This is a genomic window from Micromonospora sp. NPDC050397 (assembly GCF_044901685.1).
Lineage (GTDB): Bacteria > Actinomycetota > Actinomycetes > Mycobacteriales > Micromonosporaceae > Micromonospora_G.
This window is the reverse complement of record NZ_JBJDPS010000004.1, coordinates 394246-451570: the sequence shown is the minus strand read 5'-3', so window position 1 is coordinate 451570 and position 57325 is coordinate 394246. Positions and strand designations below refer to the sequence as shown.

49 protein-coding genes and 1 pseudogene (2 of these 50 running past the window's edge) are annotated in these 57325 nt (G+C 71.9%); 22 read left to right on the top strand and 28 right to left on the bottom strand.

Going from position 1 to position 57325, the window contains the following annotated elements; genetic code table 11:
* From ACI2K4_RS17735 to ACI2K4_RS17710, 6 genes are all read left to right on the top strand, one after another.
* On the top strand, positions 1–595 hold the end of the coding sequence (locus tag ACI2K4_RS17735; protein WP_404512978.1) for an ROK family protein. The gene continues 629 nt to the left of window position 1, outside the view; only the last 595 of its 1224 coding nucleotides appear in the window; its start codon lies off the left edge, out of view; the stop codon is at positions 593–595.
* Between the two features lie 363 nt (positions 596–958).
* Entirely contained in the window at positions 959–4252 is a 3294-nt protein-coding gene (locus ACI2K4_RS17730) for a glycoside hydrolase family 3 C-terminal domain-containing protein (protein ID WP_404512570.1), read from the top strand.
* Between the two features lie 116 nt (positions 4253–4368).
* A complete protein-coding gene (locus ACI2K4_RS17725) occupies positions 4369–5391 on the top strand; it encodes a LacI family DNA-binding transcriptional regulator (RefSeq protein WP_404512977.1) in 1023 nt (340 codons plus the stop codon).
* A gap of 43 nt (positions 5392–5434) precedes the next feature.
* The gene (locus ACI2K4_RS17720) at positions 5435–7039 is read left to right on the top strand and encodes a pyridoxal-dependent decarboxylase (protein ID WP_404512568.1); all 1605 of its coding nucleotides are present in this window, start codon (positions 5435–5437) and stop codon (positions 7037–7039) included.
* 23 nt (positions 7040–7062) lie between these two features.
* Positions 7063–7410 carry a hypothetical protein gene (locus tag ACI2K4_RS17715; protein WP_404512566.1) on the top strand — a complete coding sequence of 116 codons (348 nt, stop codon included), beginning with the start codon at positions 7063–7065 and terminating at the stop codon, positions 7408–7410.
* Between the two features lie 42 nt (positions 7411–7452).
* Positions 7453–8139, top strand: a complete 687-nt coding sequence (locus ACI2K4_RS17710) for a sulfotransferase family protein (protein ID WP_404512564.1) — start codon at positions 7453–7455, stop codon at positions 8137–8139.
* A gap of 479 nt (positions 8140–8618) precedes the next feature.
* Here ACI2K4_RS17710 and ACI2K4_RS17705 read toward each other — a convergent pair whose 3' ends face one another.
* From ACI2K4_RS17705 to pyk, 4 genes are all read right to left on the bottom strand, one after another.
* Positions 8619–8792 carry a hypothetical protein gene (locus tag ACI2K4_RS17705; RefSeq protein WP_404512562.1) on the bottom strand — a complete coding sequence of 58 codons (174 nt, stop codon included), beginning with the start codon at positions 8790–8792 and terminating at the stop codon, positions 8619–8621.
* A 16-nt stretch (positions 8793–8808) separates the two neighbouring features.
* Positions 8809–9297: an RrF2 family transcriptional regulator gene (locus tag ACI2K4_RS17700; RefSeq protein WP_404512560.1), complete on the bottom strand. Its 489-nt coding sequence runs from the start codon at positions 9295–9297 to the stop codon at positions 8809–8811.
* A 101-nt stretch (positions 9298–9398) separates the two neighbouring features.
* Complete coding sequence (locus ACI2K4_RS17695) at positions 9399–10283, bottom strand: acyl-CoA thioesterase (protein ID WP_404512558.1); 885 nt, start codon at positions 10281–10283, stop codon at positions 9399–9401.
* On the bottom strand, positions 10280–11731 hold the full coding sequence (gene pyk, locus ACI2K4_RS17690) for a pyruvate kinase (protein ID WP_404512556.1): 1452 nt from the start codon (positions 11729–11731) through the stop codon (positions 10280–10282). The genes ACI2K4_RS17695 and pyk overlap by 4 nt, the downstream gene beginning before the upstream one ends.
* A 607-nt stretch (positions 11732–12338) precedes the next feature.
* Here pyk and ACI2K4_RS17685 point away from each other — a divergent pair.
* On the top strand, positions 12339–14597 hold the full coding sequence (locus tag ACI2K4_RS17685) for a discoidin domain-containing protein (protein ID WP_404512554.1): 2259 nt from the start codon (positions 12339–12341) through the stop codon (positions 14595–14597).
* Positions 14598–14747: 150 nt separating this feature from the next.
* On the opposite strand, the gene ACI2K4_RS17680 is transcribed toward ACI2K4_RS17685, so the two are convergent.
* Entirely contained in the window at positions 14748–15869 is a 1122-nt protein-coding gene (locus tag ACI2K4_RS17680) for a lytic polysaccharide monooxygenase (protein WP_404512552.1), read from the bottom strand.
* A gap of 186 nt (positions 15870–16055) precedes the next feature.
* Here ACI2K4_RS17680 and ACI2K4_RS17675 point away from each other — a divergent pair, with 186 nt between their 5' ends.
* Entirely contained in the window at positions 16056–16565 is a 510-nt protein-coding gene (locus tag ACI2K4_RS17675; RefSeq protein ID WP_404512550.1) for a low temperature requirement protein A, read from the top strand.
* On the opposite strand, the gene ACI2K4_RS17670 is transcribed toward ACI2K4_RS17675, so the two are convergent.
* Complete coding sequence (locus tag ACI2K4_RS17670) at positions 16513–17643, bottom strand: sensor histidine kinase (RefSeq protein ID WP_404512548.1); 1131 nt, start codon at positions 17641–17643, stop codon at positions 16513–16515. The genes ACI2K4_RS17675 and ACI2K4_RS17670 overlap by 53 nt on opposite strands.
* A gap of 2 nt (positions 17644–17645) precedes the next feature.
* Positions 17646–18299, bottom strand: coding sequence for a response regulator transcription factor (locus tag ACI2K4_RS17665; RefSeq protein WP_404512546.1), 654 nt, complete (start codon positions 18297–18299; stop codon positions 17646–17648).
* 134 nt (positions 18300–18433) lie between these two features.
* On the opposite strand from ACI2K4_RS17665, the gene ACI2K4_RS17660 reads away from it, so the two are divergent.
* Positions 18434–19276, top strand: a complete 843-nt coding sequence (locus ACI2K4_RS17660) for an ABC transporter ATP-binding protein (RefSeq protein WP_404512544.1) — start codon at positions 18434–18436, stop codon at positions 19274–19276.
* Positions 19273–20271 carry a transmembrane transport protein gene (locus ACI2K4_RS17655; protein WP_404512542.1) on the top strand — a complete coding sequence of 333 codons (999 nt, stop codon included), beginning with the start codon at positions 19273–19275 and terminating at the stop codon, positions 20269–20271. The genes ACI2K4_RS17660 and ACI2K4_RS17655 overlap by 4 nt, the downstream gene beginning before the upstream one ends.
* 65 nt (positions 20272–20336) lie before the next feature.
* Here ACI2K4_RS17655 and ACI2K4_RS17650 read toward each other — a convergent pair whose 3' ends face one another.
* Positions 20337–20843 (bottom strand): O-acetyl-ADP-ribose deacetylase, encoded by a 507-nt coding sequence (locus tag ACI2K4_RS17650; RefSeq protein ID WP_404512540.1) that lies wholly within the window; start codon positions 20841–20843, stop codon positions 20337–20339.
* A gap of 39 nt (positions 20844–20882) precedes the next feature.
* On the opposite strand from ACI2K4_RS17650, the gene ACI2K4_RS17645 reads away from it, so the two are divergent.
* The gene (locus tag ACI2K4_RS17645) at positions 20883–21278 is read left to right on the top strand and encodes a RidA family protein (protein WP_404512538.1); all 396 of its coding nucleotides are present in this window, start codon (positions 20883–20885) and stop codon (positions 21276–21278) included.
* Between the two features lie 93 nt (positions 21279–21371).
* On the opposite strand, the gene ACI2K4_RS17640 is transcribed toward ACI2K4_RS17645, so the two are convergent.
* Positions 21372–22343, bottom strand: a complete 972-nt coding sequence (locus tag ACI2K4_RS17640; RefSeq protein WP_404512536.1) for an ArsR/SmtB family transcription factor — start codon at positions 22341–22343, stop codon at positions 21372–21374.
* 384 nt (positions 22344–22727) lie between these two features.
* On the bottom strand, positions 22728–23186 hold the full coding sequence (locus ACI2K4_RS17635; protein ID WP_404512534.1) for a hypothetical protein: 459 nt from the start codon (positions 23184–23186) through the stop codon (positions 22728–22730).
* 288 nt (positions 23187–23474) lie between these two features.
* Between ACI2K4_RS17635 and ACI2K4_RS17630 the strand changes: the two genes are divergently transcribed.
* The 3 genes from ACI2K4_RS17630 (at position 23475) to ACI2K4_RS17620 (ending at position 25077) form a co-directional block, all read left to right on the top strand.
* On the top strand, positions 23475–23735 hold the full coding sequence (locus ACI2K4_RS17630) for a hypothetical protein (protein ID WP_404512532.1): 261 nt from the start codon (positions 23475–23477) through the stop codon (positions 23733–23735).
* A 15-nt stretch (positions 23736–23750) separates the two neighbouring features.
* Positions 23751–24401, top strand: coding sequence for a hypothetical protein (locus tag ACI2K4_RS17625; RefSeq protein WP_404512530.1), 651 nt, complete (start codon positions 23751–23753; stop codon positions 24399–24401).
* A 148-nt stretch (positions 24402–24549) separates the two neighbouring features.
* On the top strand, positions 24550–25077 hold the full coding sequence (locus ACI2K4_RS17620) for a hypothetical protein (RefSeq protein ID WP_404512528.1): 528 nt from the start codon (positions 24550–24552) through the stop codon (positions 25075–25077).
* Between the two features lie 56 nt (positions 25078–25133).
* Here the strand turns inward: ACI2K4_RS17620 and ACI2K4_RS17615 are convergent, their stop codons facing one another.
* From ACI2K4_RS17615 to ACI2K4_RS17605, 3 genes and pseudogenes are all read right to left on the bottom strand, one after another.
* Positions 25134–25352: a winged helix-turn-helix domain-containing protein gene (locus ACI2K4_RS17615; RefSeq protein WP_404512526.1), complete on the bottom strand. Its 219-nt coding sequence runs from the start codon at positions 25350–25352 to the stop codon at positions 25134–25136.
* Positions 25353–25668: 316 nt separating this feature from the next.
* A pseudogene (locus ACI2K4_RS17610) lies at positions 25669–25913 on the bottom strand (winged helix-turn-helix domain-containing protein).
* 328 nt (positions 25914–26241) lie between these two features.
* Positions 26242–26460, bottom strand: a complete 219-nt coding sequence (locus ACI2K4_RS17605; protein WP_404512524.1) for a winged helix-turn-helix domain-containing protein — start codon at positions 26458–26460, stop codon at positions 26242–26244.
* Between the two features lie 223 nt (positions 26461–26683).
* Here ACI2K4_RS17605 and ACI2K4_RS17600 point away from each other — a divergent pair, with 223 nt between their 5' ends.
* Both ACI2K4_RS17600 and ACI2K4_RS17595 read left to right on the top strand, forming a co-directional pair.
* Entirely contained in the window at positions 26684–26893 is a 210-nt protein-coding gene (locus ACI2K4_RS17600; RefSeq protein WP_404512522.1) for a hypothetical protein, read from the top strand.
* On the top strand, positions 26890–27891 hold the full coding sequence (locus ACI2K4_RS17595) for a hypothetical protein (protein WP_404512520.1): 1002 nt from the start codon (positions 26890–26892) through the stop codon (positions 27889–27891). The genes ACI2K4_RS17600 and ACI2K4_RS17595 overlap by 4 nt, the downstream gene beginning before the upstream one ends.
* Positions 27892–28292: 401 nt before the next feature.
* Here ACI2K4_RS17595 and ACI2K4_RS17590 read toward each other — a convergent pair whose 3' ends face one another.
* The 5 genes from ACI2K4_RS17590 to gltB all read right to left on the bottom strand — a co-directional run bounded on the left by ACI2K4_RS17590 (position 28293) and on the right by gltB (position 38863).
* Entirely contained in the window at positions 28293–29150 is an 858-nt protein-coding gene (locus tag ACI2K4_RS17590; RefSeq protein ID WP_404512518.1) for a hypothetical protein, read from the bottom strand.
* A 2-nt stretch (positions 29151–29152) separates the two neighbouring features.
* Positions 29153–31693 (bottom strand): FtsK/SpoIIIE domain-containing protein, encoded by a 2541-nt coding sequence (locus tag ACI2K4_RS17585; RefSeq protein ID WP_404512516.1) that lies wholly within the window; start codon positions 31691–31693, stop codon positions 29153–29155.
* 113 nt (positions 31694–31806) lie between these two features.
* Positions 31807–32526, bottom strand: coding sequence for a hypothetical protein (locus ACI2K4_RS17580; protein ID WP_404512514.1), 720 nt, complete (start codon positions 32524–32526; stop codon positions 31807–31809).
* Positions 32527–32751: 225 nt separating this feature from the next.
* Complete coding sequence (locus tag ACI2K4_RS17575) at positions 32752–34233, bottom strand: glutamate synthase subunit beta (protein WP_404512512.1); 1482 nt, start codon at positions 34231–34233, stop codon at positions 32752–32754.
* On the bottom strand, positions 34226–38863 hold the full coding sequence (gene gltB, locus ACI2K4_RS17570) for a glutamate synthase large subunit (protein WP_404512510.1): 4638 nt from the start codon (positions 38861–38863) through the stop codon (positions 34226–34228). Before gltB ends, ACI2K4_RS17575 begins: the two co-directional genes overlap by 8 nt.
* Positions 38864–39114: 251 nt before the next feature.
* Between gltB and ACI2K4_RS17565 the strand changes: the two genes are divergently transcribed.
* Positions 39115–39960 (top strand): GNAT family N-acetyltransferase, encoded by an 846-nt coding sequence (locus ACI2K4_RS17565; protein WP_404512508.1) that lies wholly within the window; start codon positions 39115–39117, stop codon positions 39958–39960.
* A 369-nt stretch (positions 39961–40329) separates the two neighbouring features.
* Here ACI2K4_RS17565 and ACI2K4_RS17560 read toward each other — a convergent pair whose 3' ends face one another.
* The 4 genes from ACI2K4_RS17560 to trpC all read right to left on the bottom strand — a co-directional run bounded on the left by ACI2K4_RS17560 (position 40330) and on the right by trpC (position 47720).
* Positions 40330–43686, bottom strand: coding sequence for an AfsR/SARP family transcriptional regulator (locus ACI2K4_RS17560; protein ID WP_404512506.1), 3357 nt, complete (start codon positions 43684–43686; stop codon positions 40330–40332).
* A 266-nt stretch (positions 43687–43952) separates the two neighbouring features.
* A complete protein-coding gene (locus ACI2K4_RS17555) occupies positions 43953–45152 on the bottom strand; it encodes an FAD-dependent oxidoreductase (RefSeq protein ID WP_404512504.1) in 1200 nt (399 codons plus the stop codon).
* Between the two features lie 17 nt (positions 45153–45169).
* Positions 45170–46429, bottom strand: a complete 1260-nt coding sequence (gene lgt / locus ACI2K4_RS17550) for a prolipoprotein diacylglyceryl transferase (RefSeq protein WP_404512502.1) — start codon at positions 46427–46429, stop codon at positions 45170–45172.
* Between the two features lie 487 nt (positions 46430–46916).
* Positions 46917–47720, bottom strand: a complete 804-nt coding sequence (gene trpC, locus ACI2K4_RS17545) for an indole-3-glycerol phosphate synthase TrpC (RefSeq protein WP_404512976.1) — start codon at positions 47718–47720, stop codon at positions 46917–46919.
* 410 nt (positions 47721–48130) lie between these two features.
* On the opposite strand from trpC, the gene ACI2K4_RS17540 reads away from it, so the two are divergent.
* Positions 48131–48427, top strand: coding sequence for a hypothetical protein (locus tag ACI2K4_RS17540; RefSeq protein ID WP_404512500.1), 297 nt, complete (start codon positions 48131–48133; stop codon positions 48425–48427).
* Positions 48428–48589: 162 nt separating this feature from the next.
* On the opposite strand, the gene ACI2K4_RS17535 is transcribed toward ACI2K4_RS17540, so the two are convergent.
* Genes ACI2K4_RS17535 through ACI2K4_RS17520 form a run of 4 tightly spaced genes read right to left on the bottom strand, consistent with a single transcriptional unit; the run spans position 48590 to position 51801 of the window.
* Positions 48590–49195, bottom strand: a complete 606-nt coding sequence (locus ACI2K4_RS17535) for a Trp biosynthesis-associated membrane protein (protein WP_404512975.1) — start codon at positions 49193–49195, stop codon at positions 48590–48592.
* A gap of 26 nt (positions 49196–49221) precedes the next feature.
* Positions 49222–50784 (bottom strand): anthranilate synthase component I, encoded by a 1563-nt coding sequence (locus ACI2K4_RS17530; RefSeq protein ID WP_404512498.1) that lies wholly within the window; start codon positions 50782–50784, stop codon positions 49222–49224.
* The gene (hisI, locus tag ACI2K4_RS17525; protein ID WP_404512496.1) at positions 50781–51272 is read right to left on the bottom strand and encodes a phosphoribosyl-AMP cyclohydrolase; all 492 of its coding nucleotides are present in this window, start codon (positions 51270–51272) and stop codon (positions 50781–50783) included. The genes ACI2K4_RS17530 and hisI overlap by 4 nt, the downstream gene beginning before the upstream one ends.
* Before the next feature lie 58 nt (positions 51273–51330).
* Complete coding sequence (locus tag ACI2K4_RS17520; RefSeq protein ID WP_404512494.1) at positions 51331–51801, bottom strand: MerR family transcriptional regulator; 471 nt, start codon at positions 51799–51801, stop codon at positions 51331–51333.
* A 183-nt stretch (positions 51802–51984) separates the two neighbouring features.
* On the opposite strand from ACI2K4_RS17520, the gene ACI2K4_RS17515 reads away from it, so the two are divergent.
* The 3 genes from ACI2K4_RS17515 to ACI2K4_RS17505 all read left to right on the top strand — a co-directional run bounded on the left by ACI2K4_RS17515 (position 51985) and on the right by ACI2K4_RS17505 (position 54238).
* A complete protein-coding gene (locus ACI2K4_RS17515) occupies positions 51985–52746 on the top strand; it encodes an ABC transporter ATP-binding protein (protein WP_404512492.1) in 762 nt (253 codons plus the stop codon).
* Positions 52743–53498 (top strand): ABC transporter permease, encoded by a 756-nt coding sequence (locus tag ACI2K4_RS17510; RefSeq protein ID WP_404512490.1) that lies wholly within the window; start codon positions 52743–52745, stop codon positions 53496–53498. Before ACI2K4_RS17515 ends, ACI2K4_RS17510 begins: the two co-directional genes overlap by 4 nt.
* A gap of 89 nt (positions 53499–53587) precedes the next feature.
* Positions 53588–54238: a TetR family transcriptional regulator gene (locus ACI2K4_RS17505; protein ID WP_404512488.1), complete on the top strand. Its 651-nt coding sequence runs from the start codon at positions 53588–53590 to the stop codon at positions 54236–54238.
* On the opposite strand, the gene ACI2K4_RS17500 is transcribed toward ACI2K4_RS17505, so the two are convergent.
* Positions 54235–55023 (bottom strand): DUF2470 domain-containing protein, encoded by a 789-nt coding sequence (locus tag ACI2K4_RS17500; RefSeq protein WP_404512486.1) that lies wholly within the window; start codon positions 55021–55023, stop codon positions 54235–54237. The two genes, ACI2K4_RS17505 and ACI2K4_RS17500, sit on opposite strands and share 4 nt — an antisense overlap.
* A gap of 74 nt (positions 55024–55097) precedes the next feature.
* Between ACI2K4_RS17500 and rpsD the strand changes: the two genes are divergently transcribed.
* The gene (gene rpsD / locus ACI2K4_RS17495) at positions 55098–55709 is read left to right on the top strand and encodes a 30S ribosomal protein S4 (RefSeq protein ID WP_404512484.1); all 612 of its coding nucleotides are present in this window, start codon (positions 55098–55100) and stop codon (positions 55707–55709) included.
* Between the two features lie 58 nt (positions 55710–55767).
* Here the strand turns inward: rpsD and ACI2K4_RS17490 are convergent, their stop codons facing one another.
* Positions 55768–57325, bottom strand: partial view of an ABC transporter ATP-binding protein gene (locus ACI2K4_RS17490; RefSeq protein ID WP_404512482.1) — the 3' portion only. 236 nt of this gene lie beyond the right edge of the window; the window shows 1558 of its 1794 coding nt (coding positions 237–1794); its start codon lies off the right edge, out of view; it ends in the stop codon at positions 55768–55770.

The window sequence follows — 57325 nt, the reverse complement described above, 5'->3', positions numbered from 1 at the left end:
GTACGCCGGCACCGCGAACCTGGTCCACCTCACCGCCGGAGCCGGCATCGGGGCCGGCGTGATCGCCGACGGCCGACTGCTGCGCGGCGGGCGCGGCTTTGCCGGCGAGATCGGCCACCTCTGCCTCGACCCGCGCGGTCCCGCCTGCCCGTGCGGGCGACGGGGCTGCCTGGAGGCGCTGGCCGGGGTGCCGGCGCTGATCCGGCGGGTGCTGCCGGACGCCACACAGGACGGTCCGGTCACCGACTTCGCCCCCGAGGTGGAGCGGGTCCGCGCCCGTGCCCGGCAGGGCGACAGAATGGTCCTGGAGGCGCTCACCGAGACCGGACGGCATCTCGGGCACGGCCTCGCCGCGCTCGCCAACCTGGTCAACCCCGAGGTGGTCCTGCTCGGCGGTTACTTCGTCACCCTCGCGCCGTGGCTGTTGCCGGCCGCCGAGGGCGAGCTTGCCGCGCGTACGGTGGCGCCGGAGGCCGGGGGCGCCCGGCTGGCCGCCTCCGCGCTCGGACCGGGCGCGGCCGCGGTCGGCGGTGCGGCCCGCGCCCTGGCGATGGTCGACGCCGGCCGGCTGCCCTCCGCCCCGCTGGCCGGTTGAGGGTCGGCCCGGTGGCCGGTTCAGGGTCGGCCCGGTGGCCGGTTCAGGGTCGGCCCGGTGGCCGGTTCAGGGTCGGCCCGGTGACCGATACACGGTCGCGCCGCTGACAGCTTGCGACAGATCGACGGTCGCCATCCCTTGACCGCCTCGGCGCCGTGGTGGCAGCCTCGAAGGGCTTCATCGTCGCGCCCGGCGTCCGGCGTGCCAATGGGCTTTACCTCGCACGGCCGTCGAAGCGCTTCGAGCTTCCCGGGCTGGCGGCCGGTCAACCTCCCGCCATCCCACCATGCTCGAACCGAGGTCTTCGCGGCCCTCACCGTCGACGTCGGCGGCTCCGCCCGGAGATCACGAAAGGTGATCGACATGCGCCAGCCGACCCTGCGCGAGGCCCTGCCCATGTGCGCTCCCCCGGCCCCGGGCGAGCCCGCCACATCCGCCGAGGCGAGCGGACCGCTCCGGTCCGAGCCCGCCACACCCGCCGAGGCAAGCGGACCACCCCGGTCCGAGCCCGGTCGCGGCTTTCGCGACCCGAGCCTGCCCTTGCCGGCCCGGGTCGCCGACCTGGTCGGTCAGCTCACCCTGGCCGAGAAGATCGGCCTGCTGCACCAGTACCAGGCGCCCGTCCCCCGGCTCGGCATCGGCACCTTCCGCACCGGCACCGAGGCTTTACACGGGCTGGCCTGGCTCGGCCCGGCCACCGTCTTCCCGCAGTCGGTCGGGCTGGCCAGCAGTTGGCACCCGGAGCTGCTGCGCGCGGTCGGCGACGCGGTCGGCGACGAGGTACGCGGCCGGCACCGCCAGGAGCCGACCCGGATCGGACTCAACGTCTGGGCGCCGGTGGTGAACCCGCTGCGCGATCCCCGCTGGGGGCGCAACGAGGAAGGGTACGCCGAGGACCCGTGGCTGACCGGGGTGCTCGCCACCGCGTACGCCAACGGGCTGCGCGGCGACCACCCCACCTACCTCAAGACCGCCCCGACGTTGAAACACTTCCTCGGCTACAACAACGAGACCGACCGCTGCCTGAGCTCCAGCAACCTGCCACCCCGGGTGCTGCACGAGTACGAACTGCGCGCCTTCCGCGCACCGCTGGCGGCCGGCGCGGCGGTGGCCGTGATGGCGTCGTACAACCTGGTCAACGGGCGGCCGACGCACCTCAGCCCGCTGCTGCGCCGGGAGCTGCGGGCGAGCGCGCCCGGCGAGATCATGGTCGTCGGCGACGCGGGTGCGGTGACCAACCTGGCCGGCGCGCAGGGCGTGGCGCCGGACCACCCGAGCGGGTACGCCGCCGCGCTGCGGGCCGGCGTCGACAACGTCACCGAGGACGACACCGACGGGGCACCGTCGCGTGCCCGGTTCACCGAGGCGCTGCGCCGGGGTCTGCTCGCCGAGTCCGACCTGGACCAGGCGGCCCGCCGCCTGCTCACCATCCGGTTCCGGCTGGGCGAGTTCGACCCGCCAGCAGGCAACCCGTACACCACGATCAGCCCGGACATGGTCGACTGTGCCGCCCACCGACGACTGGCCCGACGGGCCGCACGGGAGTCGTTCGTGCTGCTGCGCAACGACGGGCTGCTGCCGCTCGACCCGCCCAGCACCGGCACCGTGGCGGTGCTCGGGCCGCTGGCCGACACCCTGCACACGGACTGGTACAGCGGCACCCTGCCGTATGCGGTCACCGCGCGGGACGGACTCGGGGCGCGGCTGGGCACCGAGGTTGCGTACCACCCCGGGGTGGACCGGATCGTGCTACGGGTGACCGGCCCGCGCGGCGGTTGGGTGCACGCCGGCACCGACCCGGCCGGCGCCCCACTGACCGTGACGCCCGGGCCCGACCCCGTCCCCACCGCCGACCCCGTCCCCACCGCCGGCCCGGGCACGACGGCGGACCCGGTTGGCGGTCCGGACCCGACCGACAGTCCAGACCCGGACGCGACGCCGGACCCAGCCGACAGTCCAGACCCGGACGCGACGCCGGACCCAGCCGACGGTCCGGACCCGGACGCGACGCCGGACCCAGCCGACGGTCCAGACCTGGCCGACGGTCCGGACCCGACCGGCTGGTTCGAGGTGTACGACTGGGGTGGCGGCCTGGTCGCGTTGCGGTCCGTCGCGAACGGCCGGCACGTCGGCGCCGACCCGGGCGGCACACTGGTCAACGACCGGCCCGGCCCCGGGGGCTGGCTGGTTCGGGAGACGTTCCGGCTGCTCGACCGGGCGGACGGGCAGGTGCTGCTCTGGCACGAGGCGAGCGGACGGCACGTTCGGGTGGGGGTCGACGGGGTGCTGCGGGCGGACGCGGTGGAGCCCGAACGGGCCAGCCCGTTCACCGTCGAGCCGCTCGCCTCGGGCGCGACCGAGGCGGCCGCGCTCGCCGCCGACGCCGACGTGGCCGTGGTGGTGCTCGGCAACCACCCGATGGTCAACGGGCGGGAGACCGAGGACCGGGCCGACCTCGCCCTGCCGGCCGGGCAGGAGGCACTGCTGCGGGCGGTGTACGCGGCGAATCCGCGTACGGTGCTCGTGCTGACCAGTGGTTACCCGTACGCGGTCGGCTGGGCCGACGAGCATCTGCCGGCCGTACTCTGGTCCGCGCACGGGGGCCAGGAGTACGGGCACGCGCTGGCCGCCGTACTCTGCGGCGACGCCGACCCCGGCGGACGGCTCACCCAGACCTGGTACCGCGCCGCCACCGAGCTGCCCGACCTGCTCGACTACGACATCGTGGCCAGCGACGCGACCTACCTCTACTACCGGGGCAGGCCGCTCTACCCGTTCGGGCACGGGCTGAGCTACACCACGTTCGGCTATCGGGACCTGCGCTGCGACACCGACGCGATCGACCCGGACGGGCTGGTCGAGGTGAGCGTCGCGGTCTCCAACGACGGCGACCGGCCCGGGGTCGAGGTGGTACAGCTCTACACCCGGCAGCGCCGGTCCCGGGTCAAGCAGCCGCTGCGCCAGTTGCGCGGATTCGCCCGGGTGACGCTCGAACCGGGCGAACGGACCACGGTACGGATCCCGCTGCGCGCCGCCGACCTGGCACACTGGGACGTCACCCGCGACCGGTGGGTGGTCGAAGAGGCTCGGCACACCATCGCCGTCGGACGCTCCAGCATGGACATCCGGGCCACCACGGCGCTGACCGTACGCGGCGAACGGATCGGCCCCCGCGACCTCGGGTCGGGACCACTGCGCGCCGCCAGCCACGACGAGTATGCCGGGGTGGTGCTGGTCCCGGGCAGCGGGAGCGCGGACGCGGTCACCGCCGTCGAGGCGGGCGCCTGGCTGCGGTTCGGCTCGGTCGACCTGGCTCCGGGGATCATCGGCGTCACCGCCCGGATCGCCAGCCCACCCGACCGTTCCGGTGGCCCATCCGGTCGCCGCGTTGGCGCGGGCGCGCTGACGCTGCGGTTGGACGACCCGGTCGCTGGTCCGGTGGTCGGTGTCATTCCGGTTCCCGCGATGGACCTGCGCGATCCCGTTCCCGGTCGGGAGCGGGACTGGGCCGAGGTGACCGGCCGTTGGACGGGTGTGGCAACCGGGGTACGCGACCTGTACCTCCTCTTCGACGCTCCAGGCGTTACCGTGAGCTGGTTGAACTTCGTCGGTGCGACGATCGGTCAACGCTCCGTGGCTGGTGTTGGAGGCGCCTAGTGTCTGATCCGTCCGCCGTCGTCCCGGCCGACAGCGACGTACCGAGCCGCGCTGACAAACCGGTGGAGCCCGACGTACCGCCCCCGGGCGAGGGTCAGCCGGCAAAACGGCCGGACATGGTGACCATCGCGGACGTGGCCCGGCACGCGGGTGTCGCGGTGAGCACGGTGTCGTACGTCCTCAGTGGCAAGCGGGCCATCTCGGCGACCACCCGGGAACGGGTGCTGACCAGCGTACGGAAGCTCGGTTACCACCCGAACGCGGGCGCGCGGGCGCTGGCCAGCCGGCGGGCGAACGTGATCGCGCTGGTGCTGCCGCTGCGTTCGGGCATGCACCTGCCGGTACTCATGCAGTTCGCCACGTCGGTGGTGACCACCGCCCGGCAGTTCGGTCACGACGTGCTGCTGCTCACCGCCGACGACGGCCCGGCGGAGCTGCGCCGGATCGCCGCCAGCGCGATGGTCGACGGGCTGATCCTGATGGACGTGGAGATGGACGACCCGCGCGTGCCGCTGCTGCGGCGGTTGGAGCGGCCCAGCGTGCTGATCGGTTTCCCCGCCGACGCCGCCGGTCTGACCTGTGTGGACCTCGACTTCTACCAGGCCGGGCAGGTCTGCGTGGAACACCTGGCCCGGCTGGGACACCGGACGATCGCGCTGCTCGGCGCGCCCGCGGTGGTCTACGAGCGGGGCACCGGCTTCGCCCGCCGCACCCGGGCCGGCTTCACCGAGACCGCGCTGCGGCTCGGACTCACCGCGATCGCCCAGCCGTGCGAGGAGAACTACGACTCCGTACGCCACGAGCTGGCCGGCCTGTTCGCCCGCGAACCGGGGCTGTCCGCCCTGGTGGTGCACAACGAGGCGGCGGTGGGGCAGGTGCTGGCCGCGCTGCCGACGTACGGCCGCAGCGTGCCCGGTGACATCTCGGTGGTGGCGATCTGCCCGGACGAGTTGGCCGAGCGGTCCAGCCCGGCGCTGACCTCGGTGCTCGTCCCGGCCGAGGAGGTCGGCCAGCGGGCGGTGACGCTGCTGATGGAGAAGCTGGCCGGCGAGCGGGTGCCGGAGGGCACGTTGCTCGACCCCCGGCTCACCGTACGAGCCAGCACCAGCGTCCCGGCCCTCACCCCCACCGGGTCCTGATCCGGGCCTTGCCTGCCGGCGTCGGTGCCTGATCGACTGGGGCATGGGCACGCACATGGACCCGGAGGAGTTCCGCCGCAACGGTTACGCCGTGGTGGACTGGATCGCCGACTACTGGACGCACCTGTCCGAGCGGCCGGTGGCACCCGCCGACCCGCCCGGCACGGTGGCGGCCCTGCTGCCGACCGGCCCACCCGAGCGGGGTGAACCGTTCGACCGGATCCTCGCCGACCTGGACACCGTCGTCACGCCGGGCCTGACCCATTGGCAGCACCCCGGATTCTTCGGCTACTTCCCGGCCAACACCTCCGGCCCGAGTGTGCTCGGCGACCTGGTCAGCGCCGGGCTCGGGGTGCAGGGCATGCTCTGGGCCAGCGCGCCGGCCTGCACCGAGGTCGAGACGGTGATGCTGGACTGGCTGGCCGAACTGCTGGACCTGCCGGAACGTTTCCGGTCGAGCGGCGCCGGGGGCGGCGTGATCCAGGACTCGGCCTCCTCGGCGACCCTGGTGGCCACGCTCGCCGCGCTGCACCGGGCCAGTGCCGGGCGCTGGCGCGGCCACGGGCTGGACCGCCGCTACCGGGTCTACACCTCGTCCCAGGCGCACTCGTCGGTCGAGAAGGCGGTCCGGATCGCCGGGCTCGGCGACGACGGGATACGCGCGATCGACGTGGACCCGGTGACCCTGGCGATGCGGCCGGAGTCGCTGCGCGCGGCGATCGAGGCGGACCGGGCCGTCGGCGACGTACCGGCGTTGGTGGTGGCGACGGTCGGGACCACCTCGACCACCGCCGTCGACCCGCTGCCGGAGATCGGCGAGCTGTGCCGGGCGTACGGGCTCTGGCTGCACGTCGACGCCGCGTACGCCGGAGCCGCCGCGGTCTGTCCGGAACTGCGCTGGTCGCACGCCGGGGTGGAGTACGCCGACTCGTACTGCTTCGACCCGCACAAGTGGCTGCTCACCGGCTTCGACTGTGACGCGTTCTGGGTCGCCGACCGGGCCGAGCTGACCGAGGCGCTGACCGTACTGCCGGAGTTCCTGCGCAACGCGGCCAGCGAGTCCGGCGCGGTGCTCGACTACCGCGACTGGCAGGTGCCGCTGGGCCGGCGGTTCCGGGCGTTGAAGCTCTGGTTCGTGCTGCGCTGGTACGGCGCCGAGGGGCTGCGGGCGCACGTCCGCCACGGGATCGCGCTGGCCGGACACTTCGCCGACCTGGTCCGCGCCGACGAGCGGTTCGAGGTGGTCGCCCCGCACCCGTTCTCGCTGGTCTGCTTCCGGCTCCGGGCCGCCCACAACGACGACAATCCGAACACCGCCGACAGCGACAGTCCGAACACCGGCATCGACCGTTCGGAGACCGGAGCCGTTCCGAACACCGGCATCGACAGATCGAAGACCGGAGCCGTTCCGAACACCGACGCCGACGATCCGGCCAGCGCCGCCTCGGCGGCGGACGCGCTCAACGCGGAACTGCTGGCCCGGGTCAACGCCACCGGCCGGGTTCACCTGACGCACACCCGGGTCGGCGGTCGGCACACGCTGCGGCTGGCGGTGGGCGCGCCGCAGACCACGTACCGGGAGGTGGAGCTGGCCTGGCGGCTGCTCCGGCAGACCGCGACCACGCTGCTGCGCGGGTCGGCCGGCTGAGCCGTTCGGCTACCGTGACCGGCGTGACCGACACGATCTGGGCCGCCGTGCGTGCCTGCCGGACCGCGCTCGACGAGGCGAACGGCCTCGACCGGCAGGAGCTGACCTGCCGGGTGCTGAAGGTCGCCGAGGAGGCCGGCGAGGCGGCCGGGGCCTGGATCGGCGTGCTCGGCCAGAATCCGCGCAAGGGCGTGACCCACACCCCGGCCGAGGTGGCCGGCGAACTCGCCGACGTGGCGCTGGCCGCGCTGATCGCGATCGAGAGCCTCGGCTTCGACGCCCGCGAGGTGCTCGACCGCTGCGCCGGCAAGGTCGGCGCCCGGCTCGCCTCGGCCGGCGGCAACCCGGAGGTGCCGGTCACACCGGTCTGAGCCCATGCGGCAGACTGTCGATTGATCGATGGTTGTCGAGATATGGGAGGCAGCGACGTGCTGGAGATCATCGGCGCCGGCTTTGGGCGTACCGGCACCATGTCCACCAAGGAGGCGCTGGAGCTGCTCGGCTTCGGCCCCTGTCACCACATGACCGAGCTGTTCCGGCAACCGGCGAGCATCGCCGGCTGGCTCCGGGTGGCCGAGGGTGGACCGGCCGACTGGGACTCGTTGTACGCCGGCTACCGCTCCACGTTGGACTGGCCGGGCGCCTACTTCTGGCGCGACCTCGTCGCGACCTATCCCGATGCCCGGGTGCTGCTGACCGTACGCGACCCGGACCGCTGGTACGACAGCGTCGCCAGCACCATCTACCGGCCCCGGTCGTCCGACCCCTCGACCCTGTCCCCGGCGGTGCGACGGGCGACCGAGGAGCGACCGGAGTTGCTGGACCAGCCGAGGCTGGCCGAGAAACTGGTCTGGCAGGGGACCTTCGGCGGCCGGTTCGCCGACCGGGCGCACGCGATCGGGGTCTACACCGCCCACCTGGCCGAGGTACGTGCCACCGTACCGGCCGGTCGGCTGCTCGAATTCGACCCGGCGCAGGGCTGGGAACCGCTCTGCTCGTGGCTCGGTGTCGACCCGCCCGACACTCCGTTTCCGCTGCTCAACACGGGGGAATCGTTCCGGGAGCGGATCGCGGACCCGGACGGGTTACGCGGCCTCTGACGGCGCGCCGGCCGCTCCGGCGGGTGCTCGTGTCCGCCATCCGGCAGGCGGACGAGCGGACAGACGGACCGACGAGCGGACAGACGGACGGACGAGCGGACGAGCGGACGGACGAGCGGACGAGCGGACGAGCGGACGAGCGGACGAGCGGACGAGCGGACGGACGAGCGGACGGACGAGCGGACGGACGAGCGGACGAGCGGACGAGCGGACGGACGAGCCCGGCCGGCGGGCGGGCGCCTCGGCCGCGGCTCCCACTATTCCCGTACCCTTCGCGAAGCTTGCTCTCAGCCGGCGGTGCTGCAATGGACGCCGACCACAGACGGACCGGCACCGGCCGGTCCGGCCGACAGCACGAGGGAGACAGCGATGGCCATGACCTCGCCGCACAGGCCCGGCAGCCGGAAGGTACTGACCGGGATGGACCGGGCGGCGCCAGCCGGTGACCGGCCGGATCCGGACAGACCGGTAGCCACTGGTCAGAGCCCGTTGATCTTCCTCCGACCTGATCGGATCATCAGCGACACCGAGCCGCTCGCCGTCGCCGACCGGGGCCGGTGGAGGTACCTGCGGGCAGCCTGACCGCCGTCGGCGTGCCGGTGGTCGCAGGGCGCGCTCGGGTTGACCGCGCCGGTCCCGCCGCGGGTGGTCATCACCCGACGCGAACGCTCAGGTCCAGGCGTTCGGGTCGGCGACCAGCTCGGTGACCCGGTCGGGCAACCGGCCGCTGGCCACGTCGGCGACGCTGACCAGTTCGAGGATCTCCCGCTCACTGGCCCGCAGGGCGATCCAGACCTCCTGGAGCGAGCGGGCCGCGCCCTGGTAACCGAGATCCTCGGGGCGCTGTCCCCGGATGTGCGCGAGCGGCCCGTCGATCACCCGGATCACGTCGGCGAGCGAGATCTCCGTCGCCTTGCGGGCCAGCCAGTAGCCGCCCTCGGGACCACGCTGGGCGTGCACGATGCCGCCCCGACGCAGTTGCAGCAGGATGCTCTCCAGGAACTTCGGCGGGATCTCCTGGGCACGGGCGATCTGCTCGGCGGTGATCGGGGTCGGGCGCCGGGCGGCCGCGCCCTCGGCGGCGGCGGTGTCGTCCGCCGTGGCGGCGAGTTCGGCCGTCGCGCGCAGCGCGTAGTCGACCCGTGCGGAGAGACGCATGCGGGCAAGGTTAGTCCCCGTGCCGCCCGCTCTCCGGCGGTGGGGGTGCCGGGGCTTCCGGCACGATATCCACCCCGACGGTACGGGTCCGGACCGCCGGATCAGGCGCCGACCCGGCGGAGCAGGCCCTCCTGGACCGAGCTGGCGATCTGGTGACCGTCGACGGTGAACATCCGGCCGGTGGCCAAACCACGGGCGCCGGAGGCGGACGGGCTCCAGCAGTCGTAGAGGAACCACTCGTCGGCCCGGAAGGGGCGGTGGAACCAGAGCGCGTGGTCGAGGCTCGCGCCGACCACGCCGCCGGGGCCCCAGACCTCGCCGTGCACCGAGAGCACCGAGTCCAGCAGGGTCAGGTCCGAGGCGTAGGTCAGCGCGCAGGCGTGCAGCAGCGGGTCGTCGGGGAGCTTGCCGTCGATCCGCATCCAGACCCGCTGGTACGGGTCGGCCGGCCGGTCGCCGGGGCGCACCCAGCCGGGCTCGCCGACGTACCGTACGTCGATCGGGCGCGGGATCAGCGACCAGATGCCGAGCCGCTCCGGAAAGCGGGCGAGCCGGTCGGCCATGGTCGGAACCTCGTCCGGGCCCGGCACGTCCGGCGGGACCGGGGCCTGGTGGTCCAGGCCCTCCTCGTGCCGCTGGAACGAGGCGGACATGAAGAAGATCGTCTTGCCGTGCTGTCTGGCCACCGACCGCCGGACCGAGAAGGAACGGCCGTCGCGGATCCGCTCGACCTGGTAATCGATCGGCTCGGCCGGGTCGCCGGGGCGGACGAAGTATCCGTGCAGCGAGTGCACCACCCGGCTCGGGTCGACGGTCCGGCCGGCGGCCACCAGTGCCTGGCCGGCGACCTGACCGCCGTACACCCGTTGCGGGCCGACCGGCGGGCTCATCCCGCGGAAGGTCATCTCGTCGGTCTGGCTCAGGTCGAGCACCTCGAGGAGTTGATCGACCGCGACCTGCCCACCGACCGGCCCGCCGGAGGTCACTGCAGAGCCCGTGCCGCCGCCGCGTCGACCAGGGATCCGAGCTGGTGCACCCGGAGGGTGTTGGTGAAGCCCGGGGTGCCGGGCGGGCTGCCCGCCACGATCACCACGTAGTCGCCCGGGTTGCCCCGGCCGAGGCCGAGCAGCGCCTGGTCGACCTGACGGAACATGTCGTCGGTGTGCTGCACGAACGGCATCAGGAAGGTCTCCACGCCCCAGGCGAGGGCGAGCTGGTCGCGCACCTCGGGGACCGGGGTGAAGGCGAGCAGCGGCAGGTCGCAGTGGAGCCGGGAGAGCCGGCGCACGGTGTCGCCGGTCTGCGAGAAGGCGACCAGGGCCTTGGCGCCGATGTTGCGGGCGATCTGCGAGGCGGCCACGGTGAGCGCGCCGCCGTGCGTACGCGGGTCGTGCTGGAGCCGGGGCACGCCGATCGAGCCGGACTCGGTGGTGGTGACGATCTTGGCCATGGTGCTCACGGTGAGCACCGGATACTTGCCGACGCTGGTCTCACCGGAGAGCATCACCGCGTCGGCGCCGTCGAGCACCGCGTTCGCGACGTCGGACGCCTCGGCCCGGGTCGGGCGCGAGTTCTCGATCATCGAGTCGAGCATCTGGGTGGCCACGATGACCGGGCGGGCGTTCTCCCGGCAGAGCTGCACGGCGCGCTTCTGCACCAGCGGGACCTGGTCGAGCGGGAGCTCGACGCCGAGATCGCCCCGGGCCACCATGACGCCGCCGTCGAACGCGGCCACGATCGCCTCGAGGTGGTCCACCGCCTCCGGCTTCTCCACCTTGGCCATGACCGGCCGGTGGACGCCGACCTCCTGCATGATGTTGTGCGCGAGCTTGATGTCGTCGGCGGTGCGGACGAAGGACATCGCGACCATGTCGACGCCGAGGCCGAGCGCGAAGCGGAGGTCCTCGGCGTCCTTCTCCGACATCGCCGGCACGCTCACCGCGACGTTCGGCAGCGAGACGCCCTTGTTGTTGGAGACCACGCCACCCTCGGTGACCAGGACCCGGATGTCGTTGCCCTCGACCGAGCTGACCTCCAGCGCGACCCGGCCGTCGTCGACCAGCAGCCGGTCGCCGGGGCGGACCTCCTGGGGCAGCTTGGAGTAGGTGCAGGAGACCCGGTCACGAGTGCCGACGATGTCGTCCCCGGTGATCACGACGGAGTCGCCGGTGCGCCACTCGTGCGGGCCGTCGGCGAATCGGCCGAGACGAATCTTGGGACCCTGCAGGTCGGCCAGGATCGCGACCGCTTTCCCGGTCGCCTGTGCGGCCTGTCGGACCAGGTGAAAGACCTGCTCGTGGTCGGCGTGGCTGCCATGGCTGAAGTTCAGCCGGGCCACGTCCATGCCAGCCTCTACGAGACCTCGGATGCGTTCCGGGGACGAGGTCGCGGGGCCAAGCGTGCAGACGATTTTCGCGCGGCGTGTCACGCCCATCAGGCTAGTCTCTCTCCCAGATCGGTCCACGGGCCGACCCTGTCGGATTCTCGAATATTCGTCCAACGTCGCGCGGGGCGCAGGTGTCCGGCGGGTGTCGTCTCGCCGATCGACGTCGGGTGGCGGGCATCAGCGACCGCGCGTCGGGAAGCGTACCGCCGTCACCCCGGCCGCGACACGTCCGGGCTTCCCCCGGGGCAACCTGACCCCGAGACACCGGCCCGCCCCCGCCCTCGCCACGGTCTCGCACCACTGTCTCCCACCACGCTCACCCTCGCGCCCGCCACCCGCCACCCGCCCGCGACCCGCCCGCCACCCGCTCGTCACCCGGCGCGCCGCACGCTCGCGCGCTCGCAATTCAGGCTAGTCGCCTCTAAGCGACAAACCTCCTCTTACTCATTCATTTCAGACAGGAATCGATGAGCGTCTTGACGCCCGGAAACACCGGCGCAACACTCGTCGGGAGAGCGCTCTCACACCGCCCGATCACCCGCAAGGCGCGGGCTGACCATCGGTTCCACCCGGTGGCCGGCCGTCCCCACCCAGTCCGGCACCACGCCCGGACTGGGCGCCCCACCGCGCCCTCATCCCCCGACAGGTGGGCCCCATGGAAGTTCCTCGTCGCAGCCGCCGTACCCTCTCCGCCCGATCCCGCTGGAGCTTGTCCGCCGTACTGGCCGCCGCGCTGCTGGCACCCGTACCGTTTGTCCTCGCGCCGACCGCCGTCCAGGCCGCGCCGACCCTGATCTCGCAGGGCAAGCCGGCCACCGCCTCGTCCACCGAGGGCGGCGGCTTCCCCGCCACGGCCGCGGTCGACGGCAACGCCGGCACCCGCTGGTCCAGCGCGTTCAGCGACCCGCAATGGCTCCAGGTCGACCTCGGCGCCACCGCCACCCTGAGCCAGGTCGTGCTCAACTGGGAGGCCGCCGCCGGCCGGGCCTTCCAACTCCAGACCTCGGCCACCGGCGGCGCGCCCTGGACCACGATCTACTCCACCACCACCGCCACCGGCGGCGTGCAGACCATCCCGGTCACCGGCAGCGGACGCTACGTCCGGATGTACGGCACCGCCCGGACCACCGGCTACGGCTACTCGCTCTGGGAGTTCCAGGTGTACGGCGAGTTCGGCACCGTCCCGCCGACCACCCCGCCCACCACGCCGCCGACAACCGGTACCCCGGTCGAACCGACCGACCCGCGCAACCCGAACTTCGGGCCGAACACGTTTGTCTTCGACCCGTCAACGCCGACCTCGACCATCCAGGGCCGGTTGAACACGATCTTCACCCAGCAGGAGGAGAACCAGTTCGGTCCGGAGCGGTACGCGGTGCTGTTCAAGCCGGGCACCTACACCGCCGACGTCAACCTGGGCTTCTTCACCCAGGTCGCCGGGCTCGGCTTCTCCCCCGACGACGTGAACCTCAACGGGCACGTACGGGCCGAGGCGTTCTGGTTCGGTGGCAACGCGACGCAGAACTTCTGGCGGGCGGCGGAGAACCTCTCGGTGACCCTGCCGGCCGGGGTGACGGTGGAACGCTGGGCGGTGTCGCAGGCCGCCCCGTACCGCCGGATGCACCTGCGCGGGGCGCAGAACCAGATCCAGCTCTGGAACGGCGGCGACGGTTGGTCCAGCGGCGGGCTGATGGCCGACACCCGGATCGACGGCCTGGTGGTCAGCGGCTCGCAGCAGCAGTGGTACTCGCGCAACAGCGAGTTCGGCAACGGCTGGACCGGCTCGGTGTGGAACATGGTCTTCCAGGGTGTGGTCGGCGCCCCGGCGCCGAACTTCCCCAACCCCTCGCACACCGTCATCGGCACCACCCCCACCGTGCGGGAGAAGCCCTTCCTGTACGTCGACGGCAGCGGTGAGTACCGGGTCTTCGTGCCGGCGCTGCGGCAGAACAGCTCGGGCACCACCTGGTACAACAAGACCCCGGCGGGTAGCTCGACCTCGCTGAGCCAGTATTTCATCGTCCGGCAGGGCACCCCGGCGTCGACCATCAACGCCGCCCTGGCCCAGGGCAAGGACCTGCTCTTCGCCCCGGGCGTGCACCGGATCAACGACACCATCCGGATCACCCGACCCAACACCGTCGTGCTCGGTCTCGGCCTGGCCACGATCGAGCCGCAGGGCGGCGTCACCGCGATGACCGTCGCCGACGTGGACGGGGTGAAGGTCGCCGGCATCATGTTCGAGGCCGGCACCACCAACTCCAACATCCTGATGGAGGTCGGCCCGACCGGCTCCAGCGCGGACCACGCGGCCAACCCGACCTCGCTGCACGACGTCTTCTTCCGGATCGGTGGCGCGGTCGCCGGCAAGGCCACCAACAGCCTGGTGATCAACAGCGACGACGTGATCGGCGACCACATGTGGCTCTGGCGGGCCGACCACGGCAACGCCGGCACGTACGGGTGGACGGTCAACCCGGCCGACACCGGGCTGGTGGTCAACGGCGACGACGTCACCATGTACGGCCTCTTCGTCGAGCACTACCAGAAGTACCAGACCATCTGGAACGGCGAGCGGGGCCGGACGTACTTCTACCAGAACGAGATGCCGTACGACCCGCCGAACCAGGCGGCCTGGATGAACGGTTCAACCAGGGGCTACGCCGCGTACAAGGTGGCCGACGCGGTCAACACGCACGAGGCGTGGGGACTCGGCAGCTACTGCTACTTCAACGTGAACCCGGCGGTGGTCGGTGAACGCTCCTTCGAGGTGCCGAACAAGACCGGCGTCCGGTTCCGCAACATGGTCTCGGTCTCGCTCGGCGGCGTCGGCACCATCAACCGCGTCATCAACAACACCGGCGGACCCGCCAACCAAGCCACCCAAACCATCTACGTAGTCAACTACCCCTAACCCCCACTCCCCCCGCTCCCCCTCCCCCTCCTCGCGCCGTTGCCCCACCCCGCTCCGTTGATCTAGGGCAAATCCACGTTGGATGTTCTCCCTTCGACGCGGATTTGCCCTAGATCGGCGAGTACGAAGGCGCGGGGGGCGGGGTGGGGATCAGGTGGCGGTGCAGGTGGGGGTGGGGGAGGTGTTGGTGCCGGTGTGGGAGCCGAGGAAGCCGAAGGTGGTGCTGGCGCCGGCGGCGAGGGTGCCGTTGTAGGCGACGTTGGTGGCGGTCACGGCGCTGCCGGCGGAGCTGATGGTGGCACCCCAACTCGACCCGACCGACTGGCCGTTGGGCCAGGTCCAGGTCACCCGCCAAGCACTGATCGCGGCACTGCCGGCGGTCACCCGTACGTCACCCTGGAAGCCGCCGGACCACTGGCCGGTGACGGTGTAGGTGGCGGTGCAGCCGCGCGGCGTACCCGGGGTGGTGGCCGGTGGTGTGGTCGGGGCCGGGGTGGCGGTCCGGGTCGGGGTCGGCGTCGGGGTGACCGGGGTACGGGTCGGCGTCGGCGTCGCCGTAGGCGTCGGTCCGGAACCACCGGGGAAGATGACGTCGCTGCACCAGTAGTACGACTGGTCCATGTGGCTGGCCTGCCAGATCGTGAAGACGACGTGCCGACCGGTCCGCCCCGGCGCGGAGACGTTGATCGAGTTGGAGACGCCGTTGAGCGCCGGGTCGTTGGTCCGGGTTCCCGAACCGGGGGGAATGACCCCGGTCTGCGCCACCTGTTGCAGGTCGGCCCAGCGCAATGGTTGGGTGAGCGGGTTGTAGCCCTGCCGGGAGACGTACACCCGGTAGTAGTCGGCGCCGTGCAGGGCCTGGTCGTGCACGGTGAGGGTGAAGTTGTTGTTCACCGAGGCGGCCCGCCAGGCACCGGGGGTGTCCATCGCCGCGTAGCGGGGACCACCGGTACGCCCGCCGCTGCACAGTTGTCCGTCCGGGATCGCGGCCTGGTGGTTGCCGGCGACGCCCTCGCGGTAGAGGCCGTTCCAGTTCCACATGCCGTTCGGGTCGTTCTGCCACGCCTGCCAGCACATCGGGTCCTGGGTGGCCATTTCCGGCGCCTGGAAGTTGCCGCCCCAGCGCTGCCAGCAGCCGTAGTTGCGGGAGGGCGGGGTGATCGTCGAGCCGTGCGCCGAGGCGGTGCCGACCAGGGCGGTGGCGAGCAGCAGCAGGGTGCCCGCGGCGACGGCGAGCACGCGGGTGATCGGTGGTCGGGTGGATTGGGGCATCGAGGGCTCCCGGGGTAGAGATCGGCGTCGAGCGGAGTACGCGGGAGACTGCCCGTCACTCCCGCGCCGGCTAACGTGGCTCCCGCACCGGCCCCACCAGCAGATTCACACAGCTCGATACCGTCCGTCAATAGTTGAGAATCACAACTAAGGGCGGCGCCTTCGGACGGGCGCCGGACGGTCACGGTGCTGGCACTGGCCCTGCCGGTGGGACTCTGGTGGACGTACTTCACCGACACCGGGGCGGCGGAGAAGGCGCTGGCGGGCGCCGAGGACGGACCTCGGTCCCGGCTCGCCATCCGGATCGGCTTCACCCACGTACCGCTGCTGCTCGGCATCGTGATCACGGCCGCCGGGATCCACGCCGTGGTGGCGCACCCGGGCCACCACTCGTCCTGGGGTTCGGCCCTGGCACTGGCCGGCGGCGTCGCGCTCTACCTGGTCGGAGTCGCCACGACCCGGCTCGCGGTACCGGCCGGGCCGCCGTGGAGCAGGCTGGTCACCGCCACCCTGGTGCTCGCCACCGTGCCGGTCGGCAGCTTCGGGACCTCCGCACTGCACCTCGTCGCCGTGGTGGCGGTGCTGACCGCGATGCTCCTGCTCGACCGCCTTCGAGGCGCCCGGACCACGGCACCGCCCACCCTTACCGAAGGGCCGAGGAAAGAGACTGCTCACGGGGGAAGACAACCTCGATGACGAGGCCGCCGCCGGGGCGGGGTCGGGCCGTGAGGGTGGCGTCGTGGGCCCGGGTGATGGCGCGGACAATGGCGAGGCCGAGGCCGTGGTGGGGGCCGTCGGCCGTACGGCGAAGGCGCTGGAAGGGCTCGAAGAGCCGGTCGATCTGGTCACCGGGAATGACCTCGCCGGTGTTGGCGACGGTGAGGACCGCCCACCCCGGTCTGTGGTGGACACTGACCTCGACCGTGCCGCCGGGCACGTTGTGGTGGAGGGCGTTGTCGCACAGGTTGACCAGCAGGCGGCCGAGCAGCACCGGATCGCCGGAGATCCGTGCGGGCCGCAGGGACGTTTCGATCCGCAGGCCGCGCTGGTCGGCCTCGGGGGCGCGCTCGCGCAGGGCCAGTTCCGCCAGGCCGGCGAGGTCGACCAATTCGTCCGTGATGCCGCCCTGCTCGCTGCTGGCCAGGGCGAGTAGCGATTCGAGGAGCCGGCCGCGCTGGTCGCTGATCTCCAGAAGCCGTTCGAAGTTGGCACGGAACACCGCCACGTCGGCGTCCGGGTCGATCAGCGGTTCCTCCAGCAGGAGGCGTTCGACGGTCAACGGCGTGCGCATCTCGTGGGCGGCGTTGGCGACGAACCGTTGGTGCGCGTCGAGTGCGCTTTCGAGGCGTCCGAGCAGTCCGTCGACGGTGTCGGCGAGGTCTTTCAGTTCGTTGGGACGGCCGGGCAGGGCGAGCCGTTCGTGCACGTTGCGTTCGGAGATCCGGCGCAGGTGTTCGGTCATGGTCAGGACCGGACGCAGGACGCGACCGGCGATCAACCATCCGAGCAACAGCGAGATGACGGCCATGATCGCGAGCGCGATGAAGGGCTGGACGGCCGTACCGGTGTCGTCGACCGACGGTGCGGTGGCCGGGAGGGCGAGGCCCGCGTCCAGGCCCGCCGTGGGTGCGGCTGGGGGTAGGGCCGGGATCGGCGGGACGGGCGGGGTCATGGTGCGGGTCAGGCCCCACATGATCACCAGGAGGACAGCGCTCGACATCACCGAGACCAGGCAGTAGAGCAGGGTCAGTCGGAGCCGGAGTGGTCGCATCATGATCAGATCCGGTACCCGGCGCGGGCGACCGTCTCGATCACCGGTGGGTCGCCGAGTTTGGCACGCAACCGGTTCACCGTGGTCTTGACCGTGGTGGTGAACGGGTCGGCCGCCTCGTCCCAGACCTTGTCGAGCAGTTCCTCGGCGGACACCACCCGGCCGCCGGAGCCCATCAGGTATTCAAGCACGGCGAACTCCTTGGGGCTCAACGGCAGGCGGGCGCCGGCCCGGGTCGCGGTCCGCTGTGCCGGGTCGAGGCGCAGGTCGCCCTGCACCAGGACGAGCGGTGTGGCGGGCTGGGCGCGGCGGGACACCGCCCGGACCCGGGCCACCAGTTCGGCCAGGGCGAACGGTTTCGACAGGTAGTCGTCGGCGCCGAGGCCGAGGCCCTCGACCCGCTCGGCGACGGTGCCGGCGGCGGTCAGCATGAGCACCCGGCTCAGCGAGCCGCCGTCGACCAGTGAGCGGCACACGTCGTCGCCGTGCACCACGGGGATATCACGATCAAGAACGACCACGTCGTACGCGGTGACGCTGGTCCTCTCCAGCGCGGACCCGCCGTCGTAGGCGACGTCGACGGCCATGCCCTCGCGGCGAAGCACCCGCGCCACCGAATCGGCGATGTCCGGCTGATCCTCGACCACCAGTACCCGCATCACGCACCTCCCGCACCGACGCTAACGGCGACCCGGTCACAGCCCGGTGTCAACGGCGCGCACCGGGCTGTGACCGTTCGCCGTCTACAAATCTCGCTGTCGGCACTCTCCCAACCAGACAGGAGAAGAACGACATGACCATGGTCATCAAAGCCCAGGCGCTCAGCAAACGCTATCGGCACCGGCTGGCGCTGGACGGCTGCGACCTCGACGTACCGGCCGGGCGCATAGTCGGCCTGGTCGGCCCGAACGGTGCCGGCAAGTCGACCTTGCTCGGATTGGTCTCCGGCATGATCGCGCCGACTGGCGGCAGCATCGAGGTGCTCGGGCAGCGACCGGCGGCCAGCGCCGAACGACTGTCCCGGGTCGGGTTCGTCGCCCAGGACGCGCCGGTCTACACCCGCCTCACAGTGGGGGAACACCTGGAACTCGGCGCCCGACTCAACCCGAGATGGGACGCCGAACTCGCGGTACGGCGCCTCCGCGAGCGTGGGCTGGACCTGGGGCAGAAGGCCGGGTCGCTCTCCGGTGGCCAGCGTGCCCAACTCGCCCTCGCGATGGCCGCGGCGAAGCGGGGTGAGCTGCTCGTCCTCGACGAGCCGGTGGCCGCCCTCGACCCGCTCGCCCGGCACGGGTTCATGCGGGACCTGCTCGACCTCGCCGACGAACTCAAGGTCAGCGTGGTGCTGTCGTCGCACCTGCTCGGCGATCTCGAACAGGTGTGTGACCACCTGATCGTGCTCGCCAACGGACGGGTACAGCTCGCCGGCGACGTGTCCGACCTGCTCGCCGTCCACTACCGGGTCACCGGCCTGCCGGTCGGGGCCGAACTGGTGCACACCGAGCAGAGCCAGGGCAGAACGTCGATGATCGTGCGGTCGGGCGAGCCGGTTCGCGGTGGTGCGGCGGTCGGCCTCGAGGAGATCGCTCTCGCCTATCTGACCAGGGCCGCGAACGGGACGGGAGCGCACCGGTGATCTGGTTGACCCTGCGGCAGTTCCGGGCCCATCTCCTGGCGGCGTTCGGCGCGCTGGCGTTGCTGGCGCTCTATCTCGTCCGGCTCGGCGGTGAAATCCGTGACTTCTACGACACACGAATCACCGGATGTACGGGCCACGCGTGCTTCGTGGCGCGGATGGAGCTGCGTTCGCTCTACGACGACCAGGTTCAGCTCACGGGGGTGATGCTGATCGCCGTACCCGCGCTGATCGGAATCTTCTGGGGTGCGCCCCTCGTGACGCGCGAACTCGAGGAACGCACCGACCGCCTGGTCTGGAACCAGAGCGTCACCCGTAGCCGCTGGTTGGTGGTGAAACTCGGGCTGATCAGCCTGATCGGTGCAGTGGTGACCGGCCTGTTCAGTCTGCTGCTGACCTGGAGTGCCAGCCGGTACGACGAGGTGGTCGGAGAACGGTTCGCGGCCGTGTTCTTCGGCGCACGCAACATCGTCCCGATCGGGTACGGGCTGTTCGCGTTCGTTCTCGGCACGGTCGTGGGCATGATCGTACGGCGCACCCTGCCGGCCATGACGATCACGCTGACCGTCTTCGCGGCGATACAGCTACTGGTCCCGATGGCCGTACGCCAGAATCTGATGCCCCCGGTGACGGAGACCGTGACCATCGACGCCTCCGTCCTCGAACGCGGGGTCGGCCTCAGCCTGGAGACTGACAACACGTTCACCATTCGGGGTTACAACGTTCCCGGCGGCTGGGAACTGGCAGACTCCGCGCGGATTTTCAGGCCGGACGGCACCCCATTCACCGGCACGGACGCGAGCCCGTGCATCGCGCTCGGCCCGGACCAGGAGGCCGGCAACAACTGCATCGCGGCGCAGAACCCGCACTTCACGCACACCTACCAGCCCGGCGGCCGCTACTGGGCGTTCCAGTGGATCGAACTGTCGCTGTACCTGGCTCTCTCCCTGATGCTGGCCGGTTTCGGCTTCCTCCGGTTCCGGGTACGACAATGATCCCAAGCCTGCTTCCCAGCGAGTCCGCTCAGCGCGCCATCTCCCGAAGCCGTGGTGGCGTTTGATCAGCCCGCCGCGAGCGCCGCCCGGAGCAAGTCCCGGGTCGACCCGTCGAAGGCGACCAGACGAATCCGTTCGACCCGCGACGGGGTGGCCCGGATCGTCTCCACCGCGATCCGGGCCGCAAGCTCGGACGGAAAGCCGTAGACACCGGTGGCGATGGCCGGAAACGCCACACTCTGGGCAGCCAACTCGTCGGCCACCTGCAACGATCGGCGGTAACAGGAGGCGAGCAGCTCCGCCTCACCCTGGTCGCCGCCCTCCCAGACCGGGCCTACCGTGTGGATCACGTGGCGTACCGGTGGGTCGAGGTCGAAGGCGGGCGTCGCCTTCGCGTCCCCCGGATCGCAGGGCGCGATCGCCGCGCCCGCCTCGGCCAGGCGCGGTCCCGCCGCCCGGTGGATCGCACCGTCCACCCCACCACCGCCGAGCAGCGACTCGTTTGCCGCGGTCACCACGGCGTCCACATTCTCCGCAAGAATGTCACCCTGTACGACTTCGATCGTGGCCATCCACGAATGATGGCACCGGGGCCCACGGGGAGCACACCGATGTTCGGAATCCAGCCGCTCAATCCCGCCACACTGCCGGCGGCGACCGGCAACTACACCCACGGGACCCTGGTCACCGACGCGAAACGGCTGCTCTTCGTCAGCGGTCAGGTGCCCTGGTCGGACGCCGACGGCCGAGTGCCCGAGGACTTCGACACCCAGTGCCGACTCGTCTGGCGCAACGTGCTCGCCGTGCTCGCCGAGGCGGGGATGGGCATCGAGAACCTCGCCAAGCTGACCATCTACCTCTCCGACCGACGCTACCGCGAGGCGAACAGCCGGATCCGACACGAGATCCTCGGCAACCACACCCCCGCCCTCACCATCATCATCACCGACATCTACAGCGAAGACTGGCTCCTAGAAATCGAAGCCACAGCCGCCGCCGCTGGGTAAGGAAGGGCCCCTTGTTATCGCTTTTTGTATAGGAAGGGCCCCCTCCTAACACTCGTGCCGGGGACGCGGCGGGCCGGCGGGGACCGGCGCCGACTACACCGCGTGCGGCAGGGTGGTGGGAAGCTCCAGGGCGCCGGCATGTCTGCCGTCGAGTAGGTCGGCGCCGAGCGGGGTGAGCGTGTGTAGGACAGCCCTGCCCCGCCGGCTGGTGCTCAGCAGTCCGGCCTGCCGGAGCACGGTGGCGTGCTCGCTCGCGTTGGCCAACGACACCCCGAGCCGGCCGGCGAGCTGCCCCGTGGTGCAGGCGCCCTGCCCGACCACGTCGAGCGCGTTGGCCCTGGTACGGCCAAGCAGTGCGGCCAGCGCCCTCGATACCGTCCCCGCGTCCGGAGGGGTCAGCACCGAGGTGGCGTCGGCGACGGTCCGCAGCACCGGGACGACCAGGATCGCCGGTGCCCGGTCGTCGACCGCGTTCGTGAAGAGGCTGGGCGTGGTCTGGCAGAACACCGACGGCACCAAGACCAGACCCCGCCTGGACAGCTCCAGATCGGTCACGGGTCCGCCCCGCCCGACGGCGAGGACCGGCGAGCGCCAGTGGAATCCCGGCGGCAGCAGGGCGAACATCGCCTCCACCCCGTACGCGGCCAGGGCTCGGGCGTAGCCCGTGTGCTCCGCCTGGAGCCGTGACCGGATCCTCGGCCAGTACGGCGCGATCGCGACCCGGTGATACTCGTGCAGGAACCGCACCAGCTCGCGCCGGTCGCCCCGGTCACGCGCCGGAGCACCGAGCGTGCGGCCACCGGGCCGCCGGTTCGCGTACCCCTGTTGGTGACGGAACGATGACGCCGCGCCGACCAGCTCCGATCGCTGCTGGTCGGAACGGGCACGCAGCAGCGCCTCCACTCCCTCGTTCAACGAGGTCGTCGGGCCGATGACCGTGAACAGGTCGAGAACCGTCTCGTCGAACATGGCGGCAGCCGGGTGAGCGGTGACATTCGACGTACGGCGTACCCGTTCGCGCCAGCCGGCGAACAGGCCCGGCGTTGCATTTTGCTGCAATGTCATCAGACTGAAAAATGTCTCGCCCAATGGCCCCCAGGTCACCGCCACACGCGTCCTGACCAGGTCGTCCGCAGAGAGATGGATATGCAGCACGATTGCCCCCCGTTGGCTGGCGTGCCGAAAAGTTGGCCAAGTATTAGCCGCTCCAAGGTGTAGCGACAAGGGTGTCGCGCGACCACATTCCGGCGTGACGTTTCAACCCGTCACCCGATCCGACGCTACGCCCCGACCATTCAAGACGATCCCCCCGACGGTGTCCGAGACACTGTCCCGGACACCGTTTCAGGGCAGGATTTCGGCCAGAAGCGAACAGTTCGGACGCCCTCGGACCGTCGACTCAAGCCGACCACCCGATCACTGACAGCTACGCCGCCAACGCGAGACTCCTCAGGTGAAGGCGGTGGAACGTTCGATCACAGCCTCAACCTTGTCGAGATAGTTGAACCACCACTCGCCCTGGTCCGGCTTCGACACGGTCGTCAACAGGTTGGCCGCCGTCAGGTACGGCACAACCACCAGCGCCTGCGGGGACAACACCTTCGCCATCGGCTCGGTCCTGACCACGGCCCCGAGATAGGCATGCACCTCGCTCTGCGCCAGGTCCACCCACGCCTCCTGGTCGCTGACACTGTTCGCGAGGTCGGTGAGTTGGCCTCCGGACGGCTTGCCCGAATGGATGTCGAGGACGATAAAGGCCGTGATCGCCACGAGCAGTTCCAAGGCTTTGCCGGAGAGTCCAGCCTCCGCGACCCGCACGAGGCCGGCTTCGAACCTACGCTGATCCTGCTTCACAGCGGCATCAAGAGCCTCCCGGACCAGCGCCTCCACACGATCGTCAATCTTCATTCTTGCCTCGCCTATTCCTCGCTCGCCGTGCCTTGAAGCACCCGCCGCCGCGACCGCAAGCATGGAGCACCCCGATGGTCTCGGCGAGAGCCGGCAGAAGCTCCTGGGGGTTGCGTAGGCCCGCGCCAGTATGCAGCGGTCTCGGTGAACTCTCGGAAACCGTCGACGTTGCGGGCGTGGCGTCGAGCAGGTACACGATCGGAACACTGCAAGCAGGACTGACCGGGTGTACTCGATCCGGTACGGTCAGCTCGGGGAAGGACGACCGAGACCGGGGAGGACGAGACAATGGCGTCGATCGAAGAGATCAAGGCCGGGGTAGCCCGATTCAGCAGCGAGACCAGCCAGCAGGCGGCCACCATCAGGGGCATCGCCGACTCACTGGAACAGACCACCGCGCTACTGCGCGGCCTCACCCAGGGCACCAGCCACTCCCGGGTCGGTGAGGCGCTGTCCCGGATGGAACAGGCAAAGCAGAAACTGCACGAGGCGACGACGCTCGCCCAGGGCGCGGTCGAGGCCACCAACAGCTACGCCGCCAGCTTCTGACCCAAGGGGTACGTCATGCCAACCGTCATCGTGCCCGTCGGGCTCTCCATGGGACCGCGCTACCGCTACGTACGCCCACCGGACCCGACGCCGGAGTGCTACGAGATCCACCTCGGCGACGACCTGGTCGAGTTGACCGAGACCGAGGCTGCCGTCTGGGCCGCCGCCTTCGTGGACGCCGAACGTCACGCCAAGCTCGCCGTCAACCGGAAGTCCCTGATCCAGCTCGTCCAGACCGCGCCGAAGCCCGAGCCCCGCGCCGCCGAGATCGTGGACACCCTGATCGCGCGCGGCCTGCTCGTCGAGTTCGACACCGAGGGCAATCTCGAACCCGTCTTCCGCCGCCACAAGCTGCTCCCCTTGGCACAGGGCCTCGGCTCCACCGCCGAAGAGCCACACCTACACCGCATCGGCTTCGCCAGCCAGCCCATTCTGTCCATTCCGAATGCGGTCTACGGCCTGTGGTCGTTCTCGTACCACAGTCACAATCTGTGGGACGCGTGCGCCTTTTATGCCGCAGCGGACGAGGAAGAGTTGGAGCCAGGAGAAGAGCCGCTCGGCTTGACGGCCGAGGACATCGCGAGAGACGTTGCACGCAACCTTCCTTTACTGATTGCTACAACCTGCGCGTTCGTCGATCCGTTGGTACCGAATGAATTGGCGTAGACGGCAGTACCGCGCTGGCGAGCGACCTGAGCGGCCGTTCGCTCGACGGTTCGGCTATGAGACCGTCAAGGAGGGCACAGGCAACCTGGTCCAGCAGGGGGCCATGGGGCTGGGCGCGCTGATCGGGCTTCTCAGTAGCAGATGGGGCATGCCTGCCACCGCCTCTGTGATTACCGGCGCGGTCATCGGCAACGCGGTGGGTTCGATCGGCAAGGGCCTGGTGACCGCCACGGTCGATCATTTTCGCGAACGTCGGGATCAACGCACCGCGACCTCAGGGGCCAGCGCTGGCAGCCGCGGCAATGGCGGTGTTTCTGGCGGCAGCCGTATCAGCGGGGCGAAAGGACTCCGCGCTCGGCGCGGCGCAGCGGGCGGTGCGTCCCTTGATCGCGGGCGAGTGACAGCCAGTGCGTCGGGTGGCATCGCGGGGCAGGTGATCTCGGGAATCGAACAGGTCATCGAACAGGTGGAGCGGACTGCGAAAAAGATCAACGCTGTCGGCACGAGCATGTGGCACAGCCAGGACTCGATGATGGTGCTGCTCTACGGCGGACGGGAGGACGTGGTTCTGCGTACGCACGATGCGCTATCCGAGGCACGGCACCGGATCTCTGAAAGCGCGGTGTTGCTACGGGCGGCCGGCGAAGAGCTGAACGCCTACCGCGCCAGCATCTGACCAACTGCTGTGATCGTCTACTGTCCCCCGCAGGACAGTAACGGCTACAGCTTCAATCAGCGCTCGACAACGAACACTCCCAGACCGTGGACGCCTTCGACGAGGCCCTGGGTCTGGAGGACGAGGATCGCCTGACGTACGACTCCTGCGGACACGCCGTGCTCGGCGCGAAGCGCCGCAGTTGACGGCAGCTTGGTGCCTGGGGCGAGTTCACCGGACGCAATCTGCTCACGGATGAGGTCCGCGAGTTGCGCCCACTTTGGCTTGGCGGGCATCTGGTCTCCCTGGTCTGCATCGCCATTCGATCACACCCGAGTTGCCAGCAACACCGACCAGACTGACGAACCCACCACAAGCGACCCGCCCGGACAGGCATCAGAGGGCACCGAAGCCAGCAGTCAGAAGGTCCTCGCGGCCACGTGGGGCACGAGCCGTGGTGCTGCGTACGGGCGATGCGCTGTCCGAGGCGCGACACCGGGTTTCCGAAAGCGCAGTGCCGCTACGGGGCCGGCGAAGACTTGAACGCCTACCGAGCCAGCCTCTGACGAATCGCTATCGCCACCTGCGTGGCAGCAGATCGCCATAACCCAGTCAGCGCTCCACGACGAAGACGCCTACGCCTTGCACGCCTTCAATCAGACCCTCGGTCCGCAACTTGAAGATCGCCTGTCGAACGACGATCGCGGAGACGCCGTGCTCCTTGCAGAGCTGCGATGTGGACGGCAACTTGTCACCTGGAGCAAGCTCGTGCGCTCGATCTGCAACCGCAGGTGATCGGCGAGCTGCTCCCACTTCGGTTTGGCGGGTATGTTGGTCTCCCTGGTCAGCACCGCCATTCGATCACATTCGAGCTTTGTATAGCAACCGATGACCAAAGGCGCTTGCTTTACATAGCCCATGCAAAGCTGTTCCCGCCGGCTCCCTGGTCAGCAACCCGGAGTTGGTCCCCACCGCACACAGAGCCCGGCCGATCGGTTCCCCCTGGTCGGCCGGGTGCGTGAACCTGCCCGCACGTCAGCGACGGGAGGCACCAACCGGTGAGCACAGCCCCACCCACACCCCAACCCGACCGACCACCACCACCGAGCAACACCGACCAGACTGACGAACCCACTGTGGCGATGTGCTGCCCCCACGCGTGGGTCGCGGATCGCCACGCTTCGGTCAGCGCTCGGCGACAAACACGCCTACCCCGGGTACGCCGACAACCAGCCCCTCGGCTTTGAGGCTGATCATCGCGTTGCGGACGACAATCGCGGAGACGTTGTGCTGCTGGCATAGCTGGGATGTAGACGGCAGCTTGGCGCCGGGCACGAGTTCACCCGACTCAATCTGCTTGCGGATGTATCCCGCGAGTTCGACCCATTTGGCACTCGGTGGCATAGCGGCACTCCCTGGTCAGCACCGCCATTCGATCACCTCGAACCTACGATCGCAAGTGATACCTTGACTGCGATAGCCTGCTATCGTAGGCTCCTCAACAGCCGGCTCCCTGGTCAGCAACCGTCGGAGTCGGCTCCACCGCACAGAGCCCGGCCGATCGGTTCCCCCTGGTCGGCCGGGTGCGTGAACCTGCCCGCACGTCAGCGACGGGAGGCACCAACCGGTGAGCACGGCCCCATCCACACCCCAACCCGACCAACCCCCACCATTCGACTTTCTCTCCGTACAGGACGTGGAGGATGCCGAGGACATCCTCTTCGCCCATCCGCCGATGCGGGTCGTCACCGTCGTCTGCACCTGCGGAGAGGCGTACCCGTGTCGGGACGTGCGCTGGGCGCGACTGGTCAAGCAGGTCGCGGAGGCGGGTCGGTGAACGCGCTCTCGATCAGCTACTACAGCCGGTACGCCCAGGCGCGCATCACCGAAGCACAGCGGACGATCGATCAACACGTCGTCTGTGCGTACACCGGATTGTGCCTGGGCTGCGGGCGGCCCGGCCCCTGCGACGAGCGTGACCAGGCCGAACGGACGCTGGAGCATCATGCTCGCCGGCCCAACAAGCTGGCCGGCACAGCACTCGCCCGACCGCCGGACAACCGGGGCCACCGCTGGCCGAACCGGTCAACCCCAGATCCCCTCGGAGCAGGAACGATGACCGGCAACCTCGCCAACACCGCGATCCGCACCGCCGACGGCACCGTCGAACCGCTCCGCGCCGCCTGCCTCGCGCTCACCGAGGCACTCGAACGGGCCGAGCAACAGCTCGACGGGGTCGACCACCATCTTGCCCAGACCACCCTCGCCACCTGGAACGACGCGCTCGACCACGGCTGGGAATCGCTGACCATGGTCTACGCCGGCCTGGCCGACGCCCGCCACCTGCATGGCGCCGAACCCGCACACGTCGGCGACGTGCTCGCCGGGCTCAGGGCGGCCCGCCGCGACGCCGGCCGCGCCGCCCGCGAGGTCGAGCGGGTACGCCACCAACTGTCCACCGCCGAGGACCGGCTCCGCCGTGCCCACGCCGATCCACGAGCCCACGCCACCGCCCGGCACTGGGCAGCGGCCGGTGCCCGCCTGGATCTTGTCGCCGCCCGCCTCGCCATCGGCACCCGCGCCCTGGACCGCTACGCCGCCAACCTCGCCGGCACCCCCGAACCCGGCACCCCCGAACCCGGCGCCACCAGCAGCGCGACCCGCCTGACCCGTCTCCTGAACCGCCCGCGCCCCAGCATGTCGGAAAGCGTCGAGGGCGCCAGGACCGCCGCGCGGCTCGTAATCAGGCTCCGACCGTACGGAGGCTGGCGCGGCTTCATGGCCCGACTGCGACAGAACGCCCGAGAGGAGTTCACCCGACCGTGGACCGCCTGAACCCGTACGGCACGGCCATCCGTGACCTGATCCTCGGCCGGGTACGCGAGCACCAGCACCGGCTCCGCCGCTTCGACGAACCAGCCTGGCGCCGGTACGGAGAACTGCTCGACGCGGTCTTCCTGCTCGCCGTCGACCGGCGCTTCCGACCCGGCCAGGATCACGCCCCGATCATCCGGTTCGTGGCCGGTGTCCGCGAGCGGTACGACCACAGTGGCGGCGACGTCGACCCGGCCACCGCCGAGTCACTGATCCACGCCGCCCTCGGTCAGCGGCCACCGCCACCGGTGGACGCCGGCACGATCGCCGCCCAGACCATGCTGATCGTCGGTCTGCTCGACGACGAGGGGCTCTCCCCCGCCGAGCTGACCAGACTGCTCCAAACCGCCGAGCTGAGCAGCTCAGACGCCGAACTGGGAGGTCCAGAAGCAGGAGGTGACGGCCATGCTGACAAAGCAGAGGGCGAAGCCGAGTCGGGCGTACCGCTCGGGGCGGCTGCGCAGCATCCGGGGGCTGCCCCAGCGGCCGAGCGCGAAGTAGCCGGCGAAGAAGGCGAGCGCCGGCAGGCCGGCGAGCGCCCAGGCGTACAGGGTGAAGGTGCCGACCACCCCGAGGTTGGCCAGTGACGACAGGAACGCCTGGCCGATGTTGCCGGCCACGATGAAGATGGCGTAGACGGCGAGCGCGCGGCCGAACGGCGAGGCGGTCGGTAGGAACGCGGGCTGTTGGGCCAGCGACTCGACCTGCGCGATGGTCTGGTCCGCCGCTGCCGCCGCCCGGTAGGCCAGGTCCAGTTCGGCGTCGGGGTTCACCGGCACCGCGGAAGCGAGATGCTGCTGCGCTGCCGGCCCGTCCTCCCCCGTCGTCGGCAGCCGTTGACCGGGCACCGAGGGCGCGGCGGCCGGTGTCGCGGTCAGCGCGACCCGGTCCGGTCCCGGCGCCAACTCCGGGTACGCCTCCTGCCCGGTCACCCCGCCCTGCTGCGCCGGTCCGGTCGGCCCGGCCGGTGAGCCGAGGTGACCGGTGACCGAGAGCGGGGGCAGCGGCGCGGGGGCGGTCAACTGGGGCGCGGGCTCGCCGATGAGCTGGGCCAGCTCGGTCAAGCGTTGCCCCTGCATGGTGAGCTGCTGGCCGAGCTGGTCGATCGCGGTGCCGGTGGCGTCGCGCTGGGCGGCGGCCCGCTCGGTCGTACGCTCACCGCTGCGCTGGAGCTGGTGCAGGTGGCGGGTGAGGGCGGCGTACTCGTCGAAGGATTGCATCGTCAGTGTCCCTCGTCCAGCTCGTACCCGGGTCGGACAAACGGCACGATCAGTTTGCTGCGTTGGTCGTGCCGGTCGACCAGCAGTGCCCGGTTCGGCCGGGGCGTGTACGCCAGGTCGTGCGCGCCGAGGTACATGCCGAGTTCCTGGCCGGGCACGTTCAGCGCCACCAGGCAGGCGATGTCGTCCTTGTTGTGTGCCCCGCCGAGGTCGTCGGTGAGCCGGCGCAGCCCACGCCACCAGCCGAGCAGGTGCACCCCGTACGACGGGCCCTGGCGCAGCACCTGTTGCAGGTCGTCCAGCCCGGAGCGGTAGTTCTGGTCCTTGGCGGAGAGGACGCCGCTGGCCCCGTCCATGCCGAAGACCACCAGGTAGGTGCGTTCGGTCGGCTGGTTGCCCGGCTCGGCCAGCTTCCGGATCTCCTCGCGCAGCCCGGTCGCGTCCAGCCGGGTCACCGGGTGTCCGGCCGCGACGAGCGTGTCGAAGGTGGCGTCGCCCACCTCGTCGGCTGCGGCGACCAGCGGCGCGAGCAGGAAGCGGGCGGTGCCCGGTTGGGCTTGGCGGGCCAGGCTCAGGGTGGCGGCCTGCAACACGTCGACCCCGACCGGGGTGGTGCCGACCACGGCCAGGTGCCGGCCGGGGGTGGCGTCGAGCATGAACATCGCCGAGCTCAGGTTCACGTCGACGGTACGCCCGACCAGGGCGAGCGGGCGCCGTCCGCCGGGGGTCAGACCGTGGTAGGTCGGGTCGTCCTCGACGTGCGCGGAGTCGTACCCCTTGAAGACCGAGGGGGGCGGCGAGCCCTGCGCCCGCGCCTGCCACAGCTCGTGCCGCAGCGCCGCGACCCTGGCCGTGCTGGCGTGCGCGTCCGGGAAACGGACCACGGTGTTCGCCGAGGCCAGGCCGGCGGCGTTGTTGACGATCGCCGAGCCGAGCGGGAGCGGGCCGGCGGCGTCGTTCAACACCTCGAGTACGCCGGAGCCGCCGGGCAGCGCCACCCGGAGCGGGAACTGGCCGAAGATCGAGTCGACCTTGCCGTAGAGCGCCTCGATCCCGGACATGCTCTGGCTGGCCAGGACCAGGTGGATGCCGTACGACCGGCCCTTGCGGGCCAGCTCCTCCAAGAGTGTCACGGCCTCCCGGGCGAGGGTGTCGTTGCCGGCGAAGAGCACGTGGAACTCGTCGATCACGGCGACCACCCGGGGCACCGGCTTGCCGTCGCGGGGCAGGTCGGCGAGTTTGGTGACGCCGTGGCGCTTGAGCGCGTTGGCCCGCCGGTTCAGCTCGCGCCGCAGCTCGCGGAGCACCGCGACGCCGTACTCCCGGTCGGACTCGATGCCGACGGCGCGGGCGTGCGGGATCCAGGAGGCGTCGTGCCCGGTCGGCACGAACTCGGTGAAGCTGACCCCTTCCTTGAAGTCGAGCAGGTAGAGGGTGAGTTCGTCGGGCGAGTAGCGGGCGGCGAGTCCGTAGAGGACGTCGAGCAGGAAGACGGTCTTGCCGGCGCCGGTCCGGCCGCCGACCAGCCAGTGCGGGGTCTTGTCGTCGAAGGCGAGGGTGACGGGTTCGCGGCCGTCGCGGCCGATCGTCGTACGGAGCCCGGTGCTCGCCGACTCGGTCCAGTTCCGGGCCGGCAGCAGGTCGGCGAAGTCGAGGCTGGCGTCTCGTCGGGTCGCGTCGCCGTGCCGTTGCGCGACCGCCCTGACGGTGCCGGCGGGCGGGTCGCCGTCGAGCAGCACCGGCACCACCAGCCCGGTCCCGTCCTCGCTGTACGGCCACCACGGCGGGTCGCCCACCCAGGCGTAGTCGCCGTCGCGGGTGACCTGCGTGGTGTTGCCGAACGGTGGCGGCTCCAGCCCGGTCGACCGGGGCGGGTAGCCGGCGGCCAGGACGCACACCCCGGCGGTGGCGCCGGCGTGGGTCAGCGCGGCCAGCCGGGTCAGCTCGGCCCGCCCGTCCGGCATCGACGCGGCCACCACCAGCAGCAACCGCCCGCCGCCCTGGTCCGCCGAGTGGCCCTCGCGGGCGTGCCGTTCGGCGTCGCTGAGCAGTGCCTGGATCTCGTCGTCGGCGGTCGCGGGCGGGCTGAGCACCCCCGCGTCGACCAGTGGACGCAGCGGCAGGAAGGTGGCGCCGAGCGCCGCGTTGTCGATCGCCACGACGCGTACCGTGCCGGCTGGTGCGATCATGAGCAGCCGGATGACCAGGGACCGGAGCAGTGCCGCCGTACGCGGGTCGCGGGCGTCCGCGTCGACGGCCAGGTGCGCGCCACCGGCCAACGGTACGACCACCGGGAAGCCACCGTCCGAAGTGGCCGCGTCGGCGAGTCGGACCGGCACCGGCCGGCCGGGAAACTCCGGACCGGCCGACACCGCGCTCAGCGCCTCGCCGACCCGGCGCAACCGCTGGACCATGTCGGTGGTCCCGGCGGGCGGGGCCGGGGCGGTGACGCCGGCCAGCGCCTGGCGGGCGGCGTCGAGATGCGCCCGCGCCTGCCGGTGTGCCCCGACCGCCCGCCCGAACGTGGCTGCGAGCCTGCCCACCCGTGCCCTCCCACCCGTGTCGGCGTGTGTAGTCACCGGAACACTAACCGAAACCCGGCCCGATCCCCCGGGTGGAAGGTGGACGTGTCCCGTCGGGACGGACGGGTGGCTGCTCAGGAGATGAAGTCCCGGGCGGTGAAGACGCCCTTGCGGGCCAGGGTGGCCGGCTTCGCCAGCCTGCTCCCGGTGAGGAACGAGATGAAATCGGCGTCGTGCCGGTCGCCGTTGGGGTCGAGGTCCTTGACCGCCTGGGAACCCGGCGCGGAGTTGCGTTGCAGCGCGTACCACTGGTCGATGACAAAGGCGTCCGGCCCCCAGGTCGTGTGGTTGCTGAGCGTGCTGGTGGGCAGCCGATCCACCACCACGAACGCGTGCGGCGCCTGCCCGACAGTGGTCATCAGGACCACCTCGATGGTGCTGGTCGGGTTGAACAGTTCCCTGAACCGGCCGCCGAGCAGCGCCACCAGCAGGCAGCAGATGTCCAGGCACGTTCCGACGGCGGGCCTCTTCGCCGCCGCGAGGAGGCGTTCGTTGCCCGTCCGGACGTACACCTCGGCGAGGGCGGCGTAGATCTCCTGGTCGGTCTTGTTGCGCAGGGACACGTCCAGGGCGAGCTTGAGCTGGTTGGTGAGCGGCGCCCCCTGGGCGCCGGGGCCCATCAGGATCGGCGCCCAGGCGTTGTGCCCGGCCTGGGTGACGAGGTTCTTCTGGTCCAGGATGCCCCACGGGTTGGCTACCACCACGGTAGCCAGCGGCGAGGCGTCGACGGCCGCCTGCACGTCCGCCATGATCTGGGTCTTCGTCTTCCGTACGGTGTGAACTGCTTCGGTCATGACGCACTCCTCAACGGCACGGTCCAAGGGGAATGCCGCGCTCGGCCTCTCGGCGCTGGCACGGCCCACCAGGTATACCGTCACCATCGGTGGCGCTGACTTCACAAGTCGCATGGGAGACACCGACAACAGACCGACAGTCCCGGATCGCCCGAGGCCGTGACCGTCCTGATCGGACAGCCACGGCCTCGGGCAGCGTACGGGGTCAGCGGGCGGCGTACGGGGTCAGCGGGCGGCGGTCAGCGGTTGGGCGGTCGAGGTGACCGGGGCGGGCAGGGTGCCGGCACCGTCGAGGTACGCGTGGATCGCGGCGGCGGCGGCCCGTCCCTCGGCGATCGCCCAGACGATCAGCGACGCGCCCCGGTGCATGTCCCCGGCGACGAAGACGCCGTCGGCCGAGGTCTGCCAGTCGGCCGTGGCGTCGATCGCGCCGCGCCGGTTGCGGGCGACCCCGAACTGGTCGAGCAGCGGCTGCTGCTCGGTCCCGTCGAAGCCGATCGCCAGCAGCACCAGGTCGGCCGGGAGCTCCCGCTCGGAACCGGGCCTGACGGTGACGATCCGCTGCCCGTCGCGCTTCTCGACGCTGACCTCGGCGACCCGGACCGCGCGTACCTGGCCGGTGCCGTCGTCGACGAACTCCTGCACCGCGACGGCGAAGACCCGCTGGCCGCCCTCCTCGTGCGCGGGATAGTCGCGCAGGATCCACGGCCAGGTCGGCCACGGGTCGCGGCCCTCGTCGCGGGCGCCCGGCGGCTCCGGGTAGAGGTCGAGCTGGTGTACGCCGGCCGCGCCCTGCCGGTGCGCCACCCCGAGGCAGTCCGCTCCGGTGTCGCCGCCACCGATGATCACCACGTGCTTGCCGGCGGCGTCGATCGGGGTGCCCGTCTCCCGGCCGCTCACCACCCGGTTCGCCGCCACCAGGTGCTCCATCGCCTGGTGCACGCCGCGCAGCGCTCGACCGGGCGTGGCCGGGGTGTCCCGGCCCTGGAGCGCGCCGCAGGCGAGCAGGACGGCGTCGTACTCGGCGCGGAGTTGTTCGGCGGTGATGTCGACGCCGACGTCCACCCCGGTGACGAAGTCGACGCCCTCGGCGGTGAGCTGTGCCAGCCGCCGGTCGACGTGCTCCTTCTCCAGTTTGAAGTCCGGGATGCCGTAGCGGAGCAGGCCGCCGATCGCGTCGTCGCGCTCGTACACCGTGACCGCGTGTCCGGCGCGGGCGAGCTGCTGGGCGGCGGCGAGCCCGGCCGGACCGGAGCCGACCACGGCCACCCGCCGGCCGGACGGCTTCGCCAGCACCTGCGGCGCGACCAGGTCCAGGTCGAAGGCCCGGTTGACGATCTCGACCTCGACCTGCTTGATGGTGACCGGCTGCCCACCCGAGATGCCGAGTACGCAGGCCGCCTCGCACGGCGCCGGGCAGAGCCGCCCGGTGAACTCCGGGAAGTTGTTCGTGGCGTGCAGCGACTCGATCGCGTGCGCCCAGTTGCCGGTCCGGACCAGGTCGTTCCAGTCCGGGATGCGGTTGCCCAGCGGGCAGCCGTCGTGGCAGAACGGGATGCCGCAGTCCATGCAGCGGGTGGCCTGCTCGCGGATCAGGTTGTCGTCGGCGGAGGGGTAGACCTCCCGCCAGTCGCTGATCCGTACCGGGACCGGGCGGCGGGCCGGCATCCGCCGCCCGTAGCGCAGGAAACCGTTCGGGTCAGGCACGGGCCACCTCCTGGGACGCGCGCGGAGCCGGCGCGGCGGGGGACGGTACGGGCGGCGCGGCCGGTACGGCGAGCGCCGTCATCACCGCCTCGTCGACGTTCTGGCCGGCGGCTTCGGCGGCCCGCATGATCTGCATGACCCGCTTGTAGTCGCGGGGCACCACGGCGGTGAACTCCTCGACCGCCTCCGGCCAGCGCTTGAGCAGCCGTTCGGCGACCGCCGAGTCGGTCTCGGCGAAGTGCCGCTGGACCAGGTCGTGCAGGGTGACCCGCTCGTCGTCGCTGAGCGGGGCCAGGTCGACCAGTTCCGGGTTGACCCGGCGCCGGTCGAGCCGCCAGACGAAGGCGGTCCCGCCGGACATGCCGGCGGCGAAGTTGCGCCCGGTCGGGCCGAGCACCACCACCGTGCCACCGGTCATGTACTCGCAACCGTGGTCGCCGACCCCCTCGACCACCGTCACCGCGCCGGAGTTGCGCACCGCGAAGCGCTCCCCCACCCGGCCCCGGAGGAAGAGTTCACCGGCGGTGGCCCCGTACAGGATGGTGTTGCCGGCGATGATCTGGTCCTCCGCGCCCGGCGTACCCTCGCCCCGGTCGGCGGCGCGGGCGGCGAACGGCGCGGCGGCGTCCGGGCGGACGACCAGCCGGCCGCCGGAGAGTCCCTTGCCGACGTAGTCGTTGGCGTCGCCGTGCAGCCGCAGCGTCACCCCGGCCGGCAGGAACGCGCCGAACGACTGCCCGGCGGTGCCCGTCAGGGCGAACTCGATGGTGTCGGCGGGCAGGCCGGCGCCGCCGAAGCGGCGGGTCACCTCGCCGCCGAGCATCGCGCCGACGCTGCGGTTCTCGTTGCGGACCCGGACCGAGGCCCGGACCGGCGTGCCGTCGGCCAGCGCCGGTGCGGCCAGCGCCAGCAGGTCGTTGTCCAGGGCGGCGGCCAGGCCGTGGTCCTGGGCCCGGATGCCGCGCCGGGCGGCGCCCGCCGGCAGTTCCGGCACCTGGAGTACGGGGCGCAGGTCGAGCCCGCGCGCCTTCCAGTGCTCCAGCGCCGGGGCGAGGTCGAGCAGCTCGGTCTGGCCGATCGCCTCCTCCAGGGTGCGGAAGCCCAGGTCGGCGAGGTAACCCCGGACCTCCTCGGCGAGGAAGAGGAAGAAGTTCTCCACGAACTCGGGCCGGCCGGTGTACCGCTCGCGCAGCACCGGGTTCTGGGTGGCGATGCCGACCGGGCAGGTGTCGAGGTGGCAGACCCGCATCATGACGCAGCCGGCGACGATCAGCGGGGCGGTGGCGAAGCCGAACTCCTCGGCCCCGAGCAGCGCCGCGACCAGTACGTCCCGGCCGGTCTTGAGCTGGCCGTCGACCTGCACGGTGACCCGGTCACGGAGCCGGTTCAGCAGCAGTGTCTGCTGCGCCTCGGCCAGTCCCAGCTCCCACGGGGTGCCGGCGTGTTTGAGTGAGTTCAGCGGGGAGGCGCCGGTGCCACCGTCGTGGCCGGAGATCAGGATGACGTCGGCCTTGAGCTTGGCCACCCCGGCGGCGACCGTACCGACGCCGATCTCGCTGACCAGCTTCACGTGCACCCGGGCCGCCGGGTTGACGTTCTTCAGGTCGTGGACGAGCTGCGCCAGGTCCTCGATGGAGTAGATGTCGTGGTGCGGCGGCGGGGAGATCAGGCCGACGCCGGGGGTGGCGTGCCGGGTACGGGCGATCCACGGCCAGACCTTGTTGCCGGGGAGCTGACCACCCTCGCCGGGCTTCGCCCCCTGCGCCATCTTGATCTGGAGGTCGTCCGCGTTGACCAGGTATTCGCTGGTGACGCCGAACCGGCCGCTGGCGATCTGCTTGACCGAGGAGCGGCGGCGCGGGTCGTGCAGGCGTTCGACGGTCTCGCCGCCCTCGCCGGTGTTCGACTTGCCGCCGAGGTTGTTCATCGCGATGGCCAGGGTCTCGTGCGCCTCGGCCGAGATGGAGCCGTACGACATGGCGCCGGTGGCGAACCGCTTGACGATCTCGCTGGCCGGCTCCACCTCGTCCAGCGGCACCGCCGGCCGGACCCCGGTCCGCAGGGTGAACAGTCCGCGCAGCGAGCCGGCCTCGGCGGCCAGGGCGTCGACCTTGCCGGTGTAGTCGCGGAAGACGTCCCACTGGCGGCTGCGGGTGGCGTGCTGGAGCAGGAAGACCGTCTCCGGGTTGAACAGGTGCAGTTCGCCCTCGCGGCGCCACTGGTACTCGCCGCCGACCTCCAGTCGCCGGTGCGCGCCGGCCGCCGCGCTCGGCGGGTACGCGACCGCGTGCCGGGCGACGATCTCCTCGTGGATGCCGGTCAGGCCGATCCCGCCGATCTTGCCACCGGTGCCGGCGAAGTAACGCTGGAGCAGCCGGGAGTCGAGACCGACCGCCTCGAACACCTGCGCCCCGCAGTACGACGAGACGGTGGAGATGCCCATCTTCGACATGATCTTCAGGACGCCCTTGCCGAGCGCCTTGACGTAGTTGGCCACCGCCTTGGAACGCTCGATCCCGGTCAGCGCGCCGGTGTTGATCAGGTCCTCGACCGACTCGAACGCGAGGTACGGGTTCACCGCGGCGGCGCCGTAGCCGATCAGCACGGCGGCGTGGTGCACCTCCCGGCAGTCGCCGGACTCGACGATCAGCGCCGCCCGGGTCCGGGTCTGCTCGCGTACCAGGTGTTGGTGCACGGCGGCGGTGAGCAGCAGGGACGGGATCGGGGCCAGGTCGGCGGTGGAGTCCCGGTCGGAGAGGACCAGGATGCGTACCCCGTCCTCGATCGCCTCCGAGACGTGCCGGCAGATCTCGGTCAGCCGGGCCCGGATGCCGGCCGCGCCGTCGCGCAACCGGTACAGCCCGGAGACCCGGACCGCCTTGAAGCCGGGCAGGTCGCCGTCCTCGTCCACGGATAGGAGCTTGGCCAGGTCGTCGTTGTCCAACACCGGGTACGGCAGCACGATCTGCCGGCAGCTCGCCGGTCCCGGGTCGAGCAGGTTGCTCTCCGGGCCGATGGTCGACTGGAGGCTGGTGACCAGTTCCTCCCGGATCGCGTCCAGCGGCGGGTTGGTGACCTGCGCGAAAAGCTGGTGGAAGTAGTCGTAGAGCAGCCGGGGCCGGGTGGACAGCGGCGAGATCGGGGTGTCGGTGCCCATCGAGCCGAGCGGTTCGGCACCGGTCCGCGCCATCGGCCCGAGCAGGATCTTCAGCTCCTCCTCGGTGTAGCCGAAGGTCTGCTGGCGGCGCTGGACCGAGTCGTGGGTGTAGACGGTGTGCTCGCGGGCCGGCAGGTCGGCCAGGTCGATCAGCCCGGCGTGCAGCCACTCGGCGTACGGCCGCTCGGCCGCGAGGTCGGCCTTGATCTCGTCGTCGTGCACGATCCGACCGGCGGCGGTGTCGACCAGGAACATCCGGCCGGGTTGGAGCCGCCCCTTGGCCACCACGGTCGCCGGGTCGAGGTCGAGCACGCCCGCCTCGCTACCGAGCACCACCAGCCCGTCGCTGGTCTGCCACCACCGCCCGGGGCGCAGCCCGTTGCGGTCCAGCACCGCGCCGACGATCGTGCCGTCGGTGAAGGCGACCGACGCCGGGCCGTCCCACGGCTCCATCAGGCTCGCGTGGAAGCGGTAGAACGCCCGCTCGGCCGGGGCCATCTCGGGGTCGTTCTCCCAGGCTTCCGGGATCATCATCAGCACCGCGTGCGGCAGGCTCCGCCCGGCCAGGTGCAGCAGTTCGAGCACCTCGTCGAAGTTGGCCGAGTCGGAGGCGCCCGGGGTGCAGACCGGGAACAGTCGCTTGAGGTTGCCGGGCAGGGAGGGGCTGGCCAGCAGCGCCTCGCGGGCGTTCATCCAGTTCTTGTTGCCCCGGATGGTGTTGATCTCTCCATTGTGGGCGATGAACCGGTACGGGTGCGCCAGCGGCCACGACGGGAACGTGTTGGTGGAGAACCGACTGTGGACCAGGGCGATGGCACTGGTCACGCGCTCGTCGGTCAGGTCGGGGAAGAAGGCCGGCAACTGGTCCGGGGTGAGCATGCCCTTGTAGACCATGGTCCGGGCGGAGAGCGACGGGAAGTACGCCGGCACCCCCCGCTCGGCACTCTCCCGCTCGGTCTGCTTGCGTACGCAGAACGCCACCCGGTCCAGTTCGAGCCCGGCCAGCGGCGCACCGGCCGGGCCGGCGGCCGAGCCGGTCAGGCGCCGGGCGGCGAGGAAGACCTGTCGGATCATCGGGCGGGCGTTCAGCGCGGTCTCACCGAGATCGCCCGGGTCCACCGGGACGTCCCGCCAGCCGAGGATCTCGGCCCCCTCGACCAGCGCGTACTTCTCCAGCACGGCGCGGGCGCGCTGGCGCGCGTCCGGGTCGTTCGGCAGGAAGACCAGGCCGGTGGCGTACTGCCCGGACGGGGGCAGCGGGAAGTCGACCACCTCGCGGAGGAACGCGTCCGGAACCTGGAGCATGATGCCGGCCCCGTCGCCGGTGTTCTGCTCCGCGCCGCGGGCGCCACGGTGGTCGAGCCGGCAGAGCGCGCCGAGCCCGTTGGCCACCACGTCGTGCGAGCGGCGCCCGTTGAGGTCGGCGATGAAGGCCACCCCGCAGGCGTCACGCTCGTATGCGGGGTCGTACATCCCCTGTGCGGCGGGGGGACCAACCTGGGTCGCGATACCCGGGGCCGGCGCCGGTGCGGCGGGCGCCGAGGAGAGGCGAGGTCCCTGAGGGTACGGAAAAACCACCGGGTCTCCTGTCGTCACTCACGTTCAATCATGGGTCGGGACGACGTCGGCCCTGCGAGGTTTCTTGAGTCTACGTTAGGGGCCACCCGGCACCACCAGTACGGATTGATCACACTTCCACGGAGTGGGACATGTAGTCTCGCGCGGTGAGCCTGGTACATCGTGAGGTATTCGAGCGGTTAGAACACTTTTACGACAGCGTGCCGCGTGATGTAGCTCACGTGGAAGAGTACGGCGGGCTGGTGCTTTTTGTCAGAAACGGCGCTGGATGGCCGTTCTACGCCCGCCCGCGCCCCGGTGCGGCCGAGCCGCCGAACGCCGCCGACGTGACCGCCGTACGCGAACGCCAGCGCGCCCTCGGTATTCCCGAGGCGTTCGAGTGGGTGCACGAGAACCACCCCGACCTGCTGCCGGTGGCCCGGTCGGCGGGACTCGCCGTGCTGGAGGCGCCACTGATGGTGCTGGACCCGGACGCACTGCCGTCGGCGGAGACGCTCAGCGACGTACCGGTGCGGTTGGCCGACCCGGGGTCGCCGGAGTTCGGCCGCGACGTCGCGACCCAGCGCGCGGTCGCCGCGATCGGCTTCGCGGCGCCCGGCACCGCCCTCGGCGACGCCGGCCCGGTCGCCCGGGACGCGGCGGTCGTGGCGCTCACCCCGCGGCGGGTGGACGAGGAGCGGGCCCAGGCCGAGATCGGCCGGCGGGCCTTCGCGCTGGCCGAGACGGCCGACGAGGGTGCGCTCGCCGGTGGCATGGCGATGCGGGTCGACGACGTCGCCGAGATCGCCGGCATCGCGACCCTGCCGGTGGCACGGCGACGCGGGCTGGCGGCGGCGGTGACGGCGGCTCTGGCCCGGCATCTGCTGGACTCGGGTACGGGTTTGGTGTTCTTGTCGGCGGGGAGTGAGGAGATCGCTCGGGTGTATCTGCGGGCGGGGTTTCGTCGTCTTGGTACGGCGTGTATCGCGGAGCCGGCTCCGGTTACGGCTTGATCTGTCCTTGTTCCTGACCTGGTCTTGTCCGGGTGGGGGGGGTTGGGCCGGTGCCCGGCGAGGACCGTCAGGCCAGGTGAGGGGGTTGGGCCCGCCGCGCCCGGCGAGGACCGCCGTCAGGCCGGGTGGGGGTTGGGCCCGCCGCGCCCGGCGAGGACCGTCAGGCTTGATGCCCTCGCCGGTCACGGCGGGCCCAACCCTGACCTGGTCGCTGTCCGCGCGGACGGCGCGAGGCGCCACCGTGGCCCTGTTGATCATGGAGTTGTCGCATGGTTCTGTGCCCTGAGGGTGCGACAAGTTCATGATCAACAGCGTGGGGTGGGCGGGGTGATGGCGGGTGGGCTGTGGGCGGGATGGCTGGACGGTTCCTCAGCCGGTTAGGGGAAGGGGGGTGGCCGGTCCGGGGGTGTGGTTGGCCCAGCCGGGATTGCTGGTGAGCAGGCTGTCCAGTGGTGCGTCGCGACCGTACTCGTGCGCGGCATCGAAGCTGACGTCGCCGAGTTCGGCTCGCAGCGATCGGGCGGTACCGTCGGTGTCCGGGCGTTCACAGGTGGGTACCGGCGCGTCGATCTCGACCCGGATCCCGGCCGCCGCTCCGAGCAGGCGCGCACCGCGTACGGGGTCTCCCTCCAGGCGGGCCACCTCGGCCAACGCCTCCAGCACACTCGCCGTACGCCACCGGTCGCCGACCTGCCGGTGCGCGGCGAGACTGGCCAACAGGTGCGCGCCGGCCCGGTCCGGTCGGCGGCTGCGCAACTCGACCAGGCCACGCAGGTTGTGGGCCCAGCCGACCCCCTCCGGGAAACCGACCGCGGAGTAACGCCAGAGGGCGACGTCGAGCAGCGACGCGGCCCGATCGGTGTCGCCCCGGTAGAGGGCCACCGCCCCGAGGTTCATCAACGTCTCGGCCTCGGCCCGGGGGTCGCCGAGCCGCTCGTACCAGCGGCGGCTGATCCGCAGCCGGGAGTCGGCCCGGTCGAGATCACCGGAGAGCCACGCGGTGAAGCCGCGCAACTGCACCGTCTGCGCCTCGCCCCACTCGTCCCCGTACTCGGCGAAGGTGGCCGCGGCGGTGGCAAGGTACACAGTAGAGTCGACGTACCGGGCCTGCTCACGGGCTATCGAGCCGAGGGTGAGCAGCACCCGCGCCACCCCGGCCCGGTTCCCCACCTGCCGGTAGGCGACCAGCGCCGCCTCGGCGTGCTCGGTCGCGACAGGATAATCGCAGCACAACATCGCCAGCATCGCCGCCGCCGCACCGGCACCCGCGCGCATCTCGGCTGGCGCGTCCGGGTGCCGGGCCAGCGCGGCGGCGAGCCAGTCGTGCCCCTGCCGGTAGTGCCCGTCGAGCCGGCAGTAACGGGCCAGTGCGGCGGCGAGCCGCAGTTCGGCGTAGCTCGGCGCGTCGGCGGCGGCACCCGCCTCCGCCAGCCAGGACATCGCGGCCGACATGTTCGCCGCCTCCGCGCGCAACCGGCGCAGCCACCATTCCTGCTCGGCGCCGCGCAGTCGGGCGTCAGCCCACTCGGCCAGCCCGAGGCAGTGCAGGGCCAACGCGGTACGGGCCGCCGCGTGTCCCTCGCCCAGCCTCGACAACGCGTGCCGGCGGATTGGGACGAGCATTCGGTAGCGCGGAGGTAGCGGAGCGCCAGTGGGGGAGGAGGCATCGGGCGGGGAAGCGATTGGGAAGGGGGCGAGGGTTGGGGAGGGATTGGCGGTTGGGGAGGAGGCGGGGGTTGGGGAGGAGGCGGGGATTGGGGAGGGGGCGGGGGTTGGGGAGGGGGTGGGGGGGACGGGGGGTGTTGGGGGTGGGGTGTCGGGTGGGGGTGGGCCTGGCGGGAGGGTGGCCGGTAGTGGGGGCGCGGCCAGTGGGGCGGCCACGACCAGCGACGACTCCACCAGTGCGGTGAGCGCGTCCGGGGCGTCCGGGCCGGCGACGGCGACGGCGGTCTCGGCGTCGAAGCCACCGACACAGACGGCCAGCCGCTCGAACAGCGCCCGCGCGGGCGGTTCGAGCCGGTCGACGCTGGTCTCGACCGCCGCCGTCAGGGTCCGGTGCCGGCTGGGCGCGGTCGGGTCGGGGCTGGCGAGCAGGCGGAGGTCCGTCCGGAGCCGGGCGACGATCTCACCGACGCCGAGCACGGTCACGTGCGCCGCGGCGAGTTCGATGGCGAGCGGCAGCCCGTCCAGCTCGACGCAGAGCTGGGCCACCGCGTCGGCGCTGGACTCCGGCACCGGTCGGCCGGAACGGGACCGGGCCCGGTCGAGAAAGAGCCGGGTGGCCGGATGGGAGGCCAGCCCGGCGATGGTGTTGCCGGTCGACTCGGGCGGCAGGGCCAGCGTCGGTACGGTCACCACCGCCTCGTTCGGCAACCGCAGCGACACCCGGCTGGTGGCCAGCACCAGCAGTCCCGGGCAGCGGGCGAGCAACCGGTCGACCAGTTCCGCGCCGCCGGTGATCAGGTGTTCGCAGTTGTCCAGCACCAACAGGGCCGGAGTCCCGCCGATCTCCTCGGCCAGGGTGTCGACCACGTCCCGCCCCGGCTCCGCCCGTACGCCGAGCGCCGCCGCGACCGCCTCCGGCACCCGTACCGGGCTCTCCACGGCGGTGAGGTCGACGAACCAGGCGCTGCCGAAGCGGCTGGCGGCGGCCACCGCGAGCCTGGTCTTGCCGGCGCCCCCCGGGCCGGTCAGGGTCACCAGCCGCTGCGTGGCCAGCCGCTGGTTGACCACCGCGAGCAGTGTGTTGCGGCCGAGCAGCGGCGTCATCGGAACCGGCAGCGGGGCGCGGACCCCGGCCCGTTGCGCCAACCGCGACACCGGCTGGGCCGCACGCGACGGCAGCCAGCGTTGTGCCAGGTCGCCACGTTGCGCCGCCGAGGCCAGGAACCGCAACCGCTCCCCCGGCTCGACCCCCAACTGTTCCCGGAACGTCTCCCGGGCCCGCCGCTCGACCTCGGCGGCGGCACCGCGACCGGCGCCGACGGCCGCCGCCACCAGCAGCAGCTCCCACAGTCGCGACCGCAGCGGATGGCGGGCCAGGGCCGCCTCCAGCTCGCCGGTCGCCGCGACCGCGGTACGCGCGGCGGCGAGCCCGTCCACCACCGAGTTCCGGTCCACCGTGGGCCCGCCCGCCGCCGCCTGTGCGGCCAGCGCCAGCCGCAGGGCACACTCCCACCGCTCCTCCACCGCCGCGACCCGACCCTGCACCAGCCGGGCGATCTCGGCCGCGACCCAACCCGACGGACGCGGCAGGCAACCGCCGAGCGGGTCGCTGTGCAGCGGCACCCGCCACAGCCGCAGCGCGGCGTCGAACAGGGGCAGCGCGGCCGCCCAGTGTTCGGTGGCCATCCGGCGGCGGGCGCGGGTGATCAGACGGGTGAAGCGCTGCACGTCGACCCGGCGCGCGGGTAGGCGCAGCAGGTACCCGATCGGGTGGGCCACCACCGCGTTGGGCAGTCCGGCCCGGTCGAGGGCGGCGGCGAGGGCGGCGGCGGCGCCGTCGAGTGACCGGATCTCGGGATCGACGTCGTTCGACAGCACGCCGCGCAGGTCGGCGGCGGCGACCGGCTGGCCGACCCGGAGGGCGAGCAGCCCCAGCATCCGGCGTACCTCGTCGGCGAGGGGGATCGGCCCGTCCGGACCGATCAGCTCGACCGGACCGAGCAGTCGTACCGCGCGTCGGGCTCGATGTCCCGAGACCACGGCGGTCCGCGAAACCGGCACACTACCCCGCACCTGGAAGCCCTCGCTCTCAGTCCCGGGTAGTCTGCGCTGCGTTGCCCCCCGAGGTCATCCCCCCGTCCGGCCCGATCGGATAACGAAGAGGACGAATCCCCGCACCGCTCGGCCCTCGCGACACCACCCACCGCGCCAGATTCTTGAGCGGCGGCGGAACGGGGCCGGGGGTGAGGTTGGGCGTGTCCCGAGTGCCGGAACGGGTCCGGACGGAGTGGGGCGGACGGGGTGGGTCAGGCCGGGTGCTCGGTGGGTCAGGCCGGGGGACGCCAGGCTGCGGCGGCGGTCGCGGCGCTGCCCATCAGTCGGGGAGTGATCGTGCCGAGGGCGGCGTCCCGCGCGCGCAGGGCCAGCCGGCCCCGGCTCTGCAGCACCGCCGACATCCGCCGGGTCTGCCGGACGACGGTGACCGCGCGGGGGCGACGCATCCGGCTGTACGACTCGACCGCCGCCCGCAGCGGCTCACCGGGCACCGCCTCCCGCACCACCGAACGGAGCGTCGCGGCGTCCTCGAACGCCAGGCAGGCGCCCTGTCCGAGGTGGTGCGGCATCGCGTGGGCGGCGTCGCCGAGCAACACGATCCCGCCGGGTCCGGAGGAAAACCCGAAGGTACGGGGCAGCGGGCGCAGCTCGCGTACCTCCTGCTGGACCAGGTCGTCCGGTTCCGTCGCGGCGAGCAGGTCGCCGATCGGGTCGGGCCAGTTCGCGTACCAGCGGCGGAGCAGGGCAAGCTGGGTTTCCGGCGGTTCGGGGCGGGACGCGCCGGCTGCGGTCGCCACCCAGTAGATGCCACCCCGGGTGGAGCCGCCGGACGAGCCGCGCTCGCCGAGTGAGATGGCGACGAACCGGTAGCCCGCGCCCAGGGTCTCGCCGTTGACCGGCTGGTCGGCGGCGAGCCTCGGCGCGCGGTACCAGGGGATGACGGCCCGCCAGGCGGCGGAGCCGGAGCTGACCACGGTCGCCTCCGGGGCGAGCCGGTGCCGGACCGCGCTGTCGACGCCGTCGGCCGCCACCACCAGGTCGGCTTCGATCTCGGTCCGGCCGTCGCCGACCGCCGGGCGGTCGGCCGCCGAGGCGCGCACCGTACGCACCTGAACCCCGGTACGGATCTCGACCCGGTCGCCGAGCCCGGCGATCAGGGCGTCGTGCAGGTCCTCCCGGTGCACCACGACCGGGGCCCGCTCGTCGACCATCGGGCGGGGCTGGACCAGCCACTGACCGTCCGGACGGCGCACCCCGACGTCGGGCAGGGCGGTGGCGATCGCGTCCAGGCCGTCGCCGAGCCCGAGCGCGTGCAGCGCGCGTACGCCGTTGGGCCAGAGCACCAGGGCGGTCCGCTCGGCGCGCAGCCGGTCACCCCGTTCCAGCAGCGTGACCTGCCAGCCGGAACGGGCCAGGGCACCGGCGACGGCGAGGCCGCCTATTCCGGCGCCCACCACCACGGCCGTACGCATGGCTGCGGTTCCCCCGCTCAGCTCTCGCGGTCCGCGCCGCCCGGCGGCGCCGCGCCCGCCCGGGCCTGGCCGGTGCCGTCCGCCGCCCGGTCGTCCTCGCCGACCGGCCGCTCGTCCTCGTTGTCGTCGGCCGCGCTGGCGGCCGGCTCGTCGTCATCGTCACCGTCGTCGTCGAGCGGGCGGATCGGCCCGGCGACGTCCGGCGCCACCTCGGGCAGCTCACCGGTGGCCAGGTAGGTCCGGTACTGCTCCTCGGTGACCACCCGGTAGCCCTCGGGCACCGTGTTCGGGTCCCGCGCGACCGTACGCCGGGAGAGGTCGACCCGCGAGATGTCGCTCTCGCGCGCTTCGTCTCCGTCGCTGTCGCCGTCCACGGTCTCCTCGTCGCCCGGCACCGCGACGGGCCGGCTGGCCTCCAGCGGCACCAGGAACTCCTGCGGTCCACGGACCCGCAGGAAGAAGATCAACGCACCGAGGAAGACGACCACCGCGGTCCAGACGTTGAGCCGGACGCCGAGGATCTCGTTGGCCTGGTCGGTACGGAGCAGCTCGATCCAGAACCGGCCGACGGTGTAACCCATGACGTAGAGCGCGAACGCCCGGCCCCGGCCCAGCTTGAACTTCCGGTCGACCAGGTACACCAGCAGGGCGACACCCACGTTCCACAGCGCCTCGTAGGCGAAGGTCGGGTGGTAGAGCCCTGGTTCCACGATCGGGTTGCCGTTCTCGTCCAGCAGCGCGTGACCCGGGTTGCCGGAGTCCATCCGGTGGATCTCGAGACCCCAGGGCAGCGTGGTCCGGCCGCCGAAGAGTTCGTTGTTGAACCAGTTGCCGAACCGGCCGACCGCCTGGGCCAGCGGCAGCCCGGGGGCGAGCGCGTCGGCGACCACGGTGAGCGGGATCCCGAGTTGGCGGGCGGCGAGCCAGGCGCCGACGGCACCACCGGCGACCGCGCCCCAGATGCCCAGGCCCCCCTCCCAGATGTAGAGGGCCTTGATCGGGTCACCGTCGCTGCCGAAGTACGCCTGCGGCGAGGTGATCACGTGGTAGATCCGCGCGCCGACGATGCCGAACGGCACCGCCCAGACCGCGATGTCCAGGATCGCCCAGGGCGCGACGCCCCGCGCCCGGAGCCGGTATTCGGCCACCACCGCCGCGACGACGATGCCCAGCACGATGCAGAGGGCGTAGGCCCTGATCGGCAGCGGTCCGACCTCCCAGACGGCGGTGCTCGGACTGGGCAGGGCTGCCAGCGGGGACACTGAGGCTAGGGTCACGATTGCACACGGTACCGCCGTACCCGCCCGCAGTGGCACCCCGGGCCGGTCGCCTTCTGCGCGGGTGCCCCCGGCTGTGCCAGCTCCTACGCGTTTGTCCGTGTCCCCGGTCACGATCGGACCGGGCGACGGCAGCGGCCTGGCCGGACGACGAACGGCCGTACGGGTCCGACGCGAACGGCCGTACGGGTCCGGAACGGCACACGGTCGGGCGGTCGGGCGGAACGGCGGTCGGCGGAACGGCGGTCGACGGAACGGCGGTCGGGCGCGCGGGCGAACCGGAGTGGGACCGGGTGGCGGGCGGACCCGGGCGAGCCGGAATGGGGCCGGGTGCCGGGCGGACCCGGCGCGAGGTCGGGTCGGCCCGGCCGGGTCAGCGGGACCGGTCGAGGGGTGGCCGGGTCAGTAACCGGTCGAAGGTGCCGGGGTCAGCGGGAACCGGTCCAAGGATGGCCGGGGTCAGCGGATCGGGCGGGAGTGGCCGGGGTCAGCGGACCGGGCGGGGGGTGGCCGGGTGGTTGCCGGCGTTGACCAGCTCGGACACCGCCTCGCGGGGACTCTTCTGGGTCACCAGCCCCTCCCCGACCAGCACCGCGTCGGCGCCCGCCGAGGCGTACCTGATCAGGTCGTGAGGGCCGCGTACGCCCGACTCCGCGATCTTGACGACGCTGTTCGGCAGGCCGGGGGCGATCCGCTCGAAGACCGACCGGTCGACCTCCAGGGTGCGCAGGTTGCGGGCGTTGACGCCGATCACCTGGGCACCGGCCTCCAGCGCCCGGTCGGCCTCCTCCTCGTCGTGCACCTCGACGAGCGCGGTCATGCCGAGCGACTCGATCCGCTCCAGCAGGCCGACCAGCGCGTTCTGTTCGAGCGCGGCGACGATCAGCAGCACCAGGTCGGCACCGTGGGCGCGGGCCTCGTGCACCTGGTAGCTGGAGACGACAAAGTCCTTGCGCAGCACCGGGATGTCGACCGCCGCCCGGACCGCGGCGAGGTCGGCCAGCGATCCGCCGAACCAGCGGCCCTCGGTGAGCACGCTGATGCAGCGGGCCCCACCCCCGGCATACTCCCCGGCCAACTCGGCGGGGTCGGCGATCTCAGCCAACTGTCCCTTGGACGGCGACGAACGCTTGACCTCGGCGATCACCCCGACGCCCGGGCGCCGCAGCGCCGCGTACGCGTCGCGGGGCGGGGGCATGGCGGCAGCCAGCTCCCGGATCCGCTCCAGTGGGACCTCGGCCTGTCGGCGTTCGACGTCCTCGCGCACTCCGGCCAGGATCTCGTCGAGCACACTGACGGGGGCGGTCGGCGCGGCGCCGTCCCCCTCCGGGTGTGGATGCTCAGCAGTCACCAACGGACTCCCCTCTCCGGGCGTCATGGGCCGATGCTAGGGGGCGCCGGCCTGGGGCCGGAGCCGGGGGGTATGGCGCACCTCACCAGGTGGGCTCGGGCATAATGACCGACCGCTGGTGAGCGAACTATCACCCACTGCCACCGGCACCATCGACGGTCATCGGGTAATCACACCATGTCCGGCCGTGCCGCGCAGCCCGCCGGAGAGCCGTCCCCCGTCGGACCGACCGGCAAGGTTGACCCACCGGTCATCGGTTCGAAACACCCCTTGGGCACCATCGTGGTCGGGCAGACTGGTCGCGAGGTGGCCGCGGCCCGAGTCGGATCGACAATCGTGCGGGGTGGACCATGAGCAGCACCGGGCCGGGCTCGGCCATCGACCTGACCAGCATCCCCCGGGCGGTCGCCGCGGTGGCGATCGGCGTGGTCCACTCGGTGGAGCGGGCCGTGGTCGGTGACGGTCGGGTCCGCACCGCCCGGGGCAACGCCTGGGCGGCCATCTGCGCCGACCGCGACCGGGCCCACCAGCGGGCCGAGGTGCGGGCGATGGTCGCGGCCCTCACCGCGCCCGGCCGGGACACCGCCGCCGGTGGCGACCCGGTGCCGACCGCACCCGCGAGCCGGGCCGCCGCGCCGCTGAGCTGACCGCCGCTACACCGCTACGGCGTACGGCGCACCGCCACGGCGCCACACGGCCACGGCGCTACGGCGCTACACGGCCGCTCGATCTCCCCCTGCCGTACCGTCCCGACCGCCGCCGGGCGGTCCTCACTCCGGGGGATCACCGTCGTCCGGCGGGGCCCAGGGTCAGTCGGCGGTCGGGTCGTCGCCCCGGTCGAGGGCGTCCCACGCGGCGACGGTCCGGCCCGCGTCGACCCGCCCACCGTCCGGGCCGTCGCCGCCCGACCGGCCCCGACCGGTGTTCCCGGTGTCGGAGCGGGTCCGCTCGTACCGGGCACCCATCGCCGGCCAGGTCTGGCCACGGCCGATGGTGACCAGGCCGGCGGCGAAGACCATCAGCCCACCGAGCACACAGAGCAATCCCCAGACCGGCTCCGTCTCGCCGTCGGGGCCGCCGAGCCCGTACCCGCCGCCCACCGCGACGCCGAGCCCGACCAGCACCATCAGTCCGCCGACCAGCCGGCGCCCGACGCCCCCGGTGGCGAGCAGCGCCCCGGACGCGGCCAGTCCGACCAGGGCCAGCGCCGGCAGCCAGGGCAGCAGGTCGCCGCCGGTGTGCGCGGCCCGCAGCGGTGGCAACGGCGCGGTCCGGGTGGTGATCTCCACCGACCAGGTCCGGGTCGCCGCGTAGAGCGCCAGGCCCGCCCCGGCGAGGCAGAGCAGCAGTACGTACGTCAGTTGCCGCCGGCCCGGGTGCGCCGGACGGGGTGCCGGTACGGGTTCCCCGGTCAGTTCGGTGACGGCACCGTCGGCGGTGCTCACCGGGCCGGCCGAAGGGTCTCGGCGGCGGCGATGGCCGCCAGTACGGCAGCCGCCTTGTTCCGGGTCTCCTGGTCCTCGGCGGTCGGGTCGGAGTCGGCCACGATGCCGGCACCGGCCTGCACGTACGCCCGGCCGTCGCGGATCAGGGCGGTCCGGATCGCGATCGCCATGTCCATGTCGCCACCGAAGCCGAAGTAGCCGACCGTGCCACCGTAGAGGCCCCGACGGGTCGGCTCCAGTTCCTCGATGATCTCCATCGCCCGTACCTTCGGTGCGCCCGACAGGGTGCCGGCCGGGAAGGTCGCGGCGAGCGCGTCGAACGCGGTCCGGTCCTCGCGGAGCGTGCCCACCACGGTCGAGACGATGTGCATGACGTGGCTGTACCGCTCGATGGTGGCGAACTCGGGCACCTCCACGGTCCCCGGTCGGCAGACCCGGCCGAGGTCGTTGCGACCCAGGTCGACCAGCATCACGTGCTCGGAGCGCTCCTTCGGGTCGGCGAGCAGTTCGGCGCCGAGCCGGTTGTCCTCCTCCGGCGTCGCGCCGCGTGGGCGGGTGCCGGCGATCGGGTGCAGCATCGCGCGCCGGGTGCCGCCCTCGGCGGCGGTCACCTTGAGGTGCGCCTCCGGGGACGAGCCGACGATGTCAAAATCGTCGAAGCGGAGCAGGTACATGTACGGGCTCGGGTTGGTGGTCCGCAGCACCCGGTAGACGTCGAGCGGATCGGCCCGGGTGTCCCGTTCGAACCGCTGGCTGAGCACGATCTGGAAGCACTCGCCGGCCCGGATCGCCTCCTTGGCCTCGTCCACCGCCTTCGGGTAGTCCCCGTCCGGCGTACGGCAGAGCACCTCGCCCGGCGGCGGGCTGGCCACGGTCGAGACCATCGGCGGGTTGGGGCGGGAGAGCGCGGTGGTCATCGCGTCGAGCCGGCCGACCGCCTGGTGGTACGCGGCGAGCACCTGCCCGGACCGGTCCGGCGCGTCCGGTGCCGGCAGCACCGCGTTGGCGACCAGGATCGCCGAGCCGTCGAAGTGGTCGAGCACCACCAGGTCGGTGGCGAGCATCAGACCGAGTTCGGGCAGGCCGAGGTCGTCCTCGGCGCGGGACGGCAGCCGTTCGAGGCGGCGGACGAAGTCGTACCCGAGATATCCGACCATGCCCCCGGTCAACGGCGGCAGGCTCGCGGTCACCGGGTCGGTCTCCGGCCCGGCCAGCGCGGCCACGGTCTCGCGCAGCGCGTGCACCGGGTCTCCCCCGGTCGGCACGCCGGCCGGCGGTGTCCCCAGCCAGTGCGCCTCGCCGTCCCGTTCGACCAGGGTGGCGCCGCTGCGTACGCCGATGAAGGAGTAGCGCGACCAGGACGCCCCGCCCGGTCCGGCGCCCTGTTCGGCGGACTCCAGCAGGAAGGTGCCCGGCCCGCCGGCCAGCTTGCGGTAGACCCCGACCGGGGTCTCCCCGTCGGCGAGCAGCCGCCGGGTCACCGGCACCACCCGCCGGGAGCCGGCCAGTTCGCGGAAGGTCGCCTCGTCCGGGCTGACCGCGCCGGTGTTCTGGCTCATCGCCGCTCCCCCTGGTCGTCGGACCGCCCGGGTACGGGGTCGAGCCGCCCCGGTACGGGATCGAGCCGGCCGCTCACCGGGAGGTGGTCGGCGAAGCAGCTCCGGTTGCCGGTGTGGCAGGCCGGGCCCACCTGGTCCACGCTGACCAGCAGCGCGTCGCCGTCGCAGTCCAGCGAGACCGAGCGGACGTACTGGTGGTGGCCGGAGGTGGCACCCTTGACCCAGTACTCCCGGCGGCTGCGTGACCAGTAGGTGGCCCGGCCGGTGGTGAGCGTACGGTGCAGCGCCTCGTCGTCCATCCAGGCGACCATCAGCACCTCGCCCGAGTCGTGCTGGCGGACCACCGCCGCGACCAGCCCGTCGGCGCCCCGGCGCAGGCGGGCGGCGATCGACGGGTCGAGCCCGGAGGCGGGGCCGAAGGGGGTGCGGACCGGGGCGGCGGGCGGCGTGACCGGCGGGGCGGCCACCGGCGGGTCAGGTACGGGCACCCACCGATTGTTCCGCACCGGAGGGCGGGTACGTCCACCCGTACCCGCCCCGGTGGGCTCAGTCGGCGCGTTCGAGCTGGCCGTACGCCTCGATCTTGAAGTTGAGTACGGCCAGGTCCTGTTCCAGCTCCGCCATCCGGGCCAGCACCCGCTCCCGGTGCGCCTCGAAGAGCTGCCGTCGGGCGCCGAGCGTGTGGTCGCCCTGCCGGGCCAGGTCGGTGTAGCGACGCATCTCACGTACCGGCATGCCGGTACGGCGCAGCCGGGTGAGCAGCATCAGCCAGTCGACGTCCTGGCGGGTGTAGCGCCGCCGTCCGGCGGAGTCCCGCCCGACCGGCGACACCAGCCCCTCCTGCTCGTACCAGCGCAGGGTGTACGCGGTGAGGCCGACCCGGTCGGCGGCCTCACCGACGGTGAACGTCGTCTCGTCCAAGCTTTCGTCCAGGCTCTTGTGGAGGCTTTCGTCCAGGCTCTTGTCGAGGCTTTCGTCCAGGCTCTTGTCGAGGCTTTCGTCCAGGCTCGCGTCCATCGATCCAGGGTCCGGGCGGGCTGCCGCTCGGTCAAGGGCTGACGCTCGGTCAAGGGCTGACGCGGAGCGCCCGCGCGGGTGACCGGTGCGCGTCGGGAAGCGGACTTTCGGTTCGTTGCCGGGCGGGGGGGATTTCAACTAGCGTTGAGTTCATCAAGCGTTGAATTCTTCCAAGGAGGCGCCATGAACTCCGCGATCGAGGTCCGCGACCTCGTCGTCGAACGTGGCCGGCGACGGGTTCTGCACGGCCTGACCTGCACGTTGCCCCGGGGCAGCGTCACCGGCCTGCTCGGCCCCAGCGGCAGCGGCAAGACCACCCTGCTGCGCGCGGTGGTGGGCGTACAGACCGTCGCCTCGGGCACGGTCACGGTGCTGGGCCAGCCCGCCGGCACCGCCGCGCTGCGCCACCGGGTCGGTTACCTGACCCAGGCGCCGAGCGTCTACACCGACCTGACCGTCCGGGAGAACGCCCGCTACTTCGCCGCGCTCCAGGGGCGTACCGGGCGCGACGCCGACCGGGCGATCGCCGACGTCGGCCTGGCGTCGGCCGCACGGCAACTGGTCGGCACGCTCTCCGGCGGGCAGCGCAGCCGCGCGTCGCTGGCCTGCGCCATCGTCGGCGAACCCGAACTGGTGATCCTCGACGAACCGACGGTCGGCCAGGACCCGGTCCTCCGGGCCGAGCTGTGGGACCGGTTCCACGCGATGGCGTCGGGCGGCACCACCCTGGTCGTCTCCAGCCACGTGATGGACGAGGCGGCGCGCTGCGACCGGTTGCTGTTGATCCGCGAGGGCCGGCTGATCGCCGAGGACACCCCGACCGGGGTACGGGCCAACGCCGGCACGGACGACCTGGAGGAAGCCTTCCTCCGGCTGATCAGGAGGAGCGAGGCGGGCCGGGAGACCAGTGCCGAACCCGCCACCGAAGGGGCGGTACGGCGATGAACCCGAGGCTGCTGGCCGCCACGACCGGCCGGATCCTGCGCCAGCTCCGGCACGACCCGCGTACGGTCGCGATGCTCGTGGTGGTGCCGACGGTGCTGCTCACGCTGCTCTACTTCATGTTCTCCGACCAGCCCACCGGACCCGGGCAGCCGAGCACCTTCGACCGGGTCGCGCTGATCATGCTCGGGGTCTTCCCGTTTGTCATCATGTTCCTGGTGACCAGCATCGCGATGCTGCGCGAGCGCACCTCCGGCACGTTGGAGCGTCTGCTCACCACCCCGCTGGCCAAGCTCGACCTGCTCTTCGGTTACGGCATCGCGTTCGGGCTGGCGGCGGCGATCCAGGCCGGGGTGGCCACCGGGGTGGCGTATTGGCTGTTCGATCTGCACACCACCGGCAGCGCCGGCCTGGTCATCCTGATCGCGGTGGTCAACGCCGTGCTCGGGGTCGCGCTCGGCCTGTTCTGCAGCGCCTTCGCGCAGACCGAGTTCCAGGCCGTACAGTTCATGCCGGTCGTGGTGATCCCGCAGATCCTGCTCTGTGGCCTGTTCGTCGGCCGGGAGCGGATGGCCGGCTGGCTCCAGGCGGTCAGCGACGTGCTGCCGCTGTCGTACGCGGTCGAGGCGTTGCAACAGGTGGGTGCCCACGCCGAGCCCACCGCCACGCTCTGGCGCGACCTCGCGGTGGTGCTCGGCGCGGTGCTGGTGGCCCTGGTGCTCGCCGCGGCCACGCTCCGCCGCCGCACGGGCTGACACGGCGGCCTACGGGTTGACACGGCGACGCGCGGACGGCGAAGTACGGGTTGACACGGCGGCGGCCGGATTGACGACGAAGGACGGCGATGGCACGACGGACCGGACGGCGGCCGGGCAACCCCGACACCCGTGAGGCGATCCTCGCCTCGGCTCGGGACGCGTTCGCCGAACGCGGCTTCGACGGCGCGTCGATCCGGACGATAGCGGCCGGCGCCGGGGTCGACCCGGCGCTGGTCCACCACTACTTCGGCGCGAAGGACAAGCTCTTCGTGGCCGTGATGAAGGTGCCATTCGACCCGGGCGAACTGCTGCCGGAGATCGTGGCCGGCGGGCCGGGCGGGGTGGGGGAACGGCTGGTCCGGACCTTCCTTCGGCTCTGGGACTCGCCGGCCGGCGCGGCCGGTGTCGCGCTGCTCCGCTCGGTGCTCAGCAACGAGTGGACCGCCCGGCTGATGCGCGAGTTCGTGACCACCCAGATCCTGCGGCGGGTGATGTCCGGGCTGGACCTGCCGGCGGCCGAGGCACCGCTGCGCAGTTCGCTGGTCGCGTCCCAGCTCGTCGGGCTCGCCGTGGCCCGCTACGTGTTGCGGGTGGAGCCACTGGCCAGCGTGCCGGCCGAGGTGGCGGTCGCGGCGATCGCCCCGACCGTGCAGCGTTACCTGACCGGCGAGCTGACCGGGGTGTTCGATCTCGCCGAGGCGGGCGAGCGGGCAATCGGCGGACCGCCCTCCGCCTAGACGGTGGTCTCGCCCTGGTTCAGGTGGCCCTGCTCAGCCCGGGGGTGCCGGGCCGGCCAGAGCACCGGGTGCAGCATCTGGACCAGGTCGGCGTGGTCGCGTACCGGTCGCGGGAAGGCGAGCCGGACCCGGTAGCGAGAGCCGGGGGCGCCGAGCAGCACCACGAATCCGTACCGGTCCAGCCGGACCACGCGCGGCGGCGGGCCGCCGACCGGCCGAGGGGCCGACTCGCCGAGCTGGCGCAGCACGAACTCGGTGATCTCCCGCTGGTGGTGGTCGGCCAGGTCGGCCAGGAGTTCGCGCTCCAGGTGGTGCAACGGATCCGGCTCCACGTTGCCGTACTCGCCGGGGTCGATGTGAATCGTCTCGGTCTCCCGTTCGAGCCGGATCTCGGCCGGCTCGAACCGGTAGAGGGTGAACCGGCCACCGACGTCGAGCAGGTCGCCGGTCGAGTCGATCTCGGCGTAGTCCAGCGCGGCCTGGCGAGCCTCCGTCCCGGCCAGCGCCGTCGCCCAGCCGGAGATCCAGACCCGGCCGAGCGGTGGCGCGCCGGCCGCCGGTGGCAGGTCGCGTACGTCGAGCACCAGCGCGGTGTCGTCGGTGCCCGGCACCGGCCGCAGGGCCAACGCCAGGTCGTCGACGACCGAGACGAGCAGCAGCACCCGGCCCTGCGCGTCGGTGACGTGTCGGGTCCGGTACGGGCCGGGACGGTTGGCCACGTACGCGCTGCCGGCGATCCGGCCAGCGGCCAACGTACGGGCGACCTCGGCGGGACTGGGTTGCATGACCGGACCTCCGACGGGTGGATTAGGGTGGGCTAAGTTAGGGCAGGCTAACCTACAAACCGGGAGACGTCCACGTGAACCAGGCACGACCCAAGGTCCGGATTTCCCGCGCCCTCGGCATCCCGCTCACCCCCAAGTGCGTGAAGTACTTCGAGCGCCGGCCGTACCCACCGGGCGTACACGGCCGGCAGCGCCGCAAGACATCGGACTACCAGGTACGACTGCTCGAGAAGCAGCGCCTGCGGCACCAGTACAACGTCAGCGAGACCCAGCTCCGGCGCGCCTTCGACGACGCCGTACGGCTGGAGGGCAAGACCGGCGAGAACCTGGTCGGCCTGCTGGAACGGCGCCTCGACGCGGTGGTGCACCGGGCCGGGCTGGCGCGGACCGTCTACCAGGCCCGGCAACTGGTGGCGCACGGGCACTTCGCGGTCGACGGGGTCAAGGTCGACCGCCCGTCGTACCGGTTGCGCCCCGGCCAGGTCGTCCGGGTGCGCGAACGCAGCCGGCAGAAGCCGCCGTTCCAGCTCGCCGCCACCGGCGCGCACGCGGGCGAGGGCCCCGGTGCCGCGTACCTCTCAGTCAGCCTGGCCGACCTGACCGCCACCCTGGTCCGTACGCCGGCCCGGCGCGAGGTCCCGGTCATCTGCGACGAGCAACTCGTGGTCGAGTTCTACTCCCGCTGAGTGCAAGGAAGGGCCCCTTATTAACGCTATGCGTTAATAAGGGGCCCTTCCTTACCCCTCAGCGGGTTTGTTCGAGCCAGGAGGCGTAGAGGAGGGCGTAGGTGGAGGTGGGGTCGCGGAGCAGTTCGTCGTGCGGGCCGCGCTGCACGATTCTGCCCTTGTCGACCACGATCACCTCGTCGGCGGCCTGGGCGGTGGAGAGCCGGTGCGCGATCGCCACCGTGGTACGTCCCCGGGTCACCGCGTCCAGTGTGCGCTGGAGCCGCACCTCGGTCGCCGGGTCGACCGCGCTGGTCGCCTCGTCGAGCACGAGCAGGTCCGGGTCGGCCACGTACGCGCGGGCCAGCGCGACGAGCTGGCGCTCGCCCACGCTCAGCGCCTCGCCCCGCTCGCCGACCCGGGTGTGCAGCCCGTCCGGCAGCCCGTCGACCCAGTCGGCGAGCCCGAGTTCGGCGAAGGTGGTGGCCAGTTGCTGGTCCGAGCAGCCCGGCCGACCGAAGCGGACGTTCTCCGCCACGGTCGAGTCGAACAGGAAACCGTCCTGCGGGACCATCACCACCCGGGAGCGCAGCGACGAGAACCGGACCCGGTCCAGCGGTACGCCGGAGAGCAGGACCGTACCGTCGCTCGGGTCCATCAGCCGGGTGAGCAGCTTGGCGAAGGTGGTCTTGCCGCTGCCGGTCTCGCCGACCACCGCCACCCGGCTCTTCGCCGGGATCTCCACGTCGATGTCGGTCAGCACCGGCGGGCCGCCCGGATAGGCGAAGCCGATGTCGGCGAACCGCACCTCGATCGGCCCCTGGGGCAGGTCGACGCCCTGCTCGCCCGGGTCGGCCACGTCCGGCTCCAGGTCGAGTACGTCGAGCACCCGGCGCCAGCCGGCGACCGCGTTCTGCGCCTCGTTCAGCACCTCGGTGGCGATCTGCACCGGCTGGATGAAGAGGGTCACCAGGAACAGGAAGGCGGTGATCTGCCCGATGCTGAGCGTGCCGTCGACGCCGAGCCGTACGCCGAGCACGACCACCGCGGCCAGCGCCAGCCCGGCCGAGATCTCGCCGGTGGAGAAGCTCACCACGCTGGTCCGGATCGCCTTCTGCTGGGCCTGGCGCTGACCGTCGATCGCCTCGTCGATCCGGGCGGCGGTCCGGCCGGAGACCCCGTACGCGCGGATGACGGAGGCGCCGACCACGCTCTCCGCGATCGCGGCGAGCAGCGCGCCCATCCGCTGCCGGACCAGCCCGTAGACCTTGGCCAGCCGCTTCTGAAAGGCCCGGATGACCAGCAGCGCGGGGATGAACGCGGCGAACACCACCAGGGTGAGCTGCCAGGAGTAGACCGCCATCACGATCGCGGTGACCACCACCTGGCCGACGCTGATCAGCAGGATCACCCCGCCCCACTGGAGGAACTGGGTGATCTGGTCGACGTCGCTGGTGACCCGGGAGACCAGCGAGCCGCGCCGCTCCGACTGCTGGTGCAGCATGGACAGGTCGTGCACGTGCCGGAACGCGCGAGTGCGTACCCCGGCCAGCGCGGTCTCGCTGACGGTGAACAGCCGGCGCATCATCAGGTAGCCGCAGACCGTGGTCAGGGCCAGCACCACGGCGGTCAGCGCG

Coding starts and splice junctions, on each gene's coding strand:
- ACI2K4_RS17615 (WP_404512526.1), bottom strand. CDS start 25,352: ATGCCCGCCAAGCCAAAGTGGGCGCAACTCGCGGACCTCATCCGTGAG.
- ACI2K4_RS17670 (WP_404512548.1), bottom strand. CDS start 17,643: ATGATGCGACCACTCCGGCTCCGACTGACCCTGCTCTACTGCCTGGTC.
- ACI2K4_RS17725 (WP_404512977.1), top strand. CDS start 4,369: ATGGTGACCATCGCGGACGTGGCCCGGCACGCGGGTGTCGCGGTGAGC.
- gltB (WP_404512510.1), bottom strand. CDS start 38,863: ATGTACGACCCCGCATACGAGCGTGACGCCTGCGGGGTGGCCTTCATC.
- ACI2K4_RS17660 (WP_404512544.1), top strand. CDS start 18,434: ATGACCATGGTCATCAAAGCCCAGGCGCTCAGCAAACGCTATCGGCAC.
- ACI2K4_RS17590 (WP_404512518.1), bottom strand. CDS start 29,150: ATGCAATCCTTCGACGAGTACGCCGCCCTCACCCGCCACCTGCACCAG.
- ACI2K4_RS17625 (WP_404512530.1), top strand. CDS start 23,751: ATGCCAACCGTCATCGTGCCCGTCGGGCTCTCCATGGGACCGCGCTAC.
- ACI2K4_RS17515 (WP_404512492.1), top strand. CDS start 51,985: ATGAACTCCGCGATCGAGGTCCGCGACCTCGTCGTCGAACGTGGCCGG.
- ACI2K4_RS17580 (WP_404512514.1), bottom strand. CDS start 32,526: ATGACCGAAGCAGTTCACACCGTACGGAAGACGAAGACCCAGATCATG.
- ACI2K4_RS17620 (WP_404512528.1), top strand. CDS start 24,550: ATGCCTGCCACCGCCTCTGTGATTACCGGCGCGGTCATCGGCAACGCG.
- ACI2K4_RS17630 (WP_404512532.1), top strand. CDS start 23,475: ATGGCGTCGATCGAAGAGATCAAGGCCGGGGTAGCCCGATTCAGCAGC.
- ACI2K4_RS17685 (WP_404512554.1), top strand. CDS start 12,339: ATGGAAGTTCCTCGTCGCAGCCGCCGTACCCTCTCCGCCCGATCCCGC.
- ACI2K4_RS17730 (WP_404512570.1), top strand. CDS start 959: ATGCGCCAGCCGACCCTGCGCGAGGCCCTGCCCATGTGCGCTCCCCCG.
- ACI2K4_RS17705 (WP_404512562.1), bottom strand. CDS start 8,792: ATGACCACCCGCGGCGGGACCGGCGCGGTCAACCCGAGCGCGCCCTGC.
- ACI2K4_RS17720 (WP_404512568.1), top strand. CDS start 5,435: ATGGGCACGCACATGGACCCGGAGGAGTTCCGCCGCAACGGTTACGCC.
- ACI2K4_RS17650 (WP_404512540.1), bottom strand. CDS start 20,843: ATGGCCACGATCGAAGTCGTACAGGGTGACATTCTTGCGGAGAATGTG.
- ACI2K4_RS17700 (WP_404512560.1), bottom strand. CDS start 9,297: ATGCGTCTCTCCGCACGGGTCGACTACGCGCTGCGCGCGACGGCCGAA.
- ACI2K4_RS17555 (WP_404512504.1), bottom strand. CDS start 45,152: ATGCGTACGGCCGTGGTGGTGGGCGCCGGAATAGGCGGCCTCGCCGTC.
- ACI2K4_RS17680 (WP_404512552.1), bottom strand. CDS start 15,869: ATGCCCCAATCCACCCGACCACCGATCACCCGCGTGCTCGCCGTCGCC.
- ACI2K4_RS17540 (WP_404512500.1), top strand. CDS start 48,131: ATGAGCAGCACCGGGCCGGGCTCGGCCATCGACCTGACCAGCATCCCC.
- ACI2K4_RS17520 (WP_404512494.1), bottom strand. CDS start 51,801: ATGGACGCGAGCCTGGACGAAAGCCTCGACAAGAGCCTGGACGAAAGC.
- ACI2K4_RS17640 (WP_404512536.1), bottom strand. CDS start 22,343: ATGACATTGCAGCAAAATGCAACGCCGGGCCTGTTCGCCGGCTGGCGC.
- ACI2K4_RS17645 (WP_404512538.1), top strand. CDS start 20,883: ATGTTCGGAATCCAGCCGCTCAATCCCGCCACACTGCCGGCGGCGACC.
- ACI2K4_RS17505 (WP_404512488.1), top strand. CDS start 53,588: ATGGCACGACGGACCGGACGGCGGCCGGGCAACCCCGACACCCGTGAG.
- ACI2K4_RS17500 (WP_404512486.1), bottom strand. CDS start 55,023: ATGCAACCCAGTCCCGCCGAGGTCGCCCGTACGTTGGCCGCTGGCCGG.
- ACI2K4_RS17510 (WP_404512490.1), top strand. CDS start 52,743: ATGAACCCGAGGCTGCTGGCCGCCACGACCGGCCGGATCCTGCGCCAG.
- ACI2K4_RS17605 (WP_404512524.1), bottom strand. CDS start 26,460: ATGCCACCGAGTGCCAAATGGGTCGAACTCGCGGGATACATCCGCAAG.
- ACI2K4_RS17635 (WP_404512534.1), bottom strand. CDS start 23,186: ATGAAGATTGACGATCGTGTGGAGGCGCTGGTCCGGGAGGCTCTTGAT.
- pyk (WP_404512556.1), bottom strand. CDS start 11,731: ATGGGCGTGACACGCCGCGCGAAAATCGTCTGCACGCTTGGCCCCGCG.
- ACI2K4_RS17710 (WP_404512564.1), top strand. CDS start 7,453: ATGGGAGGCAGCGACGTGCTGGAGATCATCGGCGCCGGCTTTGGGCGT.
- ACI2K4_RS17665 (WP_404512546.1), bottom strand. CDS start 18,299: ATGCGGGTACTGGTGGTCGAGGATCAGCCGGACATCGCCGATTCGGTG.
- ACI2K4_RS17530 (WP_404512498.1), bottom strand. CDS start 50,784: ATGAGCCAGAACACCGGCGCGGTCAGCCCGGACGAGGCGACCTTCCGC.